General features: G+C 69.4%; 52 protein-coding genes (2 of these 52 only partly in view). 35 read left to right on the forward strand and 17 right to left on the reverse strand.

The window, feature by feature from the left end; translation table 11 throughout:
* Positions 1–1,347, reverse strand: partial view of a DEDD exonuclease domain-containing protein gene (locus tag BLR21_RS14345; protein ID WP_090006323.1) — the 5' portion only. The gene continues 354 nt to the left of window position 1, outside the view; 1,347 of the gene's 1,701 nt are visible here — the first part of the coding sequence; the start codon lies at positions 1,345–1,347; its stop codon lies beyond the left edge, outside the window.
* Positions 1,348–1,530: 183 nt separating this feature from the next.
* On the opposite strand from BLR21_RS14345, the gene BLR21_RS14350 reads away from it, so the two are divergent.
* The 4 genes from BLR21_RS14350 to BLR21_RS14365 all read left to right on the forward strand — a co-directional run bounded on the left by BLR21_RS14350 (position 1,531) and on the right by BLR21_RS14365 (position 5,851).
* Positions 1,531–2,889, forward strand: coding sequence for an NYN domain-containing protein (locus tag BLR21_RS14350; protein ID WP_090006470.1), 1,359 nt, complete (start codon positions 1,531–1,533; stop codon positions 2,887–2,889).
* Positions 2,890–2,954: 65 nt separating this feature from the next.
* The gene (locus BLR21_RS14355; protein WP_090006324.1) at positions 2,955–3,959 is read left to right on the forward strand and encodes a C40 family peptidase; all 1,005 of its coding nucleotides are present in this window, start codon (positions 2,955–2,957) and stop codon (positions 3,957–3,959) included.
* Between the two features lie 10 nt (positions 3,960–3,969).
* Positions 3,970–4,737, forward strand: a complete 768-nt coding sequence (locus BLR21_RS14360) for a basic secretory protein-like protein (RefSeq protein WP_090006325.1) — start codon at positions 3,970–3,972, stop codon at positions 4,735–4,737.
* A gap of 10 nt (positions 4,738–4,747) precedes the next feature.
* A complete protein-coding gene (locus tag BLR21_RS14365) occupies positions 4,748–5,851 on the forward strand; it encodes a glycosyltransferase family 4 protein (protein ID WP_090006326.1) in 1,104 nt (367 codons plus the stop codon).
* 339 nt (positions 5,852–6,190) lie between these two features.
* Here BLR21_RS14365 and BLR21_RS14370 read toward each other — a convergent pair whose 3' ends face one another.
* On the reverse strand, positions 6,191–9,058 hold the full coding sequence (locus tag BLR21_RS14370; RefSeq protein ID WP_090006327.1) for an AfsR/SARP family transcriptional regulator: 2,868 nt from the start codon (positions 9,056–9,058) through the stop codon (positions 6,191–6,193).
* 250 nt (positions 9,059–9,308) lie between these two features.
* A complete protein-coding gene (locus BLR21_RS14375; protein ID WP_090006328.1) occupies positions 9,309–11,105 on the reverse strand; it encodes an AMP-dependent synthetase/ligase in 1,797 nt (598 codons plus the stop codon).
* Positions 11,106–11,203: 98 nt separating this feature from the next.
* On the opposite strand from BLR21_RS14375, the gene BLR21_RS14380 reads away from it, so the two are divergent.
* Genes BLR21_RS14380 through BLR21_RS14405 form a run of 6 tightly spaced genes read left to right on the forward strand, consistent with a single transcriptional unit; the run spans position 11,204 to position 15,439 of the window.
* Positions 11,204–11,584, forward strand: a complete 381-nt coding sequence (locus tag BLR21_RS14380) for a polyketide cyclase / dehydrase and lipid transport (RefSeq protein ID WP_090006329.1) — start codon at positions 11,204–11,206, stop codon at positions 11,582–11,584.
* A gap of 58 nt (positions 11,585–11,642) precedes the next feature.
* Entirely contained in the window at positions 11,643–12,431 is a 789-nt protein-coding gene (locus BLR21_RS14385; RefSeq protein WP_090006330.1) for a metallophosphoesterase family protein, read from the forward strand.
* A 23-nt stretch (positions 12,432–12,454) separates the two neighbouring features.
* The gene (locus BLR21_RS14390; protein WP_030474630.1) at positions 12,455–12,895 is read left to right on the forward strand and encodes an SRPBCC family protein; all 441 of its coding nucleotides are present in this window, start codon (positions 12,455–12,457) and stop codon (positions 12,893–12,895) included.
* Positions 12,892–14,100: an ArsA family ATPase gene (locus BLR21_RS14395; protein ID WP_090006331.1), complete on the forward strand. Its 1,209-nt coding sequence runs from the start codon at positions 12,892–12,894 to the stop codon at positions 14,098–14,100. The genes BLR21_RS14390 and BLR21_RS14395 overlap by 4 nt, the downstream gene beginning before the upstream one ends.
* Positions 14,101–14,114: 14 nt before the next feature.
* Positions 14,115–14,465 (forward strand): hypothetical protein, encoded by a 351-nt coding sequence (locus BLR21_RS14400; RefSeq protein ID WP_090006332.1) that lies wholly within the window; start codon positions 14,115–14,117, stop codon positions 14,463–14,465.
* A 14-nt stretch (positions 14,466–14,479) separates the two neighbouring features.
* Complete coding sequence (locus BLR21_RS14405; RefSeq protein WP_218130877.1) at positions 14,480–15,439, forward strand: ROK family glucokinase; 960 nt, start codon at positions 14,480–14,482, stop codon at positions 15,437–15,439.
* A gap of 464 nt (positions 15,440–15,903) precedes the next feature.
* Here BLR21_RS14405 and BLR21_RS14410 read toward each other — a convergent pair whose 3' ends face one another.
* Positions 15,904–16,383: a hypothetical protein gene (locus BLR21_RS14410; protein ID WP_090006334.1), complete on the reverse strand. Its 480-nt coding sequence runs from the start codon at positions 16,381–16,383 to the stop codon at positions 15,904–15,906.
* 244 nt (positions 16,384–16,627) lie between these two features.
* Between BLR21_RS14410 and BLR21_RS14415 the strand changes: the two genes are divergently transcribed.
* From BLR21_RS14415 to BLR21_RS14425, 3 genes are all read left to right on the forward strand, one after another.
* Complete coding sequence (locus tag BLR21_RS14415; protein WP_090006335.1) at positions 16,628–17,362, forward strand: lysophospholipid acyltransferase family protein; 735 nt, start codon at positions 16,628–16,630, stop codon at positions 17,360–17,362.
* Positions 17,363–17,383: 21 nt separating this feature from the next.
* Entirely contained in the window at positions 17,384–17,896 is a 513-nt protein-coding gene (locus BLR21_RS14420; protein WP_090006336.1) for a polyadenylate-specific 3'-exoribonuclease AS, read from the forward strand.
* A gap of 75 nt (positions 17,897–17,971) precedes the next feature.
* Complete coding sequence (locus BLR21_RS14425; RefSeq protein ID WP_090006471.1) at positions 17,972–19,000, forward strand: 6-phosphofructokinase; 1,029 nt, start codon at positions 17,972–17,974, stop codon at positions 18,998–19,000.
* A gap of 219 nt (positions 19,001–19,219) precedes the next feature.
* On the opposite strand, the gene BLR21_RS14430 is transcribed toward BLR21_RS14425, so the two are convergent.
* Positions 19,220–20,227 (reverse strand): DUF2891 domain-containing protein, encoded by a 1,008-nt coding sequence (locus BLR21_RS14430; RefSeq protein WP_176929628.1) that lies wholly within the window; start codon positions 20,225–20,227, stop codon positions 19,220–19,222.
* A 176-nt stretch (positions 20,228–20,403) separates the two neighbouring features.
* Between BLR21_RS14430 and BLR21_RS14435 the strand changes: the two genes are divergently transcribed.
* Complete coding sequence (locus BLR21_RS14435; RefSeq protein WP_090006472.1) at positions 20,404–21,792, forward strand: class II 3-deoxy-7-phosphoheptulonate synthase; 1,389 nt, start codon at positions 20,404–20,406, stop codon at positions 21,790–21,792.
* A gap of 73 nt (positions 21,793–21,865) precedes the next feature.
* On the opposite strand, the gene pknB is transcribed toward BLR21_RS14435, so the two are convergent.
* Positions 21,866–23,875 (reverse strand): Stk1 family PASTA domain-containing Ser/Thr kinase, encoded by a 2,010-nt coding sequence (pknB, locus tag BLR21_RS14440; RefSeq protein WP_420843883.1) that lies wholly within the window; start codon positions 23,873–23,875, stop codon positions 21,866–21,868.
* 101 nt (positions 23,876–23,976) lie between these two features.
* Between pknB and BLR21_RS14445 the strand changes: the two genes are divergently transcribed.
* On the forward strand, positions 23,977–24,342 hold the full coding sequence (locus tag BLR21_RS14445) for an Rv2175c family DNA-binding protein (protein ID WP_030474641.1): 366 nt from the start codon (positions 23,977–23,979) through the stop codon (positions 24,340–24,342).
* Positions 24,343–24,422: 80 nt separating this feature from the next.
* Here BLR21_RS14445 and BLR21_RS14450 read toward each other — a convergent pair whose 3' ends face one another.
* The 3 genes from BLR21_RS14450 to BLR21_RS14460 form a co-directional block, all read right to left on the reverse strand.
* Positions 24,423–25,310 carry a phytoene/squalene synthase family protein gene (locus BLR21_RS14450; protein WP_090006339.1) on the reverse strand — a complete coding sequence of 296 codons (888 nt, stop codon included), beginning with the start codon at positions 25,308–25,310 and terminating at the stop codon, positions 24,423–24,425.
* On the reverse strand, positions 25,307–26,755 hold the full coding sequence (mptB, locus tag BLR21_RS14455; protein ID WP_256334676.1) for a polyprenol phosphomannose-dependent alpha 1,6 mannosyltransferase MptB: 1,449 nt from the start codon (positions 26,753–26,755) through the stop codon (positions 25,307–25,309). The genes BLR21_RS14450 and mptB overlap by 4 nt, the downstream gene beginning before the upstream one ends.
* A 168-nt stretch (positions 26,756–26,923) precedes the next feature.
* The gene (locus BLR21_RS14460; protein WP_420843880.1) at positions 26,924–27,991 is read right to left on the reverse strand and encodes a polyprenyl synthetase family protein; all 1,068 of its coding nucleotides are present in this window, start codon (positions 27,989–27,991) and stop codon (positions 26,924–26,926) included.
* Positions 27,992–28,095: 104 nt separating this feature from the next.
* Between BLR21_RS14460 and metF the strand changes: the two genes are divergently transcribed.
* Entirely contained in the window at positions 28,096–28,977 is an 882-nt protein-coding gene (gene metF, locus BLR21_RS14465) for a methylenetetrahydrofolate reductase [NAD(P)H] (RefSeq protein WP_090006340.1), read from the forward strand.
* Here metF and BLR21_RS14470 read toward each other — a convergent pair.
* Complete coding sequence (locus tag BLR21_RS14470; RefSeq protein WP_090006341.1) at positions 28,974–29,627, reverse strand: DUF3153 domain-containing protein; 654 nt, start codon at positions 29,625–29,627, stop codon at positions 28,974–28,976. The two genes, metF and BLR21_RS14470, sit on opposite strands and share 4 nt — an antisense overlap.
* Before the next feature lie 106 nt (positions 29,628–29,733).
* Here BLR21_RS14470 and BLR21_RS14475 point away from each other — a divergent pair, with 106 nt between their 5' ends.
* Entirely contained in the window at positions 29,734–31,386 is a 1,653-nt protein-coding gene (locus BLR21_RS14475) for a DUF885 domain-containing protein (protein ID WP_090006342.1), read from the forward strand.
* Between the two features lie 248 nt (positions 31,387–31,634).
* On the opposite strand, the gene BLR21_RS14480 is transcribed toward BLR21_RS14475, so the two are convergent.
* Positions 31,635–32,129: a VOC family protein gene (locus tag BLR21_RS14480; RefSeq protein ID WP_090006343.1), complete on the reverse strand. Its 495-nt coding sequence runs from the start codon at positions 32,127–32,129 to the stop codon at positions 31,635–31,637.
* A gap of 24 nt (positions 32,130–32,153) precedes the next feature.
* Between BLR21_RS14480 and BLR21_RS14485 the strand changes: the two genes are divergently transcribed.
* Positions 32,154–33,719 carry an alkaline phosphatase D family protein gene (locus tag BLR21_RS14485; RefSeq protein ID WP_090006344.1) on the forward strand — a complete coding sequence of 522 codons (1,566 nt, stop codon included), beginning with the start codon at positions 32,154–32,156 and terminating at the stop codon, positions 33,717–33,719.
* Here BLR21_RS14485 and BLR21_RS14490 read toward each other — a convergent pair.
* Positions 33,696–34,442: a maleylpyruvate isomerase N-terminal domain-containing protein gene (locus BLR21_RS14490; protein WP_256334677.1), complete on the reverse strand. Its 747-nt coding sequence runs from the start codon at positions 34,440–34,442 to the stop codon at positions 33,696–33,698. The two genes, BLR21_RS14485 and BLR21_RS14490, sit on opposite strands and share 24 nt — an antisense overlap.
* A complete protein-coding gene (locus BLR21_RS14495; RefSeq protein WP_090006476.1) occupies positions 34,439–34,858 on the reverse strand; it encodes an SAV_6107 family HEPN domain-containing protein in 420 nt (139 codons plus the stop codon). Before BLR21_RS14495 ends, BLR21_RS14490 begins: the two co-directional genes overlap by 4 nt.
* A gap of 203 nt (positions 34,859–35,061) precedes the next feature.
* On the opposite strand from BLR21_RS14495, the gene BLR21_RS14500 reads away from it, so the two are divergent.
* Positions 35,062–35,550 carry a YbaK/EbsC family protein gene (locus BLR21_RS14500; RefSeq protein WP_090006345.1) on the forward strand — a complete coding sequence of 163 codons (489 nt, stop codon included), beginning with the start codon at positions 35,062–35,064 and terminating at the stop codon, positions 35,548–35,550.
* A complete protein-coding gene (locus BLR21_RS14505) occupies positions 35,547–36,107 on the forward strand; it encodes a GNAT family N-acetyltransferase (RefSeq protein WP_090006346.1) in 561 nt (186 codons plus the stop codon). Before BLR21_RS14500 ends, BLR21_RS14505 begins: the two co-directional genes overlap by 4 nt.
* Before the next feature lie 28 nt (positions 36,108–36,135).
* On the opposite strand, the gene BLR21_RS14510 is transcribed toward BLR21_RS14505, so the two are convergent.
* Positions 36,136–36,870, reverse strand: a complete 735-nt coding sequence (locus tag BLR21_RS14510; protein ID WP_090006477.1) for a class I SAM-dependent methyltransferase — start codon at positions 36,868–36,870, stop codon at positions 36,136–36,138.
* A 178-nt stretch (positions 36,871–37,048) separates the two neighbouring features.
* Here BLR21_RS14510 and BLR21_RS14515 point away from each other — a divergent pair, with 178 nt between their 5' ends.
* Both BLR21_RS14515 and BLR21_RS14520 read left to right on the forward strand, forming a co-directional pair.
* A complete protein-coding gene (locus BLR21_RS14515) occupies positions 37,049–37,678 on the forward strand; it encodes a GntR family transcriptional regulator (RefSeq protein ID WP_090006347.1) in 630 nt (209 codons plus the stop codon).
* On the forward strand, positions 37,675–38,667 hold the full coding sequence (locus BLR21_RS14520) for a 1-aminocyclopropane-1-carboxylate deaminase (protein WP_090006348.1): 993 nt from the start codon (positions 37,675–37,677) through the stop codon (positions 38,665–38,667). Before BLR21_RS14515 ends, BLR21_RS14520 begins: the two co-directional genes overlap by 4 nt.
* 9 nt (positions 38,668–38,676) lie before the next feature.
* On the opposite strand, the gene BLR21_RS14525 is transcribed toward BLR21_RS14520, so the two are convergent.
* Positions 38,677–43,218: an ATP-dependent helicase gene (locus BLR21_RS14525; RefSeq protein WP_420843881.1), complete on the reverse strand. Its 4,542-nt coding sequence runs from the start codon at positions 43,216–43,218 to the stop codon at positions 38,677–38,679.
* A gap of 109 nt (positions 43,219–43,327) precedes the next feature.
* On the opposite strand from BLR21_RS14525, the gene BLR21_RS14530 reads away from it, so the two are divergent.
* The 7 genes from BLR21_RS14530 (at position 43,328) to BLR21_RS14560 (ending at position 49,867) form a co-directional block, all read left to right on the forward strand.
* A complete protein-coding gene (locus BLR21_RS14530; RefSeq protein WP_090006350.1) occupies positions 43,328–45,190 on the forward strand; it encodes an Hsp70 family protein in 1,863 nt (620 codons plus the stop codon).
* A 53-nt stretch (positions 45,191–45,243) separates the two neighbouring features.
* Positions 45,244–46,506, forward strand: coding sequence for an MFS transporter (locus BLR21_RS14535; RefSeq protein WP_090006478.1), 1,263 nt, complete (start codon positions 45,244–45,246; stop codon positions 46,504–46,506).
* A gap of 9 nt (positions 46,507–46,515) precedes the next feature.
* The gene (locus tag BLR21_RS14540; RefSeq protein ID WP_090006351.1) at positions 46,516–46,710 is read left to right on the forward strand and encodes a DUF3046 domain-containing protein; all 195 of its coding nucleotides are present in this window, start codon (positions 46,516–46,518) and stop codon (positions 46,708–46,710) included.
* 146 nt (positions 46,711–46,856) lie between these two features.
* Positions 46,857–47,903, forward strand: a complete 1,047-nt coding sequence (gene recA, locus BLR21_RS14545; RefSeq protein WP_090006352.1) for a recombinase RecA — start codon at positions 46,857–46,859, stop codon at positions 47,901–47,903.
* Positions 47,904–47,914: 11 nt separating this feature from the next.
* Entirely contained in the window at positions 47,915–48,424 is a 510-nt protein-coding gene (locus BLR21_RS14550; protein ID WP_090006353.1) for a regulatory protein RecX, read from the forward strand.
* Positions 48,425–48,501: 77 nt separating this feature from the next.
* Complete coding sequence (locus BLR21_RS14555) at positions 48,502–48,954, forward strand: MarR family winged helix-turn-helix transcriptional regulator (RefSeq protein WP_176929630.1); 453 nt, start codon at positions 48,502–48,504, stop codon at positions 48,952–48,954.
* Positions 48,955–49,066: 112 nt separating this feature from the next.
* A complete protein-coding gene (locus BLR21_RS14560) occupies positions 49,067–49,867 on the forward strand; it encodes an alpha/beta fold hydrolase (protein WP_090006479.1) in 801 nt (266 codons plus the stop codon).
* 63 nt (positions 49,868–49,930) lie between these two features.
* On the opposite strand, the gene BLR21_RS14565 is transcribed toward BLR21_RS14560, so the two are convergent.
* A complete protein-coding gene (locus tag BLR21_RS14565) occupies positions 49,931–50,737 on the reverse strand; it encodes a S1 family peptidase (RefSeq protein WP_090006355.1) in 807 nt (268 codons plus the stop codon).
* Positions 50,738–50,882: 145 nt separating this feature from the next.
* Between BLR21_RS14565 and BLR21_RS14570 the strand changes: the two genes are divergently transcribed.
* From BLR21_RS14570 to BLR21_RS14580, 3 genes are read left to right on the forward strand one after another with little or no spacing between them, the layout of a single operon-like run.
* Positions 50,883–51,635, forward strand: coding sequence for a hypothetical protein (locus tag BLR21_RS14570; protein ID WP_090006356.1), 753 nt, complete (start codon positions 50,883–50,885; stop codon positions 51,633–51,635).
* A gap of 42 nt (positions 51,636–51,677) precedes the next feature.
* Entirely contained in the window at positions 51,678–52,445 is a 768-nt protein-coding gene (locus BLR21_RS14575; RefSeq protein WP_090006357.1) for an RNA ligase family protein, read from the forward strand.
* Positions 52,438–53,571 (forward strand): AAA family ATPase, encoded by a 1,134-nt coding sequence (locus BLR21_RS14580; RefSeq protein WP_090006358.1) that lies wholly within the window; start codon positions 52,438–52,440, stop codon positions 53,569–53,571. Before BLR21_RS14575 ends, BLR21_RS14580 begins: the two co-directional genes overlap by 8 nt.
* Positions 53,572–53,856: 285 nt before the next feature.
* Here the strand turns inward: BLR21_RS14580 and BLR21_RS14585 are convergent, their stop codons facing one another.
* Positions 53,857–55,074, reverse strand: coding sequence for a DUF4142 domain-containing protein (locus BLR21_RS14585; RefSeq protein ID WP_176929631.1), 1,218 nt, complete (start codon positions 55,072–55,074; stop codon positions 53,857–53,859).
* A 271-nt stretch (positions 55,075–55,345) separates the two neighbouring features.
* Here BLR21_RS14585 and BLR21_RS14590 point away from each other — a divergent pair, with 271 nt between their 5' ends.
* From BLR21_RS14590 to BLR21_RS14600, 3 genes are all read left to right on the forward strand, one after another.
* A complete protein-coding gene (locus BLR21_RS14590) occupies positions 55,346–55,873 on the forward strand; it encodes a sigma-70 family RNA polymerase sigma factor (protein WP_090006360.1) in 528 nt (175 codons plus the stop codon).
* A 2-nt stretch (positions 55,874–55,875) separates the two neighbouring features.
* On the forward strand, positions 55,876–56,316 hold the full coding sequence (locus tag BLR21_RS14595) for a zf-HC2 domain-containing protein (protein ID WP_090006480.1): 441 nt from the start codon (positions 55,876–55,878) through the stop codon (positions 56,314–56,316).
* Positions 56,317–56,551: 235 nt separating this feature from the next.
* Positions 56,552–57,671 carry the start of a helix-turn-helix transcriptional regulator gene (locus tag BLR21_RS14600; protein WP_090006361.1) on the forward strand. 1,421 nt of this gene lie beyond the right edge of the window, so 1,120 of the gene's 2,541 nt are visible here — the first part of the coding sequence; the start codon lies at positions 56,552–56,554; its stop codon lies off the right edge, out of view.

Genomic DNA, 57,671 nt, shown 5'->3' on the forward strand with positions numbered 1-57,671 from the left:
GAGGGCTGCCAGGCGCTGGGCTCGGTCCAGGGATCGGACCAGGCCTGCCAGACGGTCGCGATGGCGGGCGGCCTCCTCGAAGCGTTCGGCCGAGGCCAGGCCGCCGAGCTGGGTGACGAGCGTGCGTAACGGGTCCGCGCTGCGGCCCACGACCAGATCGCGCACGGCGACCACGGCGGGGGAGTACTCGTCGACCGTCTGCCGGCCCGCGCAGGGGGCTTTGCAGCGGTCGAGCTCGGCCAGGGCGCACGGGGAGGCGCGTTGGTTCGTGGCCGGGATCTTGATGGTGCACGAGCGCAGCGGTACGGCGTCCAGCAGCGCGTCCGCGACCGACTCGGCTGCCTTTCGGGTGCGGAACGGGCCCAGCGCGCCGTCTCGTGGCACCTTGACCAGTGAGATCCGGGGGAACGGCTCGTCGGTCAGGGTCAGCCACCAGGCGTGGTGGGGGTTCTTCGAACGCCGGTTGTAGGCGGGGCGGTGCGCGCGCAGGAGCCGGAGTTCGCGCACCTCGGCCTCCAGCGGGTGGGAGCACTCCACGGCGTCGACACGCACGGCGAGAGCGACCATCTCGCGCAGCCTGCGGCGGCCCTCGCTCGCCGTGAAGTACTGGCGGACCCGGCGCCGCAGGTCTGACGCCGTGCCGACGTAGAGGACCTCCTCCTTCGGGCCGCGGAAGAGGTACACGCCCGGCGTGGACGGCAGGTGGGCGGCCAGCGAGCGTTTGCGGCGTTGTTCCGGCGTCACCTCGGGCAGATATGCCAGCAGTTCTTCCAGAGAGTGCACGCCCACGTTCCCGACGCGTCCCAGCAGCGTGTGCAGCACCTCGACGGTGGTGCGGGCGTCGGCCAGTGCCCGGTGCGTCGGCTTGGTCTCCGTGTGGAACAGGTCCGCGAGCGCGGACAGCCGGCACGACGGCGCCTCGTCGCGGCTCAGCACTCTCCGCGCCAGCTTCACGGTGCAGACGACCGACGGCTTCGGCCAGCGGTAGCCGTGGCGTTCGCAGGCGGCCTTCATGAAGCTGACGTCGAAGCCCGAGTTGTGCGCCACCAGGACGGATCCGGCCGCGAACTCCAGGAACGCGGGTAACACCGTCTTCATGGTCGGCGCGCCCGTCACCATCAACTGCGTGATCCCGGTCAGCTGCGCCACCATCGGCGGGATGCCGCGCTCCGGGTCGACGAGCGTGGCGAACTCACCAAGGACCTGGCCGCCGCGCACCTTCACCGCGCCGATCTCGGTGACGGCGTCCTCCTCGGCACTGCCGCCCGTGGTCTCCAGGTCGAAGACGACGAACGTCGTGTCGCGCAGGGGCGTCCCGAGCTCGTCGAAGGACAGTTGTCCGGTCACGTGGCTGACGTTAGCGACGGGGTCTGACAATTTTTTGAGCTGATCTTCGGTGGTGCTCTGACCTGCGGTTGCTCCATTGGAGTGGTGATCAGGTGATCTTTTCCAGATCGTTGTTGCCAAGGGCGGACACGTCCGTGCGTTGATCGAGTGCCGGGGCTCTAGCCTGATGGGGTGCCCGACCCGATGCCCGAGCCCGAGTTCGACCAGCCTGCCGATGACGCAGGTGAGTCCGCGGATGATTCCACTGTCGAATCCTCTGTGGACTGGTCGGCCCTGCCGGAGCCGTTGCGGGTGAGGCTCGCGGAGCTGGGGGCGGACGCGCTGGGCGAGATGGCGAAGGTCGACGTGCCCCAGCACCTGCGGCCGGTGGCGAAGTTCGCCCCGACCAAACGCGCCCGTCTGGGCGGCGCGCAGGTCGTGGCCGGCCTGCGGGACTCCGCGAACTTCCGCACCGCCGTGGTCGAGTGGCTGCGCAAGAACAGGCCGTCGACGCTCGAGGTGACCTCGCCGGATCCGGTGACGGCGGCCGCAGCGGCGGTGCTGACCGGTGACGAGGTCGCGCTGCACTACGTGGAGCTGGTGACGCGCCGGGTGGGCGACGCGACGCTGCGAGCCGAACGGGACGCGGCCGTAGTGCGCGCGGAACGGCTGGAAAGCGAGCTGGAACGGCTGCGGTCCGAGCGTAGCCAGCTCGACGGCGCCGCCGAACGCGTCCGCGCGGATGCCGAGGTCGAGCTGGAACGCCTGCGCAAGCGGTTGCGCGAGCAGGGCGTGAAGCTGCGCGAGGCCAAGGACGCCGCCGAGGCCGCGGCCGCCGAGGTGCACAAGATCCAGGAGCGCACCGCGGACGAGGTGAAGCGCCTGTCCGCCGAACGCGACCGGGAGCGCGAACGCGCCGAGACCGAACGTGGCAAGGCGCAGCGGGCGATCGCCGACGCCGAGGTGGCCCGGCAGTCCGCACGGGAGGCCCGGCAGGCCGACGAGGTGCGGCTCGCGCTGCTCGTGGACACCCTCGACGGCGCCGTGACGGGACTGCGTCGCGAGCTGGCTCTGGGAGAAGGCGCCGGCCCGCGTCCCGCCGATCTCGTGCGGGGCGCCAGCGCGTCGCAGGGGGTCGTGGGCCGGGTGGAGGACCCCGCGGCTCTGGACCGGCTGCTGGCGTTGCCCGTGGTGCACCTGGTGGTGGACGGCTACAACGTCACGAAGACCGGCTATCCGGAGCTGTCGCTGTCGGATCAACGAGATCGGCTGGTGCACCAGCTGGCGGTGCTGGCCGCGCGCACGGGTGCAGAGGTGACGCTGGTGTTCGACGGCGCTGGGGTGGTGGCCGTGCCCGCGGCTGCCCCTCGCGGCGTGCGCGTGCTCTTCAGCGACCCCGGTGTTCTGGCCGATGACGTAATTCGCGCACTGGTCACGGCGGAGCCCGAGGGACGGCCCGTGGTGGTGGTGACGTCGGACCGAGCGGTCGCGGATTCGGTGCGCCGTCGTGGCGCGCACCCGGTGCCGTCCGCTGTGTTGCTGGCCCGTCTCGGGCGTGTTTGATCACCCGGTAGCCTGACGCCGTCGATCTTGGCGGTCTTGTTCTGGCGAGGGGGATCGGCGACCTCATGTCGCGCAACTTCACCCGTGGTTTCCTGGTTCTCCTGCTGCTCCTCCCGGTCGCTCCGGCCGTGTCCTCGGCCGCGCAGCCGACCGATCCCGCGCGTGCGTACGCGGAGCTGACAGCACAGGCGACGAAGCTCAACGAGGAAGTCCTCCGCGCTCAGGAAGACCTCGTCCAGCGCAAGGCCGAGCTCGACCGCGCGACCGCGACAGTGGTGGCGGCGCAGCAGATCGAGCGGCAGGCCAAGCGCGACGAGGGCGACTACCAGGGGCAGGTCGACCTCATCGCCCAGGCGTCGTTCGAGGGGGCGCGGTTCAACCAGCTGTCGGCGCTGCTCGTCGCGGACTCGCAGCAGGACTTCCTGAACCGCCTCGAGATGATGCGGGTGCTCGCCTCCGACAAGGCGGAGTCGCTCGCGCGGCTGTCCGCCGCGGTGGAGAAGGCCCGTCAGGCACATCAGGTGGCGGAGAGCGCGCGGGCGCGTGCCGCGGAGACCACTGCGGCGGCCGAGAAGCTGAAGAGTGACCTGGACGCGCGCAACCAGGCGCTGCAGGCGCAGATCAACCAGGTGCGGACGGCGCTGACGCGGCTGCCCGCCCCCGTCGTGAACCAGCTGCGCGACCCCGGCGACCGCTCGCAGGTCAGCGTGCCTTCCGGAGTGGCGGGTCTCGCCCTCACGTTCGCGCTGGGGCAGCGCGGGGACGACTACCAGTACGGCGGCACCGGGCCTGAGCGGTGGGACTGCGCTGGACTGACGATGAAGGCCTATGCGGCCGCGGGCTTCACGATTCCGCGTACGTCGGGCGGACAGGCCGGAGTCGGGCGCGCGGTGTCGCGTGGCGAGGTTCGCGCGGGCGACCTGATCATCTACTACTCGAGCCGTTCGCACGTGGCCATGGCGGTCGACAACGCACGGGCGGTGCACGCCTCCACCGAGGGCCAGCCGGTGAAGATCGCACCGATCGACACCATCGGGCCCATCGCGGTGATTCGGCGCATCGAGGGCTAGCGTTGCGCCGGTGAAGCACCTCCGGACGTTGCTGGCGGTCACCGTCGCCATGACGTTCCTGCTGGGCGTCAGCGTTGCACTACGGCCCGTTGAGTTGCAGCCGACCGCAACAACCCATTGCAATGAGGCGGTGCTGACGACTGCGTCCGGCACTGTGAGCAGCAGTTCTTGTGATGGCGCGCTGGCGTCGCGGGTATCGGGGTTGCTCGACTCCTCGGTGCGCGACGTCGCCGATATATTGGATATCAGCTGGGTTCGCCGGGTCGACGTCGTCGTTCCGGCGTCGGACACCGAGCTCGTGTCGCTCGTCGGGCCCGCGTTCGCGGACATGGCCGGGGTCGCGATCAGGGACGGTTCCGGGCAGCGCGTCGTCATCAACCGGGTGCGCGCGTCGGCGTTGTCGGACGTGGAGTTGAGCGTGCTGCTGAGGCACGAGATCACGCACGTCGCGACGCGCGACCTGACTGCGGACTCGGCCCCGCTCTGGCTGGTCGAGGGGTTCGCGGACTGGGTGGCGTTCCACGGCACGGGGCTGTCGCTTCGTCAGGCCGCGCCGCTGCTGAAATCGGACGTCTCGGCGTTGCCGGTCGACTTCGGCGGCTCGGGGCGTGATCTCGCGTACCAGCAGGCGTACTCGATCATGGTCTACCTCCAGTCGAGGCTGGGGGAGCGGGGTGTCGTGGACTTCTTCCTGCGGCACGCATCCTTGTCCGCAGTGGACGCTGGTGTCATCGACGTGGCGGCCTGGCGCGAGTTCCTGAAAACGAGCATCGGATAGCGTTGAGTTCGTGCGCCGAACCTTGCTGGTGACCAACGACTTCCCGCCCCGCCCCGGTGGCATCCAGTCCTACCTGCACGCTTTGGCGACACGCCTGCCCGCGGACTCGCTCGTCGTCTACGCGCCGAAGTGGAAGGGCGCGGAGGAGTTCGACGCCGAGCAGCCGTTCCCGGTGGTGCGGCACCCCACGTCACTGATGCTGCCGACGCCGGACGTCCTCGCCCGCGCGCGCGACATCGCCCGTGCCGAGTCGTGCGAGGCAGCGTGGTTCGGGGCGGCGGCACCGCTGGCGTTGCTGGCGCCGTCACTCGGTCTGAGCCGTGCGGTGGCGTCCACGCACGGGCATGAGGTCGGCTGGTCGATGCTGCCGGTGGCGCGGCAGGCGCTGCGGGCGATCGGGTCCGGAGTGGACGTCGTGACCTATGTCAGCCGCTACACCCGCTCCCGGTTCTCGGCGGCGTTCGGGCCGGTGGCGGCGCTGGAGCACCTCCCGTCCGGTGTGGACACCGAGCAGTACCGCCCCGATCCTGCCGCGCGTGCCGAGATGCGCCGCCGGTACGGGCTGGGTGACCGGCCGGTGATCGTGTGCGTGTCGCGCCTGGTGCCGCGCAAGGGCCAGGACGTCCTGATCCGCGCGCTGCCGCTCATCCAGCGCTCGGTACCGGACGCCGCACTGCTGATCGTCGGCGGCGGGCCGTACCGCAAGACGCTCGAGAAGATGGCCGCCGGTTCCCGCGACATCGTGCTGACCGGCTCGGTGCCGTGGGAGGAACTGCCCGCGCACTACAACGCCGGCGACGTCTTCGCGATGCCCTGCCGCACGCGCGGCCGCGGCCTCGACGTCGAAGGGCTCGGCATCGTCTACCTCGAAGCCTCCGCGGCCGGGCTGCCCGTGGTGGCCGGACGGTCCGGCGGCGCCCCGGAGACCGTGCGGGACGGCATCACCGGCAACGTCGTCGACGGCCTCGACGTCGAGAACGTCGCCGCGCGGATCGCCTCGCTGCTCGCCGATCCCGAGACGGCGGCCAAGATGGGGCGCGCCGGCCGCGAGTGGGTCAGCGACCACTGGCGCTGGGACCAGCTCGCACACCGCCTCGAGAACCTCATCGGCTGACCGAAATCCAATATCTGATATATCGCGCTCGCAAGCGACTGTTTGATGTTGACATCTGCTGGCCGATATATCGGGTGTGGTTTCCGCTGTCAGATGCATTCTTTTGGCATGTCAGTTGTAAACAGTCGACATGGTCGTTGTTGACGCACACCATGCCGTCCCGTCGACAGCCTGTGTGCACGACGTGTTGCGGCTTCATGCAGGTGGGGTGCTTCCTGATATCCGATATATTGGATATCAGGAACCCTGTGTGAAGTGCGCACGCGCTAAGACAACGTTGTCATCCGACGAAGCGATATATGGCATATCGCTGGGTGATTTAGTGGATTCAGGAAAGGGTCAGGCGAGTTCGCGGGCCCGGTTCTCCAAAGCGCGCAATCCCAGTTCGGCGCTGCGCCGCGCGGCCTGGTCGGCGGCGGAGCGAGAATCGGCGGGACGGTCGAGATCCCGCAGCACCACGGCCAGGTTGATCAGCGCGCGGACCTCACCCGAGGCGAAGCCGATCCGCCGGGCCGTCGTCAGGGCCTGCTCGAACAGTTCGGCGGCCGCGTCGAAGTCGGACAGCGCGCGACGGGTCTCGCCGAGCGTGATCCGGACCGACGTCGCCACCTGCTGGTCGCCCCCGTCGGCCACGAGGGACAGCGCGCGCGAGGCCAGGGACAGGGCCGCGCCGGTGTTGCCGGAGGCGAGTTCCAGGGCGGCGAGGTTCTCCAGGGCCTCGGACTCGCCGGCGGGGACGTTGCCGATCTCCAGGGCGCGTTCGAGGTGGGCGCGGGCTTCGTCGAGACGGCCCTGCAGGCGGAGCGCCATGCCGAGGTAGGTGTGGCTGTCGGCGTTCGGCGCCAGGGTCAGCGCCTGCGAGAAGTGCTCGACCGCGCTGTCGATCTCGCCGAGTTCCACGGCGAGCTGGCCGAGGTTGTACAGGCCGGTGCTGACACTGTCCGCCGGCGCCGAGCGCAGCATCTCCAGGCAGCGGACCAGGGCGTCCTTCGCGGCGACCAGGTCTCCCGAACGGCGGTGCACGAGGCTGAGGTTGTTCAGCGCGCCCGCTTCGGCGTCCTTGTCGCCCAGGGCCCGGTACAGCTCGATGGCGTGGTCGTGGTGCTCGACGGACCGCGTGTACTCGCCCAGCCGCAGGTAGAGGGTGCCGAGGTTCGCGTGCATCGCCGCCTCGGCCGCGCGGTGCGCGGACTTCTGGGCGGCCTGCAGGCCGTGGTGCGCCGTCGCGAGCCATTCGCCGACGTGCTGGCCGATCCAGAGGTAGCCGCGCAGGGCGTCCGCCAGTTGCCAGGCCATCACCACCGGGCCGTGCTCGGCCGCGTGCCGGATGGCGGCGATCAGGTTCGGGCGTTCCGCGTCGAGCCACACGAGGGCCTCGGCCGACGTCGAGATCCGCGGTGCCGGGCCCGTGGGCGACGACGGCAGCCGCACGATCCCGGGGTAGAGCAGCTCGGCGCAGCGCTCGACACCGCGCAGGTAGTGGTCGAGCAGCGCCGTCCACGACGCCTGCTGCTCGGACGGGCTGTCCGCCTCCTCCCGCACCGTGGCGGCGTAGCGGACCAGTTCGTCGTGGAACCGGTAGCGGCCGGGAACCGGGGACACCACCAGCCGGGCGATCGCCAGCACCGCCAGCAGCCCGTCGGCGTCCACGTCGGCCAGCGCGGACGCGGCCTCCGGCGTGAAGTCCGGCCCCGGCACCAGCGACAACAGCCGGAACAACCGCTGCGGCGCGGGAGGCAGCGCGGCATAGGCCAGCTCGATCGGCGAACCGGAGATCGTCACGCCGTCGCGTCCGGCCAGGTACGCCGCCGCCACCCGCAACGCCAGCGGCAGGTGCCCGCACCGCGCCGCCAGCTCCGCGTGATCACCCGGCCCGAGCAGCTTCTCCAGCAACGACGCCGACTCCGCCGCCGGGAACACGTCCACCGGCACGGTCCGCGCGCCGTTCATCGCGATCAGCCCGCGCAGGTCGTCCCGCGATGTCACGATCACCCGGCACGACGCCGTCCCCGGCAGCAACGGCCGCACCTGGTCCGGCGCGGAGGCGTTGTCCAGCACCAGCAGCATCCGCCGCCCCGACAGCAACGACCGCAGCATCGTGCTCTGCTCGTCCGCGTCCGGCGGGATCTCGTCCGGCGGCACGCCCAGCGCCCGCAGGAACCGCGACAGCACGTCCACCCCGTCCGCGGGCGCCCCCAGCGCGTACCCGCGCAGGTCGACGTAGAGCTGCCCGTCCGGGAACCGGTCCCGCAGCAGGTGCGCCACGTGCACCGCCAGCGTCGTCTTGCCCACGCCCGGCTGCCCCGCGAGCGTCACGATCGGCACCGACCCGCCGGCGATCAACCCGGAGACCCGCTCCACGTGCCAGGACCGCCCGGTGAAGTCCGCGATGTCGTCCGGCAGCCGCATCGGCGACGACGGCGCGCGTTCCGGTTCCCGCGCCACCACCGGCGCCGCCAGCTCCGGCGCCCCCATCAGGATCGCCTGATGCAACGACCGCAGCTCGTCCGACGGGTCGATGCCCAGCTGCTCGTCCAGCGTCCGATCGAGCTGCCGGAACGCCTCCAGCGCCTCCGCCTGCCTGCTGCCGCGGTACAGAGCGAGCATCAGCTGCGCCCAGAACCGCTCCCGCAACGGGTGGTCCCGCGTCAGCCCGAACAGCTCCGGCACCAGGTCCGCGTGGTTGCCCAGCGCGAGCTCCACGTCGATCCGCTGCTCGTGCACCCTCATCAGCAACTCGGTCAGCCGCGGCGCATGCTCCGAGTACAACGTCTCCGAAGGCACGTCCGACAGCACCGGCCCGCGCCACAACTCCAACGCCTCTGCGAACGCCGAACGTGCCGTGACCAGGTCGGATGACGACGCGGCCGCACGTCCGCGAGCCGCCGCGTCAGCGAAACGATGGGCGTCCACGGCCAGCGGGTCCACCCGCATCCGATAGCCGTCCGCGGCCGTCTGGATCAGCGACGGATCACCCAGCGCCGCCCGCAACCGCATCACGTACGTCTGCAACGTCCCACGCGTGCGCGCGGGCGGTGTGTCCCCCCACACGTGCTCGACGAGTTCCGTCACGGGAACGACGCGGTTCGGCCGCAGCAGCAACGCCGCCAGCAACGCCCGGTGCTTGCCCGCCCGCAACACGACGGCGGAGCCCCCCAGGCGTACTTCCAACGGGCCGAGCAGCCGGAACTGCGGACCCGAAGCCATCGCCAACCCCTCGTGCGAGCCAGATCTACCCCGTCTGTCTCACAGCCTATTAGCGCGCTGTCGCCGAGTGACATCGGCGCGTCAGCGATACGTCAGCGCCATCCGGCAATCTTCTTCATGTCCCGGTCGGGGGGCCGGGGCAACACACTTCTCGGGTTCTGCGGAAGTCTCCGCGGATCACGATCGCTGGGGGTCGAAAGGCCCAGGAGCACTCTCTGGCTCCTGGGCCTTTCGCGCTTTCTACCTGCGGTTACTTCGCGTAGATCGCGTCGATGTCGGACGCGAAGGTCGTCGCCACGACGGAGCGCTTCAGCTTCAGCGACGGCGTCATCTCGCCGCCCGCCTCGGTGAAGTCGACCGGCAGCACCCGGAACCTGCGGATCGCCTCGGCCTGGGACACCGACTTGTTCGCGTCGTCCACCACGGCCTGGATCTCCGCCAGCAGGTCCGCGTCCTCGATCAGGTCGGGGACCTCGGCCGACGCCGGCTTGCCGTGCGACTCCTTCCACGACGGGAAGAACTCCGGGTCGATCGTGATCAGCGCGCCGATGAACGGCTGCTTGTCGCCGACGACCATGCACTGCGAGATCAGCGGGTGCGCCCGGATCCGGTCCTCGAGCTGCGCCGGGGAGACGTTCTTGCCACCGGCGGTGACGATGATCTCCTTCTTGCGGCCCGTGATCTTCAGGAACCCGTCGCCGTCGAGCTCGCCGATGTCACCGGTGTGGAACCAGCCGTCCTCCAAGGCCTCCTTGGTGGCGGCCTCGTTGTTCCAGTAACCGGTGAACACGATGTCGCCCTTGATGAGGATCTCGCCGTCCTCGGCGATCTTCACCGACGTGCCGGGCACCGGCAGGCCGACCGTGCCGACCTTCTCCTGGCCCCGGAACGTCACGCACGCCGCCGCCGACGTCTCGGTCAGGCCGTAGCCCTCGTAGACCGGGATGCCCGCGCCGCGGAAGAAGTGCGACAGCCGGGCACCCAGCGGCGCGCCACCGGAGACCGCCGCGATCGCGCGACCACCCAGGGCGGCGCGCAGCTTCGTGAACACCAGCTTGTCGAACACCGCGTGCTTGATCCGCAGGCCGAGGCCGGGACCGCCGTTGTCCAGCGCCGTGCTGTACGCGACCGACGTGGCCTCGGCGGCGTCGAAGATCTTGCCCTTGCCGCCGGCGTGCGCCTTCTGCTTGGCGCCGTTGTAGACCTTCTCGAACACGCGCGGCACCGCGACGACGAACGTCGGGCGGAACTGGCCGAGGTCCGCGACGAGGTCCTTCACGTCCGCCGTGTGGCCCACGGTCGCCCGCGAGTACACGCACGCGAGCGCCAGAGCACGCGCCAGGATGTGCGCCAGCGGCAGGAACAGCAGCAGCGAGTTGCCGGCCGTGAGGATCTCCGGGAACCGCGACAGCGCCGACCGCACCTCGGACAGCAGGTTGCGGTGCGTCAGCGTGCAGCCCTTGGGACGGCCGGTGGTGCCGGACGTGTAGACCAGCGTCGCCGTGTGCTCCGCCTTCACCTGCCCGCGGCGCTCGTGCACCTGCTCGTCGGTGATCTCGGCACCGAGCGCGGTCAGTTCGTCGACCGCGGCGGCCGCTCCGTCGATCTGCCACACGTGGCGCAGCTCGGGCAGCTTGCCGACGACGTCGTCGACCATCGCGCGGTGCGAGGACGCCTCGACGAACACCGCCGCCGCGCCCGAGTCGGACAGGATCCACTCGATCTGGTCCGCCGACGACGTCTCGTAGATGGGCACCACGACGCCGCCCGCCGCCCAGATGGCGAAGTCGAGCAACGACCACTCGTAGCGGGTCTTGGAGACCAGGCCGACCCGGTCGCCGAGCTCCAGACCGGCTGCTACCAGGCCTTTCGCGACGGCCATGACCTGCGCTGCGAAATCACGCGCGGTGATGTCGACCCAGGTGCCGTCGATCTGCCTGCGGAAGCTGACGGCGTTGCCGAAGCGCTCCGCATTGGCCCACACCATGTCGGTGAGGTTTTCCTCCGGAGCCACTGCGGCCGTGGCGGGGACGCTGAACTCGCGCACGTCAACCTCCGTACGGTGAAATGTTACTGGTGGGGAAACCTAGCGTGTGATTCCGGCGATACAAAGGCTGGTACGCCCTTCCGTTACCTTTTGTCCTCATGGCCAGCGTGGACGTCGTCGACGAGACTTTCCTCGCGGTACCACCCAGAGTGGTCGCCGCCGCCTTCGCCTCGCCCTCCTCGTGGAGGGAGTTCTGGCCGGATCTGGAGCTGGACGTCTACGCCGACAGGGGCGAAGAGGGCCTGCGCTGGACGGTCGGAGGCGCGCTCGTCGGCACGATGGAGGTCTGGCTCGAGCCCGTGCTCGACGGCACTGTGCTGCACTACTTCCTCCGTGCTGACTCGCACTCAGGGTCGCTCACGCCCCGCAACGCCCTCCGCGAGGTGCAACGGCGTCAGCTCGACGCGAAGTCCGTCTCGCTGGGGCTCAAGCTGACTCTGGAGGACGGTCGTCCGGCCGGCTGCCCGCCGCAAGGGTGATCTTGCTTGACGCGCGTCTCACAAACCACCTCCATGCGGCGTCAACTAAGTTGGAGCCGTGCGGGTTCACGTGGTTTCCGATGTGCACGGCAACGCGGAGGCGCTCGCGCGCGCCGGTGACGGTGCGGACGCTCTCGTCGTGCTCGGCGACCTGATCGACTTCGTCGACTACCACGACCATTCCAAGGGGATCCTCGGCCGCGTCTTCGGCGCCGAGAAGGTCGGGATCTTCGCCGAGCTGAGGCGCGGCACCAGGCGCGCGGACACGGCGAGCTACATCCGGTCGCTGTGGGACGGTCTCGCCGACGCCCGTTCCGTGGTGGAGGAAGCGGTGCTGGAGCAGTACCACGCGTTGTTCGGCGCCATGTCCGCGCCGACGTACGTCACACCGGGCAATGTGGACAGTCCGCACCTGTGGCCACAGTTCGCCGGCGCCGGCGTGCACGTCCTCGACGGTGAGGCCGCGGAGATCGGCGGGCTGAGGTTCGGCTTCGCCGGCGGCGGGCTGATGGTGCCCGGACTGGTCCGCAACCCCAACGCGCCGTGGTTCCCTTACCTGCGCACGGAGGACGACATGGCGTCGGCGCTGGACCGGATGGGGCAGGTCGACGTGCTGTGCACGCACATCCCGCCCCTTGTCCCGGAACTGACCTACGACGTCGTCGCGCGCCGTCCCGAATGGGGATCACGGGCCGCACTGGAGAAGATCCGGCGGGAACGTCCGCGCTGGTCGGTGTTCGGCCACGTGCACCAGCCGCTGGCCCGGCGCGTGCGCGTCGGCTACACCGAGTGCGTCAACGTCGGGCACTTCCAGCGCAGCGGCAAGCCTCACGTCCTGAATTGGTAGCCACGCGAGTAACCTCCACGTCTATGGCCGACGAGTCCACTCAGTCCATCGTCATCGACGCTCCGCCTGAGAAGATCATGGCGATCATCGCGGACTTCCCGTCGTACCCGGACTGGGCGAACGGGATGAAGGAAGTCGAGGTCCTCGACACCCGCGACGACGGCCGTGCCGAGCAGGTGCGGTTCGCGATCGACCAGGGGCCCGTGAAGGACGAGTACACGCTGAAGTACGACTGGGCCGCCGACGGTCTGTCGGTGAAGTGGGAACTCGTCAAGGGCACCATGCAGAAGGCGCAGCAGGGCAGCTACGTGCTCTCGCCGTCCGGCACCGGCACCAAGGTCACCTACACGCTGTCGGTGCAGCTGGTCATCCCGATGATCGGGCTGTTCCGCCGCAAGGCCGAGAAGATGATCCTCGACACCGCGCTCAAGGAGCTCAAGAAGCGCGCGGAGAAGGCGGCTTGAGCCGGGTCCTGCTCTTCACCGGCAAGGGCGGGGTCGGCAAGACGACGCTGTCGGCGGCGACCGCGGCCTCACTGGCCGCGCACGGCCGCAAGGCGCTCGTGGTCTCCACCGATCCCGCGCACTCGCTGGGCGACGCGCTCGACGTGCGTCTCGGCGCCGAACCGTCCGAAGTGGACGGCTCGGCCGGCCTGTTCGCCTGCCAGATCGACCCGCGCGGCCTCGTCGACGAGGCGTGGGGCGAGCTGCGCGGGCACCTGCGGACCGTGCTGGCCGGCGCCGGCGTCGACGAGCTCGACGCCGAGGAACTGACCGTGCTGCCGGGCGTCGAGGAACTCCTCGCGCTGGCGGAGGTGCGGCGGCTCGCGGCGTCCGGGCCGTGGGAGGTCGTGGTCGTCGACTGCGGGCCGACCGCGGAGACGTTGCGGCTGCTGTCGCTGCCCGAGGCGTTCGCGGGCTATCTCGAACGGCTCTTCCCCACCCACCGGCGTGTGGTGCGCGGACTCCTCGCGGGCGTCGCGGGCACCGGGACCGTCGAGAAGTGGGACGCGACGGCCGACGCGCTGAGCCGCCTCGCCGAGCGGCTGGACGCGTTGCGCTCGATGCTCGCGGACTCCTCGTCGTGCTCGGTCCGGCTCGTGCTGACGCCCGAACGCGTCGTCGCCGCCGAGACCCGCCGTACGCTGACCGCGTTGGCGCTGCAGGGAATCCGGGTCGACAGCGTGATCGCGAACCGCGTGGTGCCCTCGCCGGGTGCCGCGCGCGGTGCCGCCGCCTCCTGGCTGAGGACCCGCCGGCACGAGCAGGACGCCGTGCTGGCCGAACTGACCGGGATCGGTGAGATCCGCACGGTCGACCACCGCGCGTCGGAGCCCGTGGGCGTGCCGGCACTGCTGGAGGTCGCCGAGCAGCTCTACGGCGATTCGGACCCGCTGCCGGGCGCCGCGGTGTCGGAGTCGTTGCTGGAGGTGTCGGGCAGCGGGCGGGGACTCGACGCCCGATACTCGCTGCGGATCGCGTTGCCGCTGTCCGACGACACGGAGCTGGACCTCGCGCGCGTGAGCGACGACCTGGCGCTGACCGTCGATGGTCGGCGCCGGCTCGTGGCGCTGCCGTCGTTGTTGCGGCGCTGCATCGTCACCGGCGCGGAGATGGACTCGGGTGGCGTGACGGTGGGATTCCGGCCGGACCCGTCCCTGTGGCGCTGATCAGGAGCTCGTAGATGACCCAGGACAACACCGGCAAGCTCGCCGAGGAGCTGCGGCTGCTCATCGACACGGCCGCCGAGCGCATGCAGCCGTGGCTGCAGCGCGTCTCCGAGGCCGGCGACGGCTCGCACACGCCCGAGACGTGCGGCTGGTGCCCGTTGTGCAACGGCGTGGCGTTGCTGCGCGGCGACCGTTCCGAACTGGCCGCGAAGGCCGCCGAACACGCGGCGGGCCTCGTCGCGGTGCTGCGGGCGGCCCTGCGCGAGCCCGGCACCGCGCAGCCCTCACCGCCTGCCGGCGACGAACCGGCTGCCGACGCAGGGCAGCGCGTGCAGCACATCAAGGTCGTCAGGAAGTCCGACTAGTGCTCACGGTCGGAGTGGACATCGGCGGCACCAGCGTTCGCGCGGGTGTCGTGGACCCGCGCGGCTCGGTCCTGGACACCTCGCGCGCCCCCACGCCCGCCGGTGAACGCGCCCTCGAAGACGCGATCGTCGCCGCCGTGGAGGAGGTGGCGAGCCGCCACGCCGTGAGCGCCGTCGGTCTCGCCGTGGCGGGCTTCATCGCCTCAGACCGCCGCACGGTCCGTTTCGCGCCCCACCTGGCGTGGCGGCAGGCGGACGTGGCCGACCGCATGAGCGACCGCCTGGGCATGCCGGTCGTGCTGGAACACGACGCGAACGCCGCCGCCCTCGCCGAACACCGCTTTGGCGCGGCCCGAGGCGCCAAGACCGCCGTCCTCGTCGCCATCGGCACGGGCATCGGCGCAGCTCTGCTGCTCAACGGCGAGGTGTTCCGCGGCGCGTACGGCGTGGCCCCCGAACTGGGCCACCTGCGCGTCGTCCCGAACGGCCGTCCCTGCCCGTGCGGCAAGAACGGCTGCTGGGAGCGCTACTGCAGTGGCACGGCCCTGAGCGCGACCGCCGTGGAACTGCTCGCCAAGCACCCCGGCGTCTCGACCGTGCTGGCCCGCGAGGCGGCAGGCGACTCCCGCGCGGTGACCGGCCGCCGGGTGGCCGGAGCGGCCCGCGACGGCGATCCGCTGGCCAAGCGGGCGATGGCCGACCTGGCCCGCTGGCTCGGCGAGGGCCTGGCGCTGGTCGCCGACGTCTACGACCCCGAGGTGATCGTCATCGGGGGAGGCGTGTCGACCTCGGCACCGCTGTTCCTCGACGACGCCCGCGAGCGCTACTCCGCCGTGGTGACGGGAGCCGGGCACCGGCCGCTGGCCCGGATCCGCACCGCCCAGCTCGGGGACGACGCGGGCATCGTGGGCGCGGCGACCCTGGCCCGTGAGATGGCCGCATCGATGGCCAAGCACAACTCCCGCCGCTCCTGACGCGAGCCCTGCCCGCCGCACCGATATATCAGTCACGACCGATATATCAGTTGCGCCGGTGCCGCTGACCTGCGTCTTAGCAATGACTCTTTGGACTTCGTCCGCAAAAGACCCATTGCAAAGCTGCGGCGCGGACGTGGCGATGGCGAAGCATCGGTCAAGCCGGGGCGGCCACGCAGTGCACAAGCCGGACGCACTGCGGAGGAGGAAATGAGCGTTCGCGGCGAGCTCGTCGGGATTGTTCGCTCGCCGCGAACACTCGGTCTGAGGTGCTAGCGGCCGAGCAGGCGCAGGATGCGCGGACGACGGCGCTTGGCCGCGTCCTTCTTGCTCAGGGTCGCCATGGCACGGGCCATCATCAGGTGCTGCATCTGGTCCATGCCCGACACGGTAAGCATGACCGAATCGTTATCTGAAGGCCTGAGTGGCCGTTATCACGTCGTTACCGAGCGGGTCGTGACGCGTCACACCTGCGCGCCGTCGTCCCATCCCGAGTCCGGCGGAGGGCTGTTGCGCATGCGCAGGATCAGCCAGCCGATGCCCGCGCACAGCGCCACCAGCGACAGTGGTGTGCCGATCCGCGACTGCAGGCCGAAGATGCCGGGCGCGACCAGCAGCAGGATGCCCAGCACGAACAGGCCGAGGGCCGCGAGGGTCGAGGCGCGCAGCGCCGGGAACGGCGGCGGCTCCGGCGGGACGTAGTGGTCCTCGTCGGCCGGATCTCGGGATTCGGGCTCGTCGGCGGGGTCCGGTGCCGGATCCTCCGCCACGACGGTGCGTGGGCCGGGCTCGTCGTGCCCGGTCTCGGTGTTCGTCTCCGGGCTCACCTCGTCGAGGTCGAGCCAGTCCTTGCCGACCCCGTCCCGTTCGAGACCCGCGACGATCTCGGCAAAGAGCTCGTCGACGTTCTCCGGTCCGTCGGTCGAGTCGCGCCGGGCGTTCATTCAGAGCCTCTCCACAAAGCCGCAACCCTCTGACCCCTCATCGTTGCACGGGCGGGATGTGTTGCGGGTTACGGCAGTTGGCCCAGTCACGTTCGCAGGCACGTTCCCCAGGCATGTCCCGGTCGCGCGTATCCGGACGGCCGTGACGCACTAACTCGGGACTCGTTGTGTGAGGTGTGGTCGGCTCCGTAGGCTGATTGTCGGGATCAAGGTTCGCGGGGTCTTAAGGGAGGCGCTTCCCAAGGTGCTGTACTGGTTGATGAAGCACGTCCTCCTGGGGCCGATTCTGCGGCTGTTCTTCCAGCCGAAGATCATCGAGGGCGCCGAGAACATCCCGAAGGACGGCGGAGCCATCCTGGCGAGCAACCACCTCGCCGTCTCCGACTCGTTCTTCCTGCCGCTGATGCTGTCGCGGCGCGTCACGTTCCCGGCGAAGATCGAGTACTTCACCGGCACGGGGCTCAAGGGCAAGCTGCAGAAGTGGTTCTTCTCCGGCGTCGGCCAGGTGCCGATCGACCGGTCCAGCGCGTCCGCCGCGCAGGGAGCGCTCGACACCGGTGTGCGGATCGTGCGCGAGGGCAAGCTGCTCGGCATCTACCCCGAGGGCACGCGGTCGCCCGACGCCCGTCTCTACAAGGGCAAGGTCGGCGTCGCGTGGATCGCGCTGGAGTCCGGTGCGCCGGTCATCCCCGTGGCGATGTTCGGCACGGACAAGGCGAACCCCATCGGCTCCAGGATGTGGAAGCCGCACCCGATCCGTATCAAGATCGGCAAGCCGCTCGACTTCTCCCGCTACGAAGGGCTGTCGGGCGACAGGTTCGTGCTGCGGTCGATCACCGACGAGATCATGTACGCGTTGATGGAGCTCACCGGCCAGGAGTACGTCGACGTCTACGCGGCGAAGGCCAAGGAGCAGCCCGCCGCCGCGCCGGAACAGGGCGGGAAGGGCGACCGGGTGCCCGAGAAGAAGGCGAGCTGACCGCACCCCTAGGGTGTCGCGGTGCGGTTTTTCTACGACTGTGAGTTCATCGAGGACGGGCTGACGATCGACCTCGTGTCGATCGGTGTGGTCGACGAGGAAGGCCGCGAGTTCTACGCCGTGTCCACCGAGTTCGACCCCGATCGCGCGGGGCCGTGGGTGCGGCAGAACGTCCTCAACCAGCTGCCCTCGCCCGCGGACAAGGCGTGGCGCAGCCGCGAGCGCATCCGCGAGGACCTGCTCGACTTCCTCGGCGCCCGCAACGCCGCGCGCGACGAGATCGAGCTGTGGGCCTGGTTCGCCGCCTACGACCACGTGGCGCTGGCACAGCTGTGGGGTGCGATGCCGGCGTTGCCGCGCTCGCTGCCCCGGTTCACCCGTGACCTGCGGCAACGCTGGGACGACGTCGGCCGCCCCAAGCTGCCGGCCCCTCCGGTGGACGCGCACGACGCTCTTGCCGACGCGCGGCACAACCTCGTGCGGTGGAAGGTGATCGAGGAACAGCGGCTCAAAATCGGTTTTCCCGTCCGGTAAGTGAGACCCGCGTTGCTGCACCGATACAGCTCGTGACAGTCTGCGTGACACAGAACACGAGAGATGGGGAAGCAGATGCGCATCGGTGTGCTCACTGGCGGTGGTGACTGCCCCGGTCTGAACGCCGTGATCCGGGCCGTGGTCCGCAAGGGCATCAAGGCACACGGCTGGGAGATCGTCGGGTTCCGCAACGGGTGGCAGGGCCCGATCGAGAACCTCACCAAGTCGATCGACCTCGCGGACGTCGAGGAGATCCTCACCCGCGGTGGCACGATCCTGGGCTCGTCGCGCACGAACCCCTACAAGGTCGAGGGCGGTGTCGACCGCATCCGCGAGACCATCGCGGCGAACCAGATCGACGCCATCATCGCGATCGGCGGCGAGGACACCCTCGGTGTCGCCAAGCGCCTCACCGATGACGGCATCGGCGTCGTCGGTGTGCCGAAGACGATCGACAACGACCTCGGCGCCACGGACTACACGTTCGGCTTCGACACGGCCGTCCACATCGCGACCGAGGCCATCGACCGCCTGCGTACCACGGCCGAGTCGCACCACCGTGCGCTCGTCGTCGAGGTCATGGGCCGGCACGCGGGCTGGATCGCGCTGCACTCGGGTCTTGCCGGTGGCGCGAACGTCATCCTCGTCCCGGAGCGCCCGTTCAGCGTCGACAAGGTCGTCGACTGGGTCGAGCGCCGCTTCGAGAGCGAGTTCGCCCCGATCATCGTCGTCGCCGAGGGTGCGATCCCCGAGGGTGGCGCCGAGGTGCTGCACTCCGGTGAGCGCGACGCCTTCGGTCACGTCCGCCTCGGTGGCGTCGGCCAGTGGCTCGCGGAGGAGATCGCGGACCGCACCGGCAAGGAGTCCCGTGCGGCCATCCTCGGCCACATCCAGCGCGGTGGCACGCCGACCGCGTACGACCGCGTCCTCGCGACCCGCTTCGGTCTCCACGCCGTCGACGCCGTCGCCGCCGGTGACTTCGGCACCATGGTCGCGCTGCGCGGTACGGACATCGTCCGCGTGAAGCTGTCGGAGGCGACGGCCGAGCTCAAGACGGTTCCGACCGAGCGCTACGAAGAGGCCGAGGTCTTCTTCGGTGCCTGATCTCCGGGCCTGACAACTCGGATATTGCTCTGCGGAATGCCGGGTGTCGATTCACTGTCGACGCCCGGCATTCCGCTTGCATACCGACTGTGTTCCGGCGCGCCGCGCCGTCGTCCCGCCTCTGATATCCAATATATCGGTGCCCGTTTTGTCCGCCTTATGCAAAAGACGTTTGCGGACGTCCGCAAACGTCTTTTGCATAAGGCGGGTAAGCGCAGGTCAGAAGGCTTTGACGTCGAGGTAGGCGCCGAACGTCCCGAGCCAGTGGTCGGCCATGTAGCCGTGCCCACCGAACACGTACGTCCACCCGGCCTCGCGATGCGCCGACGAGGCCGTGCGGGCCAGCGACGTGTACCGGTGCCCGGCCGGCAGTGCCGCCGCGATCGCCTCCCAGTTCCACGCGCGCGACAACGCGAGGCCGGCGAGGTGCGAGCCGTAGGGGTCGCTGGGGTCGTCGACCGGGAAGGGCTCGCGCAGCACGCGCCACCGTTCCGACTCGAGGTCCGGCAGGTAGGCGTCGAGCCAGTCGGCGAACTCCGCGGTGTCCAGGGCGCGCCGCATCAGGTCGGCCGTCGTCAGAGCGGGGGAGAGGAAGTCGGCGGCGTCCGGTTCGAAACCGCCGTAGCCGGCCTCGTCGCGGTGCCACCGCAGTGCCGCGGCGGCACACGCGGCGGCCAGTTCGGTGTCGCCGGTCGCCTGGGCGGCGTCGAACACGAGGCCGGTCGCGAACGCGGTGTTGCTGTGGGTACCGGTGCGGATCGGCAGGCGTGCCGCAGAGACCCACTCCAGCCACCGGTTCCGCAGCACGTCCGCGATCGGCGCCACCGACCACGGCAGGCCGGAAGTGCGTAGTTCGGCGTCGAGCAGCAGCAGCCACGCCCAGCCGTACGGCCGTTCCCAGTGCCGTCCGGCCGGGGAGGCGAAGAACGAGGCCTCGGTGGCGCAGTTGTCGGGCGTGATCAGCTTGTCGAGGGCGTTGCGGGCTGTGTCCGCTCCCGCGAGAGAGGGACGCAGTCGCAGCAGGCGCACGGCGAGCCACGTCTGGTGCACGCACGAGTGCCAGTCGAACGACCCGGCGAACACGGGATGCAGCACCCGCTGTGGCACGAGCCGGTCGTCGCCGTCGATGACGTGCGTCCAATGCACCGGGTGGTCGCGCTGGATGTTGTCGACCGCGATGCCCAGCAGCCGGGTCGCGGTGCTGTCATCCAAACGGGTGGCGTTCATGGCCCACATCATGCAATGCGATGTCTCAACTGGGCAGAGGTCGATAGTTGACAAGTAACAGACTTCACCCCGGCGGAGGTAACGGCCGCTACGCCGGATGACTCCCAGGCCTGCACCCTGCGAGTGCTGACAGGCCCGGCCTGGTCTCTCAGTGTGGGACAACTAGGATGAGCAGCGTGAACTGGACCGTGGACGTGCCCATCGACACGCTTCCCGAGCTTCCGCCGCTGCCTCCCGAGATGCGCAAGCGCCTGGACGACGCCCTGTCGCGCCCGGCCGCCCAGCAGCCCGAATGGCCCGACGCCGAACAGGTGCGTCGTGTGCGGACCGTGCTCGAGAGCGTGCCGCCGATCACCGTGCCCGCCGAGATCGACCGGCTGCACACGCAACTGGCGCAGGTCGCGAACGGTGAGGCATTTCTCCTGCAGGGCGGTGACTGCGCGGAGACGTTCGCTGACAACACCGAGCCGCACATCCGCGCGAACATCCGGACCCTGCTGCAGATGGCCGTGGTGCTGACCTACGGCGCGAGTCTTCCGGTGGTGAAGGTCGGTCGCATCGCCGGCCAGTACGCCAAGCCGCGTTCGTCGGGCATCGACGCGCTCGGCCTGCCGTCCTACCGCGGCGACATCATCAACTCCCTGGTCGCGACGCCCGAGGCCCGGGTCGCCGACCCCGGCCGCATGATCCGCGCGTACGCGAACGCCGGCGCGGCCATGAACCTGCTGCGGGCGCTCACCGGCGCGGGTCTCGCCGACCTGCACCGCGTGCACGACTGGAACCGCGACTTCGTGCGCACCTCGCCCGCGGGCGAGCGCTACGAGGCCCTGGCCGGCGAGATCGACCGCGGCCTGAAGTTCATGTCGGCGTGCGGCGTCAACGACCAGTCGCTGCACGGCACGGAGATCTTCGCCTCGCACGAGGCGCTGCTCCTCGACTACGAGCGCGCGCTGCTGCGCCTCGACACGACGGGCGACGAGCCCAAGCTGTACGACCTGTCGTCGCACTTCGTGTGGATCGGTGAGCGCACCCGTCAGCTCGACGGCGCGCACATCGCGTTCGCCGAGATGCTGGCGAACCCGATCGGTCTCAAGATCGGCCCGACGACGACGCCGGAGATGGCCGTCGAGTACGTCGAGCGCCTCGACCCGCACAACAAGCCGGGCCGCCTGACGCTCATCTCGCGCATGGGCAACCAGAAGGTGCGCGACGTGCTTCCCGCCATCATCGAGAAGGTCGAGGCCAGCGGCCACAAGGTCATCTGGCAGTGCGACCCGATGCACGGCAACACGCACGAGTCGTCGACCGGCTACAAGACCCGGCACTTCGACCGCATCGTCGACGAGGTCCAGGGCTTCTTCGAGGTGCACCGCCGCCTCGGCACGCACCCCGGCGGCATCCACATCGAGCTCACGGGTGAGGACGTCACCGAGTGCCTCGGCGGTGCCCAGGAGATCTCCGACGACGACCTCGCCGGCCGCTACGAGACGGCGTGCGACCCGCGCCTGAACACGCAGCAGTCGCTCGAGCTCGCGTTCCTCGTCGCCGAGATGCTGCGCTCCTGACGAGTTTCCTGAAGACGAGCTGAAGAACGAAGGGCCCCGCGTCGAGAACGCGGGGCCCTTCGCTTTGCCTATGTCAGAGGCCGACGATCGTGATCTCGGTGCCTCGTTTCACCCGCGTGCGCGGCGGGATCGACTGGTTCACCACGGTCGCGTTGTTGCTCTTGTTGAACTCGACCTTCACCTTCAGGCCGGCTCGTTCGAGCTCTTCCTTGGCCTCCCGCACCTTCTGCCGGGTGACGTCGGGGACCTCGACCTCCTGGTTGTTCTGGTAGAAGAGCGTGACGCGCTTGTTCTGCGTCGGGTCCAGCACCGTGCCCGCGGGCGGATCCGTCCGCACCACGCGTGACCTGTCGTTCTCCGGCGCGTCCTCACCACCCGCATCGACCGCCTCGAGACCGGCGCGCTGCAGTTCAGCGGTCGCCTCGTCCTTCGTCTTGCCCGTCACGTTCGGCACGGGCAGGCGCGGCGGCGGGCCCTTGCTCAGGATGAGGGTCACCGGGGCGTCGAGGTTGAGCGCCGTGCCGGGACGCGGATCGAGGCCCACGACCTTGCCGATCGGCACGGTGTCGTGGAACGCGTCCTTCGCGGGGTCCTTGACCGTCTTCAGGCCCGCGGCCTCGATCTCCTTGATCGCGGCGTCCTGCTCGGCACCGGCGGTGACGAACGGCACCACCGGCCTGCCGCGCGACACGACGAGCTTCACCTGGTCGTTCTTGCGCAGCTCGGCGCCGGGTCCGGGCTCGGAGCTGATGACCGTGCCGTTGGGGACGTCGTTGGACGGCACCTTCTCGACCAGCCCGGTGAGGTCGGCCTTCGAGAGCAGCAGCATCGCGTTCTGCTCGGACTGCCCGGCCACCGACGGCATCTCCGTGTAGCGGTTCGCGCCGACGTACCAGGAGAACAACCCGACGAGGACCACCACGACGGCGGCCACGGAACCCCAGATCGTGAACAGCTTCTTGCGCCGCTTGCGCTCCGCCTCGACCGGGTCGACCTTCGGCTTGCGCTTCTGCGGGGGACGGCGGCGCGGCGGCTCCGGCCGCTGCATCGTGCGCGTCGCCGAGTTGCCGGCGGGGATGCCGGGAGGCGGCGTCGGAGGCCCGGTGTTCACCGTCGTCATCGCCGCCGAGTTCAGGGGCGGCCTCGGCACCACCGGCCTGGTCAGCTCGGCAGCCGAGGGAGGAGTGGCCCCGACCGCGACGGGGACCGGCCGCATGATGACCGTCCTGTCGTTCTCGGGCGCCGAACCGGGCACGGGCACCTGCTGCGGCGTGAGGCCCAGTTCCGTGCCCACACGCTCCAGTTCGGACAGGAACGCGTCGGCGTTCGCGGGCCGCAGCACCGGGTCGCGCCGCGTCGCCTTGCGGACCAGCGTGTCGAGCGCCAGCGGGATCTCTGGAACCGACGGCACGTCCGAGTTCACGTGCTGATAGGCCACCGAGATGGCCGTCTCGCCGCGGTAGGGCGCCTGACCCGCCAGCATCTCGTAGAGCACGATCCCGGCCGCGTAGACGTCACTGCGCGCGTCCGCGGCACCTGATTCCACCTGTTCGGGTGAAAGATAGGCAACGGTGCCCAGAATCTCGCTGTCGCTCGTGACGCCGTTCTCGGCGATCGCGCGGGCCAGTCCGAAGTCCGCCACCTTCACCTGGCCACCAGGCCCGATCAGCACGTTCTCCGGCTTCACGTCCCGGTGCACGAGCCCCGCCCGGTGGGCGGCGCCCAACGCCGACAGCACCGGCCCGAGGATGCTCAACGCCACGGCGGGAACGAGCTTGCCGCGCTGATTGAGCAGGTCACGGAGGTTGCCGCCGTCGACCAGCTCCATCACCAGGTACACCTGGTCACCGTCGACGCCCTGGTCGTGCACGGACACCACTGCCGGGTGGTGCAACTGGGCCGCCGCGCGTGCCTCACGCTCGAAGCGCGCGACAAACGCCGGGTCCGCCGTCAGGTGCGGATCCATCACTTTGATGGCCACATCGCGATCGAGGCGAGTGTCGCGACCTCGATAGACGGTGGACATGCCGCCGCGCGCGAGCACGGAGTCCACCCGGTAGCGCTGCTCCAGCAGTCCACCCATCACGTTCGAAACCGACCTCTCCACAGTGCGAGATGGTAAAGCTCAGGATGACCCGGTTGGCGGAAGGGCGTTCCCAGTTCGGTTATGGCATCGTGACCCCCGTGAGTGCGATTCCTGCCGCTGCGGATGTATTGGCTGCCGACCTGGAGGTTCTTCCTCTCCCCGAGGTGGCCGACCGAATGGGACTTCCGGTCACCCGGGTCCACCAAATGTTGCGCGACGGGCAACTGCTCGCCGAGCGGCGGGCCGGCGTTCTCGTCGTCCCCGAGGCGTTTCTCGCCGCCGGAGGGGTGGTGAAGGGTCTGCCCGGCACCATCACGGTGCTGCGCGACCAGAACTACTCCACGGACGAGATCCTGCGCTGGCTCTTCACGGAGGACGAAAGCCTCCCTGGCACTCCGATCGAAGCATTGCGCGGAGACCGTGGGCGTGAGGTAAAGCGCCGCGCGCAGGCCATGGGCTTCTAGTTCGCCGATCGCGGCGGTTCCAGGCGTCTCCGCAGGTGAGAGACGCCTGGAACCTCCGTGCGCAGCTAAGAGAGCGGGGCTCACCCCGGCACCCCGCGGGTTCTTGAGCGGGCGAGAAGGGCTCGCCCGGCGCCCGGCACCGCCACGGCCAGCCGTCGTGAGTTCGGCACGGCCACCCGCCGCCACAGCACCTCGCAGCCGATGAGCCCGAGGATGTCGCGGTACAGCCGGTATGCGGTGCGCACACAGGGCCGGGACGCCGCCGACAGCAGGTCGATGCCTGGCTCCGCTGACTGATATATCGCATATGAGTGCGCGACAAGGTCGTCCAGCGCCCTTTGCACCCGGTCGTTTGCGCGCCGATGACGACGAACCCATTGCAACAGATCTCGGTCGACGCCGTGCGCGGCGAGCACGTCCTGCGGCAGGTACACCCGGCCGCGGTCGAGGTCCTCGCCGACGTCGCGCAGGAAGTTCGTGAGCTGGAACGCCGTCCCGAGCCGTGCCGCGTACGGTGCGGCCTCCTCGCGGGGCACGACGGTGCCGAGCACCGGCAGCATCTGCAGCCCGATGACCTCCGCGGAGCCGTGCATGTAGGCACCGAGCGCGTCGAGGTCCGCGTACTCGGTCACGTCGAGGTCCATCCGCATCGACGCGAGGAAGTCGGTGAACAGCGACCTGTCGATGTCGTAGCGGCGCACCGTGTCCGCCAGGGCGAGCAGGACCGGGTTCGACGGCTCCTCGTCCAGGAGTCGTTCCACCTCGTCGAGTTCGCCCGCGCGGTCGTTCACGCCGGCGGCGTCGACGATCTCGTCGGCCCAGCGCGCGAACGCGTACAACGCGTGCACCGCGGGCCGCTGCTCGGCCCGCAGCAACGTCGTAGCCAGGAAGAACGTCTTGCCGTACCGGGCATTGACCCGGCGGCAGGCGGCGTAGGCGGAGCCCAGGTCCACGGTCCCGAGGCTCATTCGTAACGTGTGGACAGGCCGAACGGGTCCGGCTTCACCAGCGACCGCGCCGCGAGGCCCGACACCACCAGCGCGAAGAACAGGTAGCCCCACGAGTAGAGCGCCGTGTCGCCGTTCGGGAACGTCACCAGCAGCAGAAACAGCGACGCGACCGTCACCGTGACCAGCGCGCCCGTGCTCCACGCGAACCCGGCGGCCAGCGCCAGCGGCCAGCTGAAGTACCAGGGCAGCGTCGCAGGGGACAGCAGCGCCACGGCCAGCATCGTCAGCGCGCCACGCCGGATGGCGTCGCGCACCTCACCGTCACGGGCCATCCACCACTGCGTGTACGCGATCCAGATCAGCACCACGGAGCCCAGCGCCCGCGCCACGCCGATGAAGATGCCGCCGTCGACGTAGACGAACCAGTTCACGACCATGCGCACGAAGTCGCCGACCGCGCTCGGCAGCGACAGCCAGTTGATGATCATCGACGAGCTGCGCAGCGCCAGGATCCAACCGAGGTTCACCCCGGCGACGACCGTGCACACCGCGAACGTCCCGAGGAACGCGGCGACGCCCGGCAGCAGTGCCTTGCGGAACTGGGCGCGCTTGTCGCCGTCCAGGCGCGCCGCCCAGATCCAGACGAGGAACGGCACGATCACGACCGCCGTCGCCTTCACCGAGAACGCGAGGGCGAGCAGCACGAAGCCGAGCACGTGCCTGCGGTCGAGCACCAGCAGCACGCCGGCCGCCATCAGCCCGATCATCAGCAGGTCGTTGTGCGCGCCGCCGATCAGGTGGATCAGCACCAGCGGGTTCGCCGCGACCAGCCACAGCGCGATCGCCGACTTGCCGCCCAGGTGCCTGCTCAGGCCCGGCAGGGCCCAGCACAGCAGCACCAGTCCGCCCGCGAGGGAGAAGCGCATGGCGACGACGCCGAGGATGACGCTCGCGTCCGTGATCCAGACGATCGCCTTCGCGATCAGGATGAACAACGGCCCGTACGGCGCCGGCGTGTGCTGCCACACCCAGCTGACGTTCTCGCTGAGCGTGCTCTGCAGGACAGCGGGCCCGACCGTGTACGGGTCGTAGCCGCTCAGCGCGAGCTGGCCCTGGGCCAGGTAGCTGTAGATGTCCTTGCTGAACAGCGGTGGCGCGAACAGCAGCGGCAACGTCCAGACCGTCACCGCGACCAGCACGGCGAAGTCGCCGATCTCGCCCCACCGCACGAGGCGGCCGAGCCGGATCCACGCCCAGATGACGAGGCCCAGACCCAGGTACAGGACCATGCTCGCGAGGTCGCGGCCGTGGCCGTAGCGCAGCCAGCTCAGCCCGACCTGGGCGAGCAGCGGGTCGCGTTCCAGGATCGCGCCGGCACCCATGCCCCCGAGCGCGATCAGTGCCACGCCCAGCAGGCCGAGCATGGTCGTGCGGATGGGGATGGCGTAGGTGTTCGTGCGCACGACTGGTTGAAGCTCCTGTATCGACGCCTCGGAGCTCGTGCGGGGGAGGGACGGAGTTGCTGCCATCGCCCGAACATCGTTGCACAACGCGCGTAAGCGTCAGCAAGCAACGGCCCACACGGTCACGAGGACTTAATCAACCCCCAGCGGAGAGGCACATGATCGACTTCAGAAGGCCCGCTTCGTCGAGCTGATCGCGAGGTCGGCGAGCTTGGTGGCGGCCGGTTCGGCCACGGGAGCGTCGTCGAGGGCGGCCAGCGCGCTCTTCGTCAGCTCCTCGATGCGTTCCTCGACGGCGTCGACGGCGCCGACGTCCACGAGCGCGCGCCGGACCTGCTCGACGGTGCCGAGGTCGAGATCGGGCTTGCCGAGAGCGATATCCAATATATCGGCACCGAACTGCATGCCGAGCGCGACGAGCAGCGTGCGCTTGCCCTCAGCGAGGTCGTCGCCGGCGGGCTTGCCGGTCACCTCGGGGTCGCCGAACACGCCGAGCAGGTCGTCGCGCAGCTGGAACGCGACGCCGATGTCGGCACCGAACGCGCGCAGCCCGTCGATCAGCTCGGGCGAGCCGCCCGCCATCGCCGCGCCCATGTGCAGCGGCCGTTCGACGGTGTACGCGGCGGTCTTGAGCCGGTCGATGCGCAACGCGGCGTCCGGGGACGAGTCACCCCGGGCCTGCGTCAGCACGTCGAGGTACTGGCCCGCGAGCATCTCGGTCCGCATGTCCCGCCACGGCTCGCTCATCCGGCGCAGCACCTCGGACGGCAGCCCGGCGGCGAAGAGCATGTCGTCCGCCCACGCCAGCGCCACGTCACCGATCAGCACGGCCGCCGACATACCGAACCGCTCCGACGAGCCGAGCCAGCCCTCTTCGCGGTGCCGCTCGCCGAACGCGATGTGCACGGTCGGCTTGCCCCGCCGCACCGAAGAGGCGTCCATCAGGTCGTCGTGGATGAGCGCGCACGCCTGGATCAGCTCCAGCGAGCTGACCGCCGTGAGCACCTCGTCCGCGAGTTCGCCGCCGGGATCGCCACCGGCCGCGCGCCAGCCCCACCACGCGTAGGTCGGGCGGATGCGCTTGCCACCGCCCAGCACGAAATCGGAGAGCGCGTCGACGGCGCTCGCGAAGCTCGGGTCCATCGCCTCGCCGGACGCGCGGCGGGAGGCCAGATACGTGGTCAACGCTGATTCGACGTGCTGGGGCAACGCAACGTCGATGGGGTGGTGGGACACGCGTCCATGTTCCGCTGTGTCCGGGGCCACCCGCATGCCGGGGCCCGCGTACCACATGGTGAGCGGGAGTCTCACCTGGCGGAAGACCCACTAGGGTTGGTCCCATGACGTCGGTGGTGGAGCGGCTCCGGGGTGAGTCACCCAAGTTCTCGGTGGAGTTCCTGCCTCCCCGGGACGCGGAGGACGAGAAGGTCCTCTGGAAGGCCGTCCGCGAACTGGAAGGCCTCGACCCCGCGTTCGTGTCGATCACCTACGGCGCCGGCGGGTCGCGCCGGGACCGCACGATTCGCGCCACCGGCCGCATCGCGCAGGAGACGACGCTGCTCCCCGTCGCGCACCTCACCGCCGTCGAGCACTCGGTGGCGGAGCTGCGCAACGTCATCGGCTGGTACGCGGCGATCGGCGTGCGGAACATCCTGGCGCTGCGCGGCGACCCTCCCGGCGACCCGATGGGCGAGTGGGTCGCGCACCCGGAAGGCCTCAGCTACGCCGACGAGCTGGTGCGGCTGGTCCGCGAGCTCGGCGACTTCTGCGTGGGCGTGGCGGCGTTCCCGTACGGGCACCCGCGGTCGGGCGACCTCGACACCGACCTCAAGTTCCTGCTGCGCAAGCTCAACGCGGGCGCGGACTACGCGGTGGCCCAGCTGTTCCACGCGCCGGAGCCGTTCCTGCGGATGCGCGACAGGGTGGCGGCCGCGGGCTGTTCCGCGGCGATCCTGCCCGGGATCATGCCGATGCTCTCGCCGCGCGGCCTGGCCAAGATCGTGGAGCTGTCCGGCGCGGATCTGCCCCTCGACGTCTCACGCCGGCTGGAGCCGTACGCGGACGACGTGGCGGGGTTCCGGGCGACCGGCATCGACATCGCGACCGAGATGTGCCGGCGGCTGCTCGACGAGGGCGTTCCCGCGCTGCACTTCTACACGATGAACAGGTCCAAGGCGACGAAGGAAGTGCTGGGGCGCTTGGGCCTGGTGACGCGCGCCTAGAGCGTGACGTTGCGTTTGTGCGCGATGAGGGCGAGCACGACGACGATCAGCGCGGCACCGCCGGTGAGCCCGGCGACCAGCAGCGCCCAGCCGAAGAACGAGTTGGAATTCTCGCCCGCGTACTGCACGGTGGCCTGCAGCATCGACGCCTGACCGGGCTTCGGAGACCACGCGATCGTGTTGTTCTCCTCCTCGCGGCCGTTGGTGTTCACGATCTTGCCGGGGAAGCTGACCTTGATCTGGATGTCCGCGCGTTCGACCGGCACCTGGGTCAGGTCGACCGACCCCGAGAGCGTGACAAGATCACCCGACCGGCGGAAGTTGAGGCTGTAGCGGCTGTTCGACGAGCTGGTGGCCGTGGAGAGAGTCCGCATCTCGTCGAACGACAGGCCGTTGAAGAACAACTGCGTACCCGCGTACGACTCCACCCGGTACGGCTTGGTGGTGACGCGGCTCGCGAGTTCCGGTGGCACCTTGAGCTGCGGACCGGGGTCGTTGTCCTGCGTCGGTGGCGTGGCCGCGACGATCTCGCCGGAGATGCGGTCGTCGTCCGACAAGGCCATGGCGGCGTACACGCGAACGCAACCGCTCAGCGAGAACAGGGTGAGCAGCAAGAAGACCGGCAGCAGCAGGGCCCGGGAACGACGCACGGCGACATCCTGCCAGTACGACCCAAACGACGCAGGCCCCTCCGAAGGTCGTGAGCTTGACTAACTACCTTTTGGCGCCGAGACGCGCGAGGTAGCGTCTCGGCGCATGGCTTCCGTGCACGAGATCAGCAACAAATTCGTCAGCGACTACGTGGCGCTCGACCCCATCGCGGCCACGAGCCTCGGCTTCGCGGGTTCCGACGACCAGCTGACGGACCTCTCCCCGGAAGGGCGCGCGGCGCGCGACGAACTCGCCGTCCGCGCTCTCGCCGACATCACCGCCGCCCAGCCCGCGGATGCCTCGGAGGAGGCGGCACGCGCCGTCTTCCTGGAACGCACGGGCCTGGAACACGAGCTGTACGAGGCCGGTCAGACCGAGTCCTCGCTGAACGTCATCGCGAGCCCGATCCAGTCCGTGCGCGACATCTTCGACCAGATGCCGACGGACACGCCGGAGCAGTGGGCCACCATCGGCCGCCGCCTCTCCGCCGTGCCCGCCGCACTGGACGGCCTGCGCGCCTCCCTCTCGCACGCCGCCTCCCGCGGTCACATCTCCGCACTGCGTCAGGTCACCCAGGTCGCCAAGCAGTGCGACACCTTCGCCACGACCTTCTTCGGCCCGTTCGCCGCCTCCGCCAACGTCGACGGCTCCGTGCGCACCTCTCTTGACGCCGGCGCCACCGCCGCTGCCGCCGCTTACGCGGACTTCGCCTCGTTCCTCCGCACGAAGCTGGCTCCCCAGGCGCCGGAGAAGGACGCGGTCGGCGAGGAGCGCTACCGCCTCGGCTCGCGCTACTTCACCGGCTCGCGGCTCGACCTGGCCGAGGCCTACGCGTGGGGCTGGGAGGAGTTCCTCGGCATCGAGGCCGAGATGAAGGAGGTGGCTTCGCGGCTCAAGCCCGGCGCCACCCTGGCCGAGACCGCGGCGTTCCTCGACGAGCACCCGCGCTACCAGGTGCACGGACAGGACGGCCTGCAGGCGTGGATGCAGGAACTGTCCGACAAGGCCCTGCTCGACCTGCGCGACGTGCACTTCGACCTGCCGGACGCGCTGATGAACCTCGAGTGCAGGATCGCCCCGCCCGGCGGTGCCGTCGGCGCCTACTACACGCCGCCGACCGCGGACTTCTCCCGCCCCGGCCGCATGTGGTGGTCGATCGCCGAGGGCAAATCGGTGTTCCCAACGTGGCGTGAGACCTCGACGGTCTACCACGAGGGCGTGCCGGGCCATCACCTCCAGTGCGCGACGGCGGTGTACCAGTCCGAGACGCTGAACGACTTCCAGCGCCTGATCTGCTGGGTGTCGGGCCACGGCGAAGGCTGGGCGCTCTACGCGGAACGCCTCATGTGCGAACTCGGCTACCTCGACGACGACGGCGACCTGCTCGGCATGCTCGACGCCCACCTGTTCCGCGCGGCCCGCGTGATCATCGACATCGGCATGCACCTGGAACTGGAGATCCCGGCCGGCACCGGCTTCCACCCCGGCGAGCGCTGGACCCCCGAGCTCGGCCTCGAGTTCATGATGACCCGCACCCTCTCGGAGCCCGCGCACGTCCGCGACGAGATCGACCGCTACCTCGGCTGGCCGGGCCAGGCACCGGCGTACAAGATCGGCGAGCGCCTGTGGCTCGCCGCCCGCGAGGACGCGCGCGCCCGCAAGGGTGCCGACTTCGACCTCAAGCGCTTCCACAAGGACGCCCTGGAGATGGGTGCGATGGGCCTCGACACCCTTCGTGAACGGTTGGCCGCCCTCTGACGCCACCGCCCGGCGCAACGCTCTGACGTGCGCTTACCCACCCTTATGCAAAAGACGTTTGCGGACGTCCGCAAACGTCTTTTGCATAAGCCGATATATCAGCAGGCTGATATATCGGATATCAGTGCGGCGGGGCGCCGTCCGATGGTGGGGAACTGGTGGGCCAGGTACGGGCGAGGCTGTATCCCTCGCCGGTGCCGCCCACCTCCCTTTAACTCCGTGGGCGACCTCCGGGTGGCCTCTGGCCGTTACGCCGGATCGGCCCACCGGACGCGCACGCGGTTCGTGATCGGCTCCGGATCGTCGGTCCGCACGAACTCGAGCCACGGACCCGGCTCGGGCCGCACCGAGGCGAAGCCGTCGCCGCTGCGCACCACCGGGTGCCCGGTCGCCTCGGCCGACGCCAGCGGATCACGCGAGTCGACGACGACGGCCGCGATCACGCCGGGGTACTCGGGCCGCGGTTCGAGGACGCAGAACTCGTTGCCCTGCGGATCGCGCAGCACCACCCACGGCACATCGGTCTGACCGACGTCGGCGTGCTCGGCGCCGAGCTTCAACGCCCGCGCCACGATGTCCGCCTGATGCTCGGGCGAGGTCGAGGCCAGGTCGAGGTGCACCCGGTTCTTCTCTATCTTCGGAGCGTCGCTCCACACGAACGTCAGCTCGATCTCGTCATCGGCGAACTCGGACCAGAACGCGGCCAGCGCGGAGGGATCCGCCGCCTCGAACGTGATTTCCACTCGTGCGAGGGTACTGTCTCGCGCGTGGCGAAGCTGGTGCTCGGACCGCTCCTCAGATATGTCGACGCGTCGTCCGCGACGGTGTGGGTCGAGACGGACGTCTCGTGCGAGGTCACGATCGCCGGTCACACCGCGCGCACGTTCCAGGTGGGCAGGCAGCACTTCGCGCTCGTCCGGCTGGAGGACCTGGGGCCACGCACCGAGTACGACGTGAGGCTGGACGGCGAGAACGTCTGGCCGGAACCCGGAAGTGGCTTCCCGAAACCGGTCATCCGCACCGGCGAGGTCCGCCGGATCGCCTTCGGGTCGTGCCGTGCCGCCCCGAACCAGCCGGTCGGTCCCGACGCCCTCGACGCGTTCGCGCAACGGCTCATGGTCACCCCGGATTCGGAGTGGCCGCAGGCGCTGATCCTGCTGGGAGACCAGGTCTACGCCGACGAACCCACCGAGGCCACCAGGCAGTGGCTGCGGGAAAGCAGGAACGGCACGAAGGAACCCGACGGCGAGGTCGTGCACTTCGGCGAGTACGCCCGTCTCTACCACGAGACCTGGGGCGACCCGGAGATCCGCTGGCTGCTGTCGGTCGTGCCGACGTCGATGATCTTCGATGACCACGACGTACGCGACGACTGGAACACGTCCGCGGTGTGGCGCAAGGAGATGGCGGACAAGCCGTGGTGGCGCGACAGGATCCGCGGCGCCATCTCCTCCTACTGGGTCTACCAGCACCTCGGCAACCTGGGCCCGGACGAGCTCGCGCGAAATCCCTTGTACGCCAAGGTGAAGGCCCAGGACACGGACGTGCTGCCGTTGCTGGAGGAGTTCGCCGAGGAAGCGGACAGGGAGGTGGAAGGCCGCAAGTCGACCTGGTGGAGCTTCCGCCGCGAGTTCGGCCGCACCCGGCTGCTCATGGTCGACACGCGTTCCGGCCGCATCCTCGACGAGGGCAAGCGGCAGATGGTCAGCGACGAAGAGTTCGAGTGGATCGAGCGGAACACCGAAGGCGACTTCGACCACCTGCTGATCGGCTCGTCGCTGCCTTGGCTGATGCCGCACGCGCTCAGCCACTTCCAGTCCCTCAACGAGATCGGCGCGCGCAAGCCGGGCTGGCAGGGCAAGGCGGCGGAGGGGATCAGGCAGGCGGTCGACCTGGAGCACTGGCCGGCGTTCCGCGAATCGTTCGACCGGCTCTCCCGCATGATCGAGAAGGCCGCGAACAACGGCGCCGCCACGGTGTGCATGCTCTCCGGCGACGTCCACCACAGCTATGTCGCAGAGGCCGAGTTCCCCACGCCCACCAAGGCTTTGGTCGCGCAACTCGTGTGCTCGCCCATCCACAACGAGGCGCCGAAGTTCCTGCGGCCGGCGTTCCGGCTGTCGTGGTCCCGCGCCGCCTCGTGGGTGTTCCGCCGGCTCGCGACGCTGGCCGGCGTGCCGGAGGACCTGGTGCACTGGCGCAAGACCAGTGGCCCGCACTTCGGGAACTCCTTGGCGCTGCTGGACTTCGACGGCCGCCACGCCCGCTACCGGCTGCTGTCGGCAACGGGCGAGGAGACCGCGAGCGTGCTACTTGGTCGCGAGCCGCAGTAGCGCCCACAACTGCGCGATCGCGTCGTGGTCGCCGACCACCTCGACCATCCGGTCGGGCAACCGCCCCCACAGCCAGCGGTACATCGTCATCGGGTCCGCGGACACCTGCGCGTCGGCGACGTGGGTGTCCTCCGGGTCGATCACGCGCCACGCCGACGCGCCGTGCGGGCCGCAGCGCGTGAGCCACAGGTGGTCCTCGACCTGGATGGTGACGAGGCTGTCCCGCGATCCCCGCACCCCGAGCACGTCCAGCTTGTGCCCCAGCCACAACGTGAGCACCTCGTCGACGCCGTCGACCGCGACCTCGTCGGCGACGACACCGACCTCCATGCCCGCGGCGCCCTGGATGTCCATGCGGTGCATCGTCGTCTCGTGCGCGAGCCGTCGCCGCCAGAACCCGTAGTTCTGCTGATCAGGCCACCACGTCGCGCACGGCTCGTCCTCGTCGTGCGCTTCGAGTTCCGCGATCACGGCGTCCGCGCCCGACCGCATGAACTCCAGTGAGTCCTCGCCGGGCTCCGGAAAGTCCGGCCATTCCCCGATTTCAGGCTCACGGCCGAGCCTGATCCACGCCAGCGCGCCGCGATAGCCGCCGCCGATGTGCCGCACGGTCTCCCCGAGGTTCAGTCCGGGGCACGCGGGCACGCCCTTGTACGGTGGCTGGCCGATCGCGGACATGACGAGCAGTTCCGCTTCACGGCGCAGAACTTCCAGATGGTTCACCGCTGCGCCTCGCTCATCACGCGGTCGACGAGCGCCACGAACAGATGGGTCTGGCGCACCAGGTCGTCTGCCGTGCGCGCGTTGACGTGCCTGGTGATCCCCGCGAGCACGGCGGCCCGTGTGGACGACCACGAAGCGAAGAAAGCGGCCCACTCACTCATTTCCGGTGCCATCGCGGCGAGCAGCACCCACGCGCTGGTCGGCCTCGACCGCCCGCGATGGGGCCGTCCACGTAAAGCGAGCACCGCTGCGGCAGCGCGCAACGCGGCGAGGTAAGCGGCCGCGAACCGCTCCGGGGGCTCGGGCGTGCGCTCCGACTCGGCGAGCGAGTCGTGGGCCTGCCGCAGCAGGACGAGCGCGGACGCGGGTGGCAACGGGATGGGGAAGGCTGCCGGATTCGAAAGATCGGCTGTCATCTCGGCCTCCTCGTGGCGTCGGTGAACGACGTCACCGCCGAGGGGAAGCCGGCGGCTCTCGGAGGTGGGGTGCTTCCCCCACCCCACCTCCGAGGCATGGTGAGACTCGAACACATGTTCGAGTCTTCCTCAGCGTAGCTGCCTGCCGATGGATTCCTCAACCCGCCCCACCGCGTAGGCGCGAGTCGTGGTCTCATGGAGACGTGAGTGCGCTCGAACACCCCGGAATCCGCAAGGTCGCGGAAGTCCTGCCGCCCGCCACCGCCGCACGCATCGTCGTGCTGCCGGACGCCGTGCGGACCGCGGCGGCCGCGGCTGCGGCGGTAGGTGTGCAGGTAGGCGCGATCGCGAACAGCCTGGTGTTCGCCGCGGTGCGCGGCGGAGAGGCGGCCCCGCTGCTGGTGCTGACGTCGGGCGCACACCGTGCGGACACGTCACTGGTCGCCGCGCTCGTGGGCGCGGACGCTGTCAAGCGCGCCGATCCCGAGTTCGTCCGCGAACACACGGGCCAGGTGATCGGCGGCGTGTCGCCGGTCGGGCACCCGGCGCCGATCGAGACCGTCGTGGACGAGTCGCTGTCCGCCTACGAGGAGATCTGGGCGGCCGCGGGCCATCCGCACGCCGTCTACCCCACGACCTTCGCCGATCTGGTGGCGCTGACGGGCGGCCGCGTCGCGGCGGTGAAGGCATGACGGCCTCGCCGCGCCTGGAGCGCATCGTCGAGATCACCGCCTCGGAACTGAACGAACGGCTGGGCGAAGCCCTCGCGCTGTACGTGACGGCGATGAACTACCCGCCCGCCACCGTCGAGCAGCGCGCCCCGATGTGGCTCGCCCACATGATGCGCGAGGAGTGGCGCTGCGTCATCGCGCTGGGAGAGCACGACGAACTCGTCGGCGTCGGCTACGGCTACCGCGGTGCGGCCGGTCAGTGGTGGCACGAGCAGGTGCGGCGCGGACTGATGCAGGTCTCGCCGCCCGCCGTCGTCGACAGCTGGCTCACCGACTACTTCGAGCTCACCGAACTGCACGTGCTGCCGCGCGCGCAGGGCCGAGGCCTCGGCGAGGAACTGCTGCGCCGCCTGCTGGAAGGCGTGCGGTCCTCCTGCGTGCTGCTCTCCACGCCCGAAGGCCCGAGCAAGGCGTGGAAGCTCTACCGCCGCGTCGGCTTCGAGGACGTGCTGCGGCACTACCAGTTCACCGGTGACCCGCGCCCGTTCGCGGTCCTCGGCCGCAAGCTGCCAGTCTGACACCGGCGCGCGCCGTGCCGCGCCGCGGTCAGATGGCTTCCAGGACGAAGAACAGGAAGCTCAAGAAGGCCCCGGAGGGGAACCTCGCCATCTCGTCGGGGAAGAGTTCGTGGGCTTCCGGCGCCGGGGGCGGCTCGCTGATGACGGCCGTGCGGAAACCGGCGGCGGTGAAGGCGTCGGTCATCGCGTGCAGCGGCCGGTGCCAGTAGGTGAGCACGGCCTTCTGGCCGTTGAAGTTGTACTCGTCGGACCACTTGGTGGTCGCGAAGTAGTCGGCCTCGCGATGCACCATCTTGAGGAGGATGGGGTGGTTGACGACCACGATCAGCCGGCCGCCGGGCTTCAGGACCCGTCGCAGCTCGCCCAGCGGTGCGGTCCAGTCCTCCAGGTAGTGCAGCACCAGGGCCGCGACGACATCGTCGAACGCGCCGTCGGGGTACGGCAGCGGGCCGGTTATGTCGGCGACCCGCAGGTCCGTGTCGGCACCGAGCCGCTGCCGGGCCAGTTCGACCATCTTCGTGCTGCGGTCGAAGCCGACAACGATGCCACCTCGATCACGCAGCGCCGCGGACACGGCGCCGGAGCCGCACCCGGCGTCGAGAATTCGTCGACCGGCCACGTCCCCGGCCAGATCCACGATCGCGGGCCGGACGTAGTAGGCGTTGAGGAGGCTGGTCTCGTTCTCGACCGTGTACGCCTCGGCGAAGCCGTCGTAGTCGTTCTCCACGGCCACGTCGGCGGAACTCCCGGGATCGGCAGGCATGGTTCCCATACTGTCGAGCGATCGATCAGGACGCCAGAAGATCACGTCGAAGTTCGGTCTTGTCTCCGGCGAGCAGAGCAGTGGCTGTCCCTGACCAAGGTGTGGTCTGTGCCGTTCGAGTCCTGGGTGGAGCCCATCTTGGTTGCGATCACTCGGCCTCGGCCCTACTCTCGCCAATATGCAATATATTGGATATGGGTCACTGAAGGAGCGGGCGGCGGCTGAGATCCGGTCGGCGATCGTGCGCGGCGACCTGGAGCCGGGCACGCCCATCAAGGACGTCGAGCTGGCGGAACGGCTGGGTCTGTCCCGCACTCCGGTGCGCGAGGCGCTCGCCACGCTGACCGACGAGGGTCTCGTCGAGACCAAGCCGCACGCGTACACCCGTGTCACCGCACTCGAAGCGGAGCCCGTGCGCGACGCGCTCGTCGTCGTGCAGTCGATGCACTCCCTCGCGATCGGCCTGGCGGTGCCGAAGATGACGGCGGAGGACATCGCCGCGATGCGCGCCGCGAACAAGGCTTTCAAGAAGGCGCTCGACGCCGACGACGCTGCCGCCGCGCTGGCCGCCGACGACGAGTTCCACGCCGTGGCCGTCCGCTGTTGCGACAACTTCGCGATCGCCGCGACCATCGACCGCTTCACCCCGCTGGTGCGCAGGATCGAGCACAGCCGTTTCTCCTCGCCGAACGCACGGCATTCCGTGACGCAGCACCAGGAGATCATCGAGGCGTGCGAACAGCGAGACGAACTGCTCGCCACGACCCTGGTCGACCAGAACTGGAGCACCCTGAAGGAGGAACTGTGAACAGATTCCCGCTTCTCTTCGGTCCCTCTCCGGTCCACCGCCTGGACCGCCTCACCGCCCACCTCGGCGGCGCCGCCGTCTGGGCGAAGCGCGAGGACTGCAACTCCGGCCTCGCCTACGGCGGCAACAAGACCCGCAAGCTCGAATACCTCGTCGCCGACGCCCTGGCCACCGGCTGCGACACCCTCGTGTCGATCGGCGGCATCCAGTCCAACCACACCCGCCAGGTCGCGGCCGCCGCGGCCCGCGCCGGCCTGAAGGCCGTGCTGGTGCAGGAGAGCTGGGTCGAGTGGTCCGACGTCGGCAGCGACCGCGTGGGCAACATCCTGCTCAGCCGCATGATGGGAGCCGACGTCCGGCTGGTGAACGCCGAGTTCGGCATCGGCGTCAAACCCGCCTGGGAACAGGCGATCGACGAGGTCCGCGCGAACGGCGGCAAGCCCTACCCGATCCCCGCCGGTGCCTCCGACCACCCGCTGGGCGGCATGGGGTTCGCGAACTGGGCCGACGAGGTTCGCCAGCAGGAAGCCCAGCTCGGCGTCTTCTTCGACACCATCGTCGTCTGCTCGGTCACCGGCAGCACCCAGGCGGGCATGGTCGCCGGTTTCGCGAACGACACCAACCGCCGTGTGCTGGGCATCGACGCGTCCGCCAAACCCGCCGAGACTCTCGACCAGATCACCCGCATCGCCCACAACACCGCGAAGCTCCGCGAGGTCACGGTGTCCGAAGAGGACATCCTCCTCGACGACCGCTTCCACGCCGGCACCTACGGCATCGCCGACGAGTCCACACTGGAGGCCATGCGGCTCGGCGCCGGTCTGGAAGCGATGATCACCGACCCGGTCTACGAGGGGAAGTCCCTGGCAGGGCTCATCCACCTCGTGTCGTCGGGCGAGATCGACCGCGACTCCACGGTCCTCTATGCCCACCTCGGCGGACAGCCGGCGCTCAACGCCTACAGCTCGCTGTTCTCCGCCGGGAACTAGACGCAGTGCTCATGCCCGCAGCCGCAGTCCCTTCGGAGTGGCACGGAAACCGGCCTCCTGCAGGACCGTCGCCAGGTGCGAGGTGAGCGCGACCTCGCCATCGGCTCGCTGGACCGCCAGCTGGCCCAGCCAGCCGTCACGGACAGCCCGGCTCAGGGCGTTCGCGGCGGTGCGCAGGGTCGGATCGTCGTCGGTGAACGACAGCAGCGACTTACCTCCTCTCTCCACGTAGAGCGCCGGGGTGCCGTCGACCAGCACCGCCAGCGCGCCGGCCTTGCGGGCCGGCCTGTGTTTGCCCTCGCCCAGCGGATCCGGCCACGCCAGAGCGGCTCCGTAGGGCTGGGCGGGGTCAGCCGCGGCGAGCACCACCGCGGCCTGGTCGGTCTGCGAGGGCTGGCCGGGCGGGCGCGACAACGCCCGCAGGCGGTCCACCGCGCCTCGTGCCGCGAACTGGGCGGCGCCCAGCCCCTCGACGACGTAACCGCGGATGACCTGGTTCGACTCCTCCATTGCCCGCAGCACCTTGTAGACGCCGCTGAACCCACCCGTCACGCGTTCCGTGTCGAGAGCGCCTCTCGTCAGTACGCCGTGGCGTTCCAGGAAAGCTTCGGCACGCGCGTGCGCCCGGCGCGTCGGGTTGCCGGACGGTGTCACCGCGAGAGACCAGCGACCGGCTGCGGTCGGCGGACCCGTGCGAGAAGGCATGTCGGGACGAGAACGCAGCCGGGCATAACGGCCCCGCGGAGCACTGCGGCGAGGTTTGTGCGCCGCACCGCCACCGGACACCAACGCGCGCAACGGCGACAACGTGTCGTTCGTGATCAGCCCCGCCCACACCAGGTCCCACAGCGTGCCGACGACTTCGGCGTCCGTGCACGTCACGGACAGCGAGGCCCGGTCGACCACCTGGCGGAAGAACAACGCCCCGCCGGACAACGCCTCCAGGACCGCGGTGTGCAGCGGCGACTCCGGGATCGACTCCGGCACCAGGTCGGGCAGCAGCAGGTCGGCCACGTCGGCGGGGGCGAGCGCGATCCAGCCGTCGCCACCGGCCAGCGCGCCGCAGCCCGTCCACGTCACCTCGCCGGACGCCGTCAGCTCGTCCAGCAACGCCGGGTAGTAACCGGGCAACCGGGACGGGAGCAGCAGGGATTCGAAGGCGCTCGCGGGAAGCGGTGCACCCGCGAGCTGTTCCACCACCGAGAACACGTCATCGACCGTCGGTGCCGTACGCAACCGCCTGCCCAGACCGTGCCACTGCGGCAGGAACCGGCCCAGCGCCGCCGGTTCGACCGGCTCCACCTCGGACCGCAGCCGGGCCAGCGAGGCCCGGCGCAGGCGGCGCAACACGTCCGAGTCGCAGTACTCGGTGTGCGTGCCGCCGGGACGGAGCTCACCGCGCACCAACCGGCCCGTGGCCGCCATCCGTTCCAGCACGCCCGTCACCACGGCCACGCCCAGACCGAAGCGGGCAGCGGGTTCGGAGGCGGGGAACGGCCCGTGGGTGCGGGCGTAGCGGTTCAGCAGGTCGCCCAGCGGATCCGCCACCGGCTCGGTGAACGCCTCCGGCACGCCGACCGGAAGCGCGACACCCAGCGCGTCACGGACCTTGCCCGCGTCCTCGATCGAGATGCTGCGTTCCTCGCCGGCGATCCGGACGCGGATCACCCGGCGCTCGGCCACCAGTTCGTCCAGCCACTCGCGGGGCACACCGCGTTCGAGCGCCTCCGCGTCGGACAGATCTCCCAGGAACCGCAACAGGTCCGCGGTGTCCTCGGCGTGCCGCGGGCGGCGGTCCTCGGAGAGGCGTTGCAGACTGCGTTCGACCTCGGCCACGATCTCCGGATCGAGCAGCTCGCGGATCGCCTCCGAGCCGAGCAGTTCCGCGAGCAGCGTCGAGTCGAGCGACAACGCCGCCGCCCGCCGTTCCGCCAGCGGAGCGTCCATCTCGTAGAGGAACATGCCCACATACCCGAAGAGCAGGCTGCGGGCGAACGGTGACGGCGACGGGGTCTCGACCTCGACCACGCGCACCTTGCGCGCGCGGACGTCCGACATCAGTTCCTTCAGGCCCGGCACGTCGTACACGTCCTGCAGGCACTCGCGCATCGCCTCCAGGACCACCGGGAAGCTCTCGTACTTCGAGGCGACCGACAGCAGCTGCGCCGACCGTTGCCGCTGCTGCCACAACGGGGTGCGCCGGCGTGGATCGCGGCGGGGGAGCAGCAGCGAACGGGCCGCGCACTCGCGGAACCGGGCCGCGAACAGCGCCGAGCCGCCCACCTCCGCGACCACGATCTGCTCGACCTCGTCGGGGTCGAGCAGCACGTCCTCCGCGCCCGCCGTCACCTCCACGCCCTCGTAGTCCAGCGCGTCGGGCAACCGCAGCACGATGCCGTCGTCGGAGTGCGCCGCCTGCACCTCGACACCGCGCTTCTCCCGCAGGCGGGCCGCGATCGCGAGCGCCCACGGCGCGTTGACCTGGGCGCCGAACGGGGAGTGCACGACGAGCCGCCAGTCGCCCAGCTCGTCGCGGAACCGTTCCACCAGAACGATCCTGTCGTTCGGGACGTGCCGCGTGGCCTCCCGCTGCTCGCCCAGGTACGCCAGCAGGTTGTCCGTCGCCCACTCGTCCAGACCGGCGGACGTGGCGCGTTCGCGCGCCGCCGAATCCTCCATCGTGGACACTTCGCGCAGGAACTTGCCCAGCGCACGGCCGAGTTCCAGCGGACGCCCTGGAGCGTCGCCCTTCCAGAACGGCATCCGCGCGGGCTGACCCGGCGCGGGCACCACGATCACCCGGTCGTGCGTGATGTCCTCGACCCGCCACGACGACGTGCCCAGCAGGAACGTGTCGCCGACCCGCGACTCGTAGACCATCTCCTCGTCGAGTTCGCCGACCCGCGAGCCGGGACCGTTCTCCGAGGCCGGCGTCATGACCGCGAACAGCCCCCGGTCGGGGATCGTGCCGCCGGAGGTGACCGCCAGCCGTTGCGAACCGGGCCGGCCGCGCAGCTCGGAGTTCACCCGGTCCCAGGTGATCCGCGGCCGCAGCTCGCCGAACTCCTCGGACGGGTACCGGCCCGACAGCATGTCCAGCACCGCGTTCAGCGCCGACTCCGGCAGCCCGGCGAACGGCGCCGCCCGCCGCACCAGCGCCGTCAGCTCCTCGACCGTCCACGTCTCCATCGCCACCATCGCGACGATGTGCTGCGCCAGCACGTCGAGCGGGTTGCGCGGGAACCGCACGGCCTCGATCGCGCCGTCCCGCATGCGTTCCGCCACCACCGCGCACGACACCAGGTCGCCGCGGAACTTCGGGAACATCACGCCCCGCGACACCGCGCCCACCTGGTGGCCTGCCCGGCCGACGCGCTGCAACCCGGACGCGACCGACGGCGGCGCCTCCACCTGCACCACCAGGTCGACCGCGCCCATGTCGATGCCGAGCTCCAGCGACGACGTCGCCACGACACAGGGCAGCCGGCCCGACTTCAGGTCCTCTTCCACGGCCGTGCGCTGTTCTCGCGACATCGAGCCATGGTGTGCGCGAGCGACGGACGCGGTCTTCTGCACCGTCATGCCCGACTGGCCGATGGCCTCGGCCGGGAACGACTCCAGCTCCGCGGCCTCTTCGGCGAGCTCGTTCAACCGCGCGGTCAGCCGTTCCGCGAGGCGCCGCGAGTTCGCGAAGACGATCGTCGACCGGTGCGCCCGCACCAGCTCCAGGATCCGTGCCTCGACCGACGGCCAGATGGAGGTGCGTTGCTCGGCTCCGGCGGCCGAACCCGACACCTCACCCGTCGGCTGGCCGAGCAGCGCCATGTCCGCGACCGGCACCTCCACCTCGACCTGGATGACCTTGGGCGTCTTCGGCTGCACCACCGACACCGGCCGCCCGCCGGACAGGAACGTGCTGATCTCCTCGACCGGCCGCACCGTCGCGGACAACCCGATCCGCTGCGCCGGCCGGTCGAGCAGCGCGTCCAGCCGTTCGAGTGACAACGCGAGGTGTGCGCCGCGCTTGGTGCCCGCCACCGCGTGCACCTCGTCGAGGATCACCGTCTCCACGCCGCGCAGCGACTCGCGCGCCGACGAGGTCAGCAGCAGGAACAACGACTCCGGTGTCGTCACCAGCACGTCCGGGGGAGTGCGCCCGAACGCCCTGCGTTCCTCCGGCGACGTGTCGCCCGTACGCATGCCCACGGTGATGGACGGCTCGGTCAGATCAAGCCGGTGCGCCGCCTGCCGGATACCGGCCAGAGGGGCGCGCAGATTTCGTTCGACGTCCACCGCCAGCGCTTTCAACGGCGAGACGTACAGCACCCGGCACCGCCGTTTCGGCTCCGACGGCGCGGAGGAAGAAGCCAGCCTGTCCAGCGCCCACAGGAACGCGGCCAGCGTCTTGCCCGAGCCCGTCGGGGCGATGACCAGCGCGTGCTCGCCCGCCGCCGCGGCCGCCCACGCACCCGTCTGCGCCTGGGTTGGCGCGGCGAAGGCCCCGGCGAACCACTGCCTGGTCGCCGGTGAGAATGCCTCCATCACGTCCATGGCGACCATCATGACGCCGAGGTCTGACAATTTCTGATTACGCAGGTCCGAGCATCCGCCGCAGCCCGCTGTGGCACGATCACCACGTACGTCCTGCGAGGGGAGCACGGTGCGCGTCCTGTCCGTCGACCTGGGCACCGCCAACACGGTTGCGGTGCTGTCCGACCACGGTGTGGTGGATGTGGACGGTGGGCCCACGATGCCCTCGTCCGTCTACCTCGACGAGGACGGAACCCTCCGCGTCGGCAGAGAAGCGGAACGGCGTTCGCGCCAGGACCCGTCTCGCTACGAGCCGAACCCCAAGCGCCACATCGACAAGGTGACGATCAAGCTCGGCGAGCAGAACCTGCCGGTCAACGACGCGCTCGCGGCCATCTACGCCCGCGTGCTGGAGGCCGTGACGGTGCTGCTGAAAGGCGAGCACCCCGACGAGATCCGCCTGACGCACCCGGCCGAGTGGGGCCCGAGCAGGCGCAACAAGCTGCTGTCCTCGGCGAGGCTCGCGGGCATGACCGGCGAACTCGTGCCCGTTCCCGAGGCCATCGCGGTGGCCTCGCTCGGCAGCGGCCGCCCGCTCGCCGTCTACGACTTCGGCGCCGACACGTTCGACGTCTCCGTGCTCGACTCCCAGCACCGCATCCTCGCCGACGGCAGCCTCAGCGACGTCGGTGGTCTCGACATCGACCAGGCGCTGCTGGAACACATCGGCCGCACGGTCTCCCACAAGGACCCGGCAGGCTGGCAGCGGCTGATGCGCCCGGTCACGGTGGACGACCACCGCGCCCGCCTCGGCCTGCGCGAGGAGCTGCGCCTCGCGAAGGAGGACCTCTCCGAGCTGCCCCAGGTCGAGGTGTTGATGCCGGAGCCGTTCGAGAAGGTCGTCATCACGCGCGCCGAGCTGGAGGCGCTGATCAGGCCGAGCCTGATCCGCAGCACCGAGGTCCTGATCTCCACGGTCCGCCGCGCCGGCGTCACGCCCGAGCACGTCTACCTCGTCGGCGGCTCCTGCCGGATGCCGCTGGTCGCGCAGATCATCGCGGAGAAGGTCGGCATCGTCCCGACCAACCCCGACCACCCGGAGACGATCGTCGCGTCCGGCGCGCAGGTCGTGGACCGGGCGATGATCACGCTCAAGGCGGAGGACGACAAGCCCAAGTCCGTCGAGCCGCCCACGGTCGTCACGGCGCCGGTCAGCCCCGCCGTGAGCGGCCCGCACCCGGTGAACCCGAACGTCAGCGGCCCGAACCCCGTGATCAGCGGCTCGTACCCGAGCGGTTCCTACCCCAGCGGCTCGTACCCGAGTGGGTCGTATCCGAGTGGCGCGTACTCGGCGAGCGGCACCTATCAGGTGAACCCGAACGTCAGCGGCAGCTACCCGACGAACTTCCCGCAGCAGCAGGCGCCGAAGAAGGACAACAAGAAGGTCCTCATCGGTGCCGGCGCGGCGGTCCTCGTGGTGGCGGGCGTGATCGGCGCGGTCTTCGCGTTGTCCGGCCCGAGCCTGCCCAGCGCCGACGACTGCAAGGACGACACCGCGCAGGACGGCCAGGGCTTCACGAAGTGCCTGCGCCAGCTCGCGGGCACCGTGCCGGACGGCGGCGGCTGCGAGAAGGCCGACTCCGCACAGATCACCGGCATGGAGGAGATCAAGGGCACGGTCGTGAGCTGCACGATCCGCGACGGCTACGCGGTGCAGTACATCCTCACCGACAGCGTCACGGGCGCGGAGAACAACGCGTCCTCCATCTCGAAGTCGTTCCAGACCGACCGCGTCGAGGCCGACTGGACCGGCAACGGCCTCGAGGGCGACTACCGCGCGGCCACGTCGAGCGGCACCGGCGTGCTGGTGTTCACCGCCAAGGGCCGTCCCATGTTCGGCATCCTCACCAAGACCGCCGAGGAGAACGCGGACGAGCTCAAGGCGGACGAAATGGCCGATTTCTTCGAGAAGTCCGTGCAACCGGGGGAGTAACCGCCCCTGATGGACCTGTCGGCGAGAGGTCCGGCCATGCCACGATCGTGATCATGGTGACCGTCGCGCCGCAGGTCGAACGCGTGCAGCGCAAGGTCGTCCGGGTCCTGACCGGCACCCAGATCCTGGGGTCGGCGGCGGTGACGATCGGCCTCGCGTTCAGCACGCTGATCGCCGCGTCGTTGTCCGGGTCCGAGGCAGTCGGCGGGCTCGCGCAGACCGCGGCCGTCGCGGGAGCCGCGCTGCTCGCCCTGCCGGCAGCCCGGCTCGCGCAACGCAGCGGGCGTCGTCCCGCGCTCGTCCTCGGCTACGGCATCGGCGGGCTCGGAGCGTTGATCGCCGCCGTCGCCGTGGGCCTCGGGCTGTGGCAGGTGTTGCTGGTGGGCCTCCTCCTGTTCGGAGGGGCGTCCAGCGCGAACTACGCGGCTCGTTACGCCGCAACGGATCTGGCGCATCCGCATCGCCGTGCGCGCGAACTCTCCCGCGTGGTGTGGGCGGCCATGATCGGCGCGATCATCGGCCCGAACCTGGCCGATCCCGCCGGGCGGGCGGCCGGTGCACTGGGTCTCCCGGCGGGCGTCGGGCCCTTCCTGCTGGCGGCGGTGGTGCTCGTGGCCGCGGTGCTGGTGATCCAGTTCGGACTGCACCCGGACCCGCTGGTCGTCGTGAAGAGCACACGACCGGTTGAATCCGCGGACTGCTGCGCCGGAGGCTCCAGCGGCGAGAGTCCCCGAGGTCTGAAGATCTGGGCGACGCTCGGGCCGATGGCACGACTTGCACTCGTTGGAGTGATGTTGTGCCACACGGCGATGGTCGGGCTGATGTCGATGACGCCGGTGCACATGAACCACGCCGGGTCGTCGTTGCGCGTGGTCGGCGTCGTGATCAGCCTGCACGTCGCCGCGATGTACGCCGCGAGCCCGCTGTTCGGGTGGATGGCGGACCGGATGGGCCGCGTGCCGGTGCTCGCGATCGGCGCGTCGCTGGTGGTGGCGGCGTCCGGGGTCGCGGGAATGGCGCCCTCGCACGACGCCCCGCAACTCGCCGCGGGACTGGCGCTGCTCGGGTTCGGCTGGTCGGCCGGGCTGGTGGCGGGGTCCGCGTTGCTGACGGAGTCCGTGCGGGTCGACGACCGGCCCGCCGCGCAAGGACTGTCCGATCTGATGATGAACGTCGGCGGCGCCATCGGCGGAGCGGTCGCCGGGATCGTCGTGACGGCGTGGTCGTACGCGGCGCTCGGGCTGATCGTCGGGTTCACCGCGCTGCCGCTGCTGGTCGTGTGCCTCTTCGCATCGCTGCGCAGGCCCGTTCGTTAGGGTCTTCCGGTGCGCATCACCATGTTCCGCAAACTCATGGCGGGGGAGTTCGGCCAGGTCAGGGCCGAGATGATCGCCCGTGACCACGTGCTGTCGTCGCTCGGCGGCCGTACCGCCGACGAGGCGCTGGAGGCCGGAACCGGGGCCAAGGAAGTCTGGATCGCGGTCTGCGAAGCGTTCGATGTTCCGGGAAATCGCCGCTGAGCAGGTGCCGGGAGTGTCGCGTGTGCTCGAACACGTGTTCGGCTACAGTGGCTCCGACCCCCGGCTTCGCAGAATTGTCAGACCCCGCCAGTAGCGTCAGGTCCAACATGACGAAGCAACGGCAGACGACAAAAGGTGGACCCAAGATGGCACCCGCAGCACCCGACCGGGACAAAGCGCTCGAGCTGGCCCTGGCGCAGATCGACAAGCAGTTCGGCAAGGGCTCCGTGATGCGGCTCGGCGAAGAGGGCCGTGCCCCGATCGCCGTGATCCCGACCGGCGCGATCGCCCTGGACGTCGCGCTCGGCATCGGTGGCCTGCCGCGTGGCCGGGTCGTCGAGATCTACGGTCCGGAGTCGTCGGGTAAGACGACCGTGGCGCTGCACGCCGTGGCGAACGCGCAGAAGGCCGGCGGCATCGCGGCGTTCATCGACGCGGAGCACGCGCTCGACCCCGAGTACGCCAAGAAGCTGGGCGTCGACACCGACGCGCTGCTGGTGTCCCAGCCCGACACCGGTGAGCAGGCGCTCGAGATCGCGGACATGCTGATCCGCTCCGGCGCGCTCGACATCCTGGTCATCGACTCGGTCGCCGCCCTCGTGCCGCGTGCCGAGATCGAGGGCGAGATGGGCGACAACCACGTCGGTCTGCAGGCTCGCCTGATGAGCCAGGCGCTGCGCAAGATCACCGGCGCGCTGAGCTCGTCCGGCACGACCGCGATCTTCATCAACCAGCTGCGCGAGAAGATCGGCGTGATGTTCGGCTCCCCGGAGACCACGACCGGTGGTAAGGCGCTGAAGTTCTACGCCTCCGTGCGTCTGGACGTGCGCCGCATCGAGACCCTGAAGGACGGCGGCGAGCCCGTCGGCAACCGCACCAGGGTCAAGGTCGTGAAGAACAAGGTCGCGCCGCCGTTCAAGCAGGCCGAGTTCGACATCCTCTACGGCAAGGGCGTCAGCCGCGAGGGCTCGCTCATCGACATGGGTGTCGACCAGGGCATCCTGCGCAAGTCCGGTGCCTGGTACACCTACGAGGGCGACCAGCTGGGCCAGGGCAAGGAGAACGCCCGCAAGTTCCTGCTGGACAACCCGGACATCGCGAACGAGATCGAGAAGCGGATCAAGGACAAGCTCGGCATCGGCGCCACTCTCGACGCCGACGAGACGGTTCCCGCCGCCCCGGTCGAGTTCTAAGAGGTTGAGGTTTGGACGACGCTGAGGAGCAGCGCAAAGCGCGGGACATCTGCTACGCGCTGCTCACCGCTCGGGCCCGCTCCCGGCAGGAGCTGCACGACGCCCTGCTGCGCAAGGGGATCAGCGCCGGCGCCGCCGAGGTCGTCCTCGGCAAGTTCGACCGCGCCGGGCTGATCGACGACGCGCAGTTCGCCGAGATGTGGGTGCGTTCCCGGCACACGTACAACGGTCTGGGCCGCCGCGCCCTGGCCATGGAACTGCGCCGCAAGGGCGTGGCGGACGAGGTGGTGGCCGAGGCCGTCGCCGCGGTCGACAGCGAGGCCGAGGAAGAGCGTGCCCGCGAACTCGTCCGCAAACGCCTGCGCACCATGTCCGGCGTGGACGAGACGGCGAAGATCCGCCGGCTCGTGGGTGCGTTGGCACGCAAGGGTTATGCGGAGGGCCTCGCCTATCGCGTGGTGCGCGACGAACTGCGTACCGCGGGGGCCGAGGCCTCGGCACTGGACGAGCCCTGGTCGTAGGCCGGGGCCGGTCCCCGTTCGAGGTGCCGTAACCGATCACGCCGCTTGGGCGGTTGGCTCCGAGTAGCCTGAAAAGCGTGAGCACTACTCCCGACGCGCCGTCCGCCGTGACCCTCACGGTCTCCGACCTGCTCTGCTTCGACCTCTACACGACGTCGCGAGCGGTCATCGGCTTCTACCGCCCGATCCTCGACAAGGCGGGCATCACCTACCCGCAGTTCCTGGTGATGCTGCTGCTGTGGGAGAAGGACTCGAGGCCGATCCGGGAACTCGTGCGCGAGCTCGACCTGGAGTACAGCACGCTCTCGCCGTTGATCAAGCGGCTCGAGAAGAGCGGTCTGCTGGTGCGCGTCACACACCCCGACGACGAGCGTTCCGTGCTCGTCCAGCTCACGGACAAGGGCCGTGACCTGCGGTGGATCGGCGCCGAAATGTTCCACCAGCTCGGCAAGGCGCTCGGCATGACCCTCGAGGAGGTCACCATCCTCCGCAGGGCGTTGAACCGGGTGAAACACGGCGCCCAGCGCTAGTGGGCTGAAACACATCGCGTGCGAGGTAACTCCTCGGGTAATTTACATCGTGCACGATCTGATCGGGTGCGATGAACCACCGCCTGCGGTGGCCGACGAGAGTGAGAGACCGATGCGAGTTCGCAAGGTGTTCGCGGTTCTGGGGACGCTCCTGGCGCTGGCCGCCGTTGTTCCGTCCGGTGCCGGTGCGGCGGGGGACACGCAGAAGCAGGGCACCAAGAAGCCGACCATCGTGCTGGTGCACGGCGCGTTCGCGGACGCGTCCAGCTGGAACGGCGTCGTGAAACGCCTGCAGCGCAAGGGATTTCCGGTCGTGGCGGTGGCGAACCCGCTCCGGTCCGTCACCGGCGACGCGAACTATCTGCGCCAGGTGCTCGCCTCGATCGAGGGGCCGATCGTCCTCGCCGGACACTCCTACGGCGGCATGGTCCAGTCGGCCGCCGCGCTCGGCAACCCGAACGTGAAGGCACTCGTCTACGTCGCTGCGTTCGCGCCGGAGAAGGGTGAGAGTGCCCTCGAACTGTCGAACAAGTTCCCCGGCAGCACCCTCGGAGACACGGTGTCCACTATCGACATCGGTGACGGCAGCAAGGATCTGACGATTCAGCAGGACAAGTACTGGCAGCAGTTCGCGGCCGACGTGTCCCGCCGGGACGCGACGCCGGCGGCGGCGACGCAGCGGCCGATCAACGACACCGCGCTGACCGAGAAGGCCGGCGAGCCCGCGTGGCACACCGTTCCGTCGTACTTCGTGGTGGCGGGCAAGGACAAGAACATCCCGATCGCCGCGCAGAAGTGGATGGCCGAGCGCGCCCACGCCCGTGCGGTCGTCGAGGTCAAGGGGGCCTCGCACTCGGTGGCCGTGTCGCAGCCGGACACCGTGGCCGATCTGATCGTGCGCGCCGCACGGTAGTGAAAGGCCGAGAAAGCCGGGACGCGGGCAGGGGCGTCCCGGCTTTCTCGTGTTCGTGGCCGGCTACGGCTGGGGCTTCGCGATCCGGCAGCCGGGGAGTGTCAGGTCCAGCGTCGTGCGCGGACCGAAGCAGGAGACGAAGCCGAAGGTCTGCTGGCCGTAGTTGGTGCCCCGGCGGACGGTGATCTTGCCGGCGGCGTCGACCTCGCACGGGTTGTTCATCGTGCAGCGGCCGCCGCTCTCGTTGCCGGTGTTGTTGACGCCGACGACCTTGCCGCTTGCGTCGTCGATGATCGGCGAGCCCGACGTGCCGCCGATGGTGTCGCACGACGGCGTGTACCGCAGCGAGTCGTGCCAGGTCCAGCTCGCTTCCTTGACCTGGTGGACGAAACCGTCGAGCTGACACGAGTAGATCTTCGTCCAGTAGCCGGAGACGATCCGGATCTCCGACTTGGCGACGGGCCGCGACGCCGACAGTTCGAGCGCGCGGCCACCGTGCTGCTGCTGGATCTGCTGGTACGTCTTGTCGAGCTGGTAAAGCGCGGCGTCGGTGCCGGTCATCGTCGCGTAGACGAGCTTGGCGCTGTGCAGTGTCGCGATCTCCGCGCCGGATCCGCCGAGCAGCTTGAAGGTGCGGTCCACCGGCTGACCGACGAGCACCTGGCCCGGCTTCATGAGCTCGACGCAGTGCCCGTTGGTGAGCACGAGCGCCTTGTCCGCCGGCGCCGAACTCGGCATGCGGACGACCGAGCCGGAGCAGTTGTTCAGTTTCACCGTGCCGGTGAAGTCGACGGAGGCCTGCGCGGGTGCCGTTGTCACGCCGAGTGCGGCGATCGCTGCCAGCAGAGTTCCGGCGAATCGTCGAGCCATGTACGGATCGTAGTCGCTTAGCTACCTTCAGAAGTCAGCCGACTGGCCGGTCGTAACTCGATCGGGTGGCGCTGATGGTTGGGGCTAACGGGTGAACCGGACCGATCGACGTCGTGGTCACACATCGCAACCGCCAGGAGCCCTGATGACCTTTCCGACGCCGTCCGTCCACGCCCAGCCTCCGGTCGCACCGCCGAAGCCCGCGAAGTTCGGTGCGCTTGCTTGGACAGCGGTGATCCTCGGGATCGTCGGCGTCGTCTGTTCGTGGGTCATCTTCCTGAACATCCTCACCGCCATCGCGGCGTCCGTCGGGATCGTGCTCGGCGTCATCGCGCTGTTCGGCACCCGCAGGATTCTGGCGATCATCGGCGTCGTCCTGTGCGTCGCGGCCATCACCTTCACCGTGATGGCGACGCAGGCCGCGGTCGAGATCCTCGACGGCAGTACCAACCAAGGACAGGTCGTTGATGCCGGGCAGACCCCGAAACAGGAGGCGCCCGCCCAGAATCCGACCTGGGGCAAGCGGTACTCGTGGGCGAACGGCCTTTCGGTCGACGTCGCCGCGCCGACCGCGTGCACGCCCGGTCAGTACTCGGTACCGCAGAACATCGCCCGTGCGGTGAGGTTCGAGATCACCATCACCAACGGGACGAGCGCCGCGTTCGAGACCGCGTTGATGTCGATCGGCACCGACGCGCAGTTCAACGGGCAGAAGGCCGAGATGGTGTTCGACTCCAGTGGAGGCTGCGACAGCACGTTCGACTCGGCGACCGTCCTGCCGGGCAAGACCTATACCTTCCACGTCGCGTACTCGGTCGGTGCGCAGCCCGGTGAGATGCAGCTCGTGTTCGAGCCGACCTTCAACTCCGACAAGGCGGCGTTCGTCGGCCAGGCGTAAACCGTTCGCTTGCGGGCGCACGGACGGGATACAAATCGGGGCATGTTGCGCAAGTACCGGCGAACGCCCCACCTAGAGGGCTCGCGCCTGCAACCAGGCGACGAGAACCTCGACCAGGTGCCGTTCCGCGCGATCGCGGGGCGGCACCTCGTCGTCGAGGAGAAGCTCGACGGTGCCAACGCGGGCATCAGCTTCGACTCCGGCGGTGTGCTGAAACTCCAGTCACGCGGCCATTTCCTGGCGGGCGGGCCGAGGGAACGGCAGTTCGCGCCGTTGAAGGCGTGGGCCGCGACGCACCAGGGCGTGCTGTGGGAAAGGCTCGGCACACGGTTCGTGCTCTACGGGGAATGGTTGTACGCCAAGCACACCGTGTTCTACGACGCGCTGCCGCACCACTTCTGCGAGTTCGACCTGCTCAACCGCACGACCGGCGAGTTCCTGTCCACACCGGAACGCCGTCGCGTGCTCTCGGGCACGCCGGTGGTGTCCGTGCCGGTGCTGCACGAAGGGCCGTTGCGCCGCTTGAAGGACCTGACGACGTTGCTCGGCCCGTCCACGTGCCGCACTCTTCGGTGGCGCGACGCGCTGGTCGACGCGGCGCGGGCGGCGGGGCAGGACCCGGAAGTCGTTGTCGCGGAGACGGATTCGGACGACGACATGGAAGGCCTCTACATCAAGGTGGAGGAGGACGGGCGCACCGTCGAGCGCTACAAGTGGGTGCGGCCGACGTTCCACACCGCCGTGCTGGACTCGGGCAGCCACTGGCAGGACCGCCCGATCCTGCCGAACCAGGTGGTGGCCCGTGTTTGAGCAACTCTGCCCGACCGGTCCAGAGTGGACTCTCGACTGGGACGCCGTGCGCTCGGCGTTTCCGTGGGTGCGCGCACTCGAAGGCGTGCCGCAGGACCCTGTGCACCACGCAGAGGGTGACGTCGCCACACACACCCGGATGGCGTGCGAGGCCCTGGTGTCGCTGCCCGAATGGCGGTCACGTCCCGAGGCGGAACGAGTGCGCCTGTTCGCGACAGTGCTGCTGCACGACGCCGCGAAGCCGTTCCGCACGCAGATCGCCGACGGCCGAGTCACCGCGCACGGCCACTCCCGCGCCGGAGACCTGCTGGCGCGCAAGCTGTTGTGGGAGATGGGACGCCCGATCGCCTGGCGCGAGCACGTCGCCGCGCTGGTGCGCCACCACCAGGTGCCGTTCTGGGCGCTGGAACGCCCCGACCTCGACCGCATCGCGTTCCGGGTGAGCCTGCTCGCGCGCAACGACGACCTGGCGACGCTCGCCCGCGCCGACATCCTCGGCCGGATCTGCGGAGACGCGGACTCGGTGCTGGAGAACATCGCGCTGTTCGAGGAGTACTGCCGCGAACGCGACTGCCTGGACCGGCCGCGTGCCTTCCCGTCCGACCACGCCCGGTTCCAGTACTTCCGCACGCCTGGCCGGGACCCCGGCTACGCCGCTTACGACGACACCCGCGTCGAGGTGACGGTGCTGTCCGGCCAGCCGGGTGTCGGCAAGGACCACTGGATCGCCGCCCACCGGCCGGGCTGGCCGGTGGTGAGCCTCGACGCGGTGCGCTCACGGCTGGGCATCGCGCCCGACGGCGACCAGCGCGCGGTCGCCGCCGCCGCGTTCGAGGAAGCCCGAACGCTGTTGCGGGCGGGCGAGCGGTTCGTCTGGAACGCGACCAACATCTCCCAGCAACTGCGTGAGCGCTGCGTCGGACTCGCCGCCGACTACCGCGCCCGCATCACCCTGGTCGGACTCGAAGCGCCGAAGAACGTGATTCACGCGCGCAACCGCGCCCGCTCGGAGCCGGTGCCGGCCGCTGTGATCGACCGGCTCGTCGGCAAGTGGGAGGCGGTCGACCTCACCGAGGCGCATGTCGTCGAACGGGTGGACACCGCACTGCCCTCGATCCGTTCTTGACTCAAGATCCATATATCAGTTCAGCCGAGCCTTTGAACAGGCCCCACGATCACCGTCGGGGCTCCTGCGTCACCTGACGCAAGCCGCGGCGTGCTCGCGCGTTCACCTTCGTTATGTCAACCCAACATCGTGCTGACCTGCGGCTTAGCAATGACTCTTTGGACGACGTCGTCAAAAGAGTCATTGCTAAGGGCCGAGAAGCTCGCCCGGCGGGCTGCGGAGGGCCCGTAAGGCGCTGATATATCGGTTGGCGCGGGCGGCAGCCGATATGTCGGTGGGCAAGCGTCAGCGGCGGTGTTCTCCGTGGTGGCCGACTGCCCGGACCAGCCAGAGGGTGCCCGCGGCGGCGACCACGAGGACGGCGATGCCGGTGAGGAAGCCGACGCTCGTGGACGAGTCGTCGGGTTGTGGCGGAGGGCTGCTGTTGGACTTTTGCTGGGTGAGAGCCGGGATGTCGGTCATCTGCAGCGAGTTCGCCTTCACCAGGCCGGTGCTCTCCAGCAGGAGCATGTGCTTGAGCAGGATGGTCAGGGCGGTCTGGGCGGCGATGCGCACGGGGACGTTCTTGGTCGTCGCGCGGGCGTGGGCGACCTGGCTGACGAGCGAGCCGTCGGCCGCGCGTGACAGGTTCGCGTACATGTTGTCGAGCTCCTCGCCCGAGCTGGACGAGATGGCGTTCGCCCACGACTTCTGTTCCGTCGTCGGTTCGGAGGGCAGATCCACGCCGATCTGGCGGGCAGCCTCCGTGACCGCCTGGGTCAGCTGGGTGTGCTCGGCGGCGAGCTGGCCCGCGACCTTGCGGACCTTCGAGTCGCGTGCCCGGTTGGAGCTTTCCCGGCTGGCCGGTTTCTGCCACAGCGAATGCTGGGCGAGCAGTACGAGCAGTTCCCGGTCCGACGGTTCGATGTTCTGGCCGATGACGCGGACCGCGTTAACCTGCGCCTTGGCGGTCACCAGTTCGAACGCGGACGGGTCCGCCTTGCCGGTGTTCTCCAGGACCGTCATTGTGCGAATCAGCATTTGCGAGGCCTGGTGAGCAAGCGTTCGGATTGTGGTGTTCTGCGTTGTCGCCCGCGTTCGCACGGCCATTACGAGAAGCCCGCCCTGGGCCTGCCGGACGATCGTCGCGTAGGCGCGGTCGTGGTTGTCCCCGGTGCGTCCTGCCATCTCATCGATGAGTGACTGGTGTTCACTGCTGACGTCGTTCGGCAGGACCACTCCCAGTCCCTCGGCGGATTTCAGCAGATCGATGTCGAGTCGTGAATGCCCTTCGAAGACGTCCCGCCCGGCATTGCTTGTGCCCGCGTCCGTGGAACGTGTGGGAGCTTCTTTGCTCACCGGCACCAACCAAGAGTTTGCTTGCCTCAGAGAAACCATGAACGAACGGTCTGAAGGTTGTACTTCTGTCGATTGCGCATTAGCCGGGACGGCTCCGACGAAAGCCCCCAGAAATATGACAGACAGGATGGTGAACAGCGCTACGTGCTGTCCCAGCGTGTCCAATCGGTGACGCATAGTGCCCGTTCCCTCCCGTGATCGAGCTGCCTTCGAATGTGATACGCGCAGGTGGGGTCGAGGTTCACGAGCATGCCCAGATGTGCATGTGACGTGCATCACACAACAATTGGCGAACCATTCGGTCCTGATTTACGTACCCGAGAGGTTTTCGTGTTCGCGGGGTAGGATCTGGGCGATTCCGTGCTCGGCCACCGAGTCGCTAGGACTGCCGCCCGAAGCGAACCTGTCGCCGATACCTGGGGAGGTTGTCAGCTTCATGGTTGATCAGGGCAAGGTCGCACAAGCCCACCAGGACGAAGAATTGCTCACGTTGCTCTATGGGCAGTTCCAGCGGATGTTGTTCTCGCAGGTCCTGTGCCTGACCAACTACGACCGTCAGTGGACGGAAGATGTCGTCCAGGAGACGTTGATCAGGGCTTGGCAGAACTCCGCGCATCTCGTTCGTGATCCCGGCATGTTGCGCGGCTGGCTTTGTACAGTGGCTCGTCGCATTGTGATCGACGGATGGCGGAGCCGGCAGGCGCGCCCGCAGGAAGTTGAATTGTTGCGTCCGGACATCGCCGAATCCCCGGACGACACGGAACAGACACTTTCAGTAATGGTCATTACTGATGTAGTACGCCAATTGAGTGATGAACACCGTTCCGCGATCTACGAAACGTATGTCATGGGACGAACGGTGAAGGAGGCCGCGATCGTTCTGGGTGTCCCGGAAGGAACCGTCAAGTCCCGGTTGTACAAGGCGATGCACACGATCCGCCGGGCGCTGCAGGACAGGAGCTAGTGATGGTGACCCATCAACCACATCACGAGCACGCGGGAGCAGGAGCAGACCAAGATCAGGACGACGAAAACCGCACGAGCCCGGAAGGGCCGTGCGGTGATGTGGCGGCGTATGTGCTGGGCGTGCTCGACCCGGCGCAGCACGTCAGCTTCTCCCGGCACCTAGCCGGGTGCGAGGACTGCCGGCGTGATGCGGCCGACTTCGGCGTGTTCGTTCCGGTGTTGCGGCCGGCGCTCACCGAAAGTCCACCCGGCATGCGTGAGCCGTGCGCTGTGGCCCGCAGCATCCTGCTGGTGGCGGCGGGCGTCGTCGTCGCCATCGCCGCCGTGCTGTCGGTCGTGGACTCGCTGGCCTCGCACCCCGACAGCCCCGTCGACGCCGGCACTCTCACGCGCGCGGAATCTGTCCACGCCGAGAGGTTTCCGCTGGTGGGACCCCTGTGAATCCTGGCGGGAACCGATGAGCAGACAGGCGAGGCGGAACCACCCGCGCACCAGCCTGGCGAAGATCATCGCGTTATACCCGCTCACCACTGCGAACAGCTCACAGTTCCGTTGGTCGTTACCTGTGGGTAAGTTTGCCCGACGCCGAAGCGCAGGTCTCTACGGTCGGCACCGAAGGAACACCGAAACCTTCGACCTGCGGTCCTCTCGGTACCGAAGGCAGGGGTGAACAGAGGTGACATCTCCACTACTCGGCCGGGACTCGGAACTTGCGACTCTCGGACGTTTACTGGACGACGCGGTCCAGGGAACGGGCTCGTGCGTCGTCGTCACCGGTGGGTTCGGCATCGGCAAGACGGCGGTGCTCGACGCGCTCGCCGCCGACGCCCGCCAACGCGGGTTCACCGTTCGCCTGGCCAAGAGCGCCCGCCTGGAGAGCCACCTCCCCGGCGCGGTGGTGCGGCAGCTCGCACCGTGCCTCGCGAACGAGCACGACCTGGAGGAGCTCTACGCGCGCGCCGCGAACTCCGCGCGCAAGTCGCCGATCCTGATGGTCGTCGACGACGTGCACGTCGCCGACACCTTCTCCAAGCGCGCTCTCGCGTACCTGCGTCCACGGCTGCAGGAGATGCCGGTCGTCATCGCGCTCGGCGCGTCCCAGGGCTACCTCGCCACGGACGAGGTCACGCTGCCCGAGATCGCCGGCGCCCATCCGAACCGCCTCGACCTCGCCGGCCTCGACGTCACCGCCGTCGAAAGCCTCACCGAGAAGTTCCCGGGCCGGGACGCTAAGCGCTGCCACGAGCTCACCGGCGGCAATCCCTATCTGCTGCAAGCCTTGCTGCGCGAGGAAGGCGAGGGTTCGGCCGCGGTCGGCGAGATGATCGGCATGCGGCTGCGCGAGTACACCGGAGCCGCCGAGGTCGCCCGCTCCGCGGCGGTCCTGGACGGTGACGCCGGCCTCGAACTGCTCTCCGCGCTCACCGGCTTCGACGCGCTGCCTGCCGTCGACATGCTCGTCCGCCTCGGCGTGCTCGCCGACACCGACCCGCTGACGTTCCGGTATCCGTTCGTGCGCAACAGCATCCTCGCCGACATGCCGATCGCGGTCCGTTCCGCCGCGCACTCCCGTGCCGCCTGGCTGCTGTTCGAGTCGGACGCCCCGGACGAGCGCGTCGCCGAGCACGTGCTGAAGGCCAGATCCGTGCGCCTGCCGTGGTCCGTCGACCTGCTGCGCGAGGTCGGCGGCGTCGAGCACCTGGAACGAGCGCTCGAAGAGCATCTGTCCGATGAGGACCGGTTGGCGGTCGAGGTCGAACTCGGACACACGGAACACCTGCAGGACAACGCACTGG

The sequence above is a fragment of the Lentzea albidocapillata subsp. violacea genome (genome assembly GCF_900100275.1).
Taxonomy (GTDB): Bacteria; Actinomycetota; Actinomycetes; order Mycobacteriales; family Pseudonocardiaceae; genus Lentzea; species Lentzea violacea.

Coding starts and splice junctions, on each gene's coding strand:
- BLR21_RS14595 (WP_090006480.1), top strand. CDS start 55,876: ATGGTGACCCATCAACCACATCACGAGCACGCGGGAGCAGGAGCAGAC.
- BLR21_RS14410 (WP_090006334.1), bottom strand. CDS start 16,383: ATGAACGCCCGGCGCGACTCGACCGACGGACCGGAGAACGTCGACGAG.
- BLR21_RS14400 (WP_090006332.1), top strand. CDS start 14,115: ATGACCCAGGACAACACCGGCAAGCTCGCCGAGGAGCTGCGGCTGCTC.
- pknB (WP_420843883.1), bottom strand. CDS start 23,875: ATGGGTGGACTGCTGGAGCAGCGCTACCGGGTGGACTCCGTGCTCGCG.
- BLR21_RS14590 (WP_090006360.1), top strand. CDS start 55,346: ATGGTTGATCAGGGCAAGGTCGCACAAGCCCACCAGGACGAAGAATTG.
- BLR21_RS14505 (WP_090006346.1), top strand. CDS start 35,547: ATGACGGCCTCGCCGCGCCTGGAGCGCATCGTCGAGATCACCGCCTCG.
- BLR21_RS14495 (WP_090006476.1), bottom strand. CDS start 34,858: ATGACAGCCGATCTTTCGAATCCGGCAGCCTTCCCCATCCCGTTGCCA.
- BLR21_RS14525 (WP_420843881.1), bottom strand. CDS start 43,218: ATGGACGTGATGGAGGCATTCTCACCGGCGACCAGGCAGTGGTTCGCC.
- BLR21_RS14370 (WP_090006327.1), bottom strand. CDS start 9,058: ATGGCTTCGGGTCCGCAGTTCCGGCTGCTCGGCCCGTTGGAAGTACGC.
- BLR21_RS14510 (WP_090006477.1), bottom strand. CDS start 36,870: ATGCCTGCCGATCCCGGGAGTTCCGCCGACGTGGCCGTGGAGAACGAC.
- BLR21_RS14515 (WP_090006347.1), top strand. CDS start 37,049: ATGCAATATATTGGATATGGGTCACTGAAGGAGCGGGCGGCGGCTGAG.
- recA (WP_090006352.1), top strand. CDS start 46,857: ATGGCACCCGCAGCACCCGACCGGGACAAAGCGCTCGAGCTGGCCCTG.
- BLR21_RS14450 (WP_090006339.1), bottom strand. CDS start 25,310: ATGAGCCTCGGGACCGTGGACCTGGGCTCCGCCTACGCCGCCTGCCGC.
- BLR21_RS14560 (WP_090006479.1), top strand. CDS start 49,067: ATGCGAGTTCGCAAGGTGTTCGCGGTTCTGGGGACGCTCCTGGCGCTG.
- BLR21_RS14535 (WP_090006478.1), top strand. CDS start 45,244: ATGGTGACCGTCGCGCCGCAGGTCGAACGCGTGCAGCGCAAGGTCGTC.
- BLR21_RS14565 (WP_090006355.1), bottom strand. CDS start 50,737: ATGGCTCGACGATTCGCCGGAACTCTGCTGGCAGCGATCGCCGCACTC.
- BLR21_RS14570 (WP_090006356.1), top strand. CDS start 50,883: ATGACCTTTCCGACGCCGTCCGTCCACGCCCAGCCTCCGGTCGCACCG.
- metF (WP_090006340.1), top strand. CDS start 28,096: ATGACGTCGGTGGTGGAGCGGCTCCGGGGTGAGTCACCCAAGTTCTCG.
- BLR21_RS14380 (WP_090006329.1), top strand. CDS start 11,204: ATGGCCAGCGTGGACGTCGTCGACGAGACTTTCCTCGCGGTACCACCC.
- BLR21_RS14430 (WP_176929628.1), bottom strand. CDS start 20,227: ATGAACGCCACCCGTTTGGATGACAGCACCGCGACCCGGCTGCTGGGC.
- BLR21_RS14575 (WP_090006357.1), top strand. CDS start 51,678: ATGTTGCGCAAGTACCGGCGAACGCCCCACCTAGAGGGCTCGCGCCTG.
- BLR21_RS14425 (WP_090006471.1), top strand. CDS start 17,972: ATGCGCATCGGTGTGCTCACTGGCGGTGGTGACTGCCCCGGTCTGAAC.
- BLR21_RS14355 (WP_090006324.1), top strand. CDS start 2,955: ATGTCGCGCAACTTCACCCGTGGTTTCCTGGTTCTCCTGCTGCTCCTC.
- BLR21_RS14390 (WP_030474630.1), top strand. CDS start 12,455: ATGGCCGACGAGTCCACTCAGTCCATCGTCATCGACGCTCCGCCTGAG.
- BLR21_RS14475 (WP_090006342.1), top strand. CDS start 29,734: ATGGCTTCCGTGCACGAGATCAGCAACAAATTCGTCAGCGACTACGTG.
- BLR21_RS14350 (WP_090006470.1), top strand. CDS start 1,531: ATGCCCGAGCCCGAGTTCGACCAGCCTGCCGATGACGCAGGTGAGTCC.